Below are 56612 nucleotides of genomic sequence, written 5' to 3' on the forward strand. Positions count from 1 at the left end.
TCGAACAGCATCTCGTGACCCTGGCTCGGGTACGCCACCAGCCAGAACGCCCGGCTCGCGCACAGCTTCATGTGCGCGACCTGCAGTTTGCGGTAGATCCCGCCGATCACCAGCGCCTCGTCGCTCCAGTCGAATTGGAACGCCTCGCCCAACTCGAAGGCCAGTGGCACGAACGCTTTGCCGACCGCAACACTCCCTTGCTGCGCTCGCCACGCTCGAATGAAGTCGGTCAGCTGGGTGTAGCCGCCTTCATAGCCCGCCGCCGCAATCTGCTGCAGCAGTGCTCGCGCGGTTCGCCGCTCCTTCCTCGGTCGACGCGCGTCGGCCAACAACGCCATCTCCACCATCTCGATGAACGGCGTCAGCTTCGTCGAGGCCGCTCGGCGCACGTACTTCGGTGGCTGCGCCACCGGCACGCGCAGGTACTTCCTGACCGTGTTGCGCGACAGGCTCGTTGCCCTCGCGATCTCTCGCACCGATTTGTTCTCGCGGTGGTGCATCCGCAGGACCTTGCCAATCATGGCCATGGTGATCAATCCTCATACCCCCACCGCTTAAAAAAGCAGCAGGGTAGGCTGAACACCCGGGTCAAATTTGAACCGGCACAACCCTCACAGATGGGTCAATTTTCGGCCGGCGCCAACAGAGCGAGATCGATGAAAGAGTGAAAGTTCGTGAGTAGCATTCGAGGATCGAAGGCGACAAGTAGCCGTTGACTCTCTGAGAATTGATCGGGCACCTCGACCAGCGAAAAGCGGTGATTCCAGTCCGAGTGCGCGACCACTTGATCCCGAAGCGTCATAACGAGTTGGTGCTCGGCTGCGTGCTGAGGATGGCCTTCGAATAGCTGGAAATCCTCGGGCTTGATGAGCTTGTCGGCGATGCCATTGGAGCGAGACACCACAAATGGTCGCCCGTAGCTGATGATCGCCGCCATACCGAGGGCTGCTTCCAATTGATCTCTTTGGGGGCCATCAGGGGTGCCTCGAATGCTCCGGAACGTTTTTGCGAACGCCTCGGCCTCGCCGAGGTCGTGAATGGCAAGCTGCGGCGCCTTGAGCGATTCACCTACGAATACGACTTCGGCGATCTGTGGGTGCACGACCTGCGCATCGAGGCGACCTTGCCGCTGGATCCCAAGCTGGTGTACCCGGTATGCATCGCGGGCCGGCGCGCCGCGCCCCAGAGGATTGCGGCGGTCCGCATGCGTTCATAGCCACTCGGTTCGAGTACACCCTGGATCGGCGAGAGCAGGTCCCGCCAAGAGTTCGAGGATCTTCTCGACGATGAGGTGGACGACGAGAATGGGCCATCTTGCGCCACTACCACCCCGACCGCTTCGATCGGCGCGCTGTGAACCGAAGGCTCGCCGCGTTGGCTGCGCCATCACAGGAAAGGTGGGTCCCATGAGAGCCATCGTTCAGATTCGCATTGAGGCCGCCGCGTCGCGCCCCTTCACCGTGCCACTTCACACCATCGATTCGATGGCGATGACGGGGCATCGGAGCGTGGAGACCGTGGCGGGGTATTTCAGGGCGGGAGCGGCACAAGTCAGCGCGGTGGCTCGGATGATGGGATTCTAAAAGGCCTACACCCAATCAAGTTTGAACCATTGCGGAATGCTGCAGGGCGGGGTAACGTTCGCGCACGAACTTGCACGCAACCTTCCCCTCACTTTTCAACATGTGGTCGGCCATTACGCAAATTAGCACAGGCCTTTCGCTAATGGCTTTTGCGTTGGCAATAGCGGCTGTTGTGCTCGGAAGATACATTCGTAGTAAAGAACGCCTTATAAGTTCAGCACCGCCAGAACAGCGTGCGGAACTTGTAGAACGTGCTTTAGAGTTTTTCGACGTCGACACCACAACGCTAACTCGAAATCAGAAATATCAACTTGCGGTTCAGCAGATAGAAAAGCGATCGGAGAGGTTTCGTCTCTCTGCGCTCGTGACAGTAATACTTGGCGCTGTTTTGGCAACAGTGGCCATAATTTCAATTCTCACAAACCATGAAGTTGGCGAAACCGCAAAGCTGCCAACGCGCTCTGCGCAATTCAAAGTCGCAGGGTTTGATAATGGCAAGGATGAACCTGATAGCTCATTGAGCATAGATTTTGTAATCGTAAACAAAGGTCAAGAAATCTTCAACTTGAAATCAGTTCAGGCCATGCTGTGGGGAGAGCCGATGCAAGATTGCAAGTCGCCGGCCAACCTTGGTCGGAATGTGCCTTCACGCGTGACCGAACTCTTTACGATTGCTATCGACATCAGCGATGAACGACTGCAATCTTGTAGAAGCAATAGTCAGCCATTTTCCTCCAATCTTGATGTAGAACTCAACTTTGTTGGTCCAAAAGGCGAAATATCAACGCAGCGCATTGCTATTGCCCACCTCATGCTCGAAACGAACAGCCCACCCCACGTAGTGCCTATCGAAGATGGCTACGTGCAGCTTGAGTGGAGGTAGGTCAATCGCTGCCCGACTCTATTGCGGGGAACGCATCTACGCTCTGGTGCAACGCGCCTTCGGTAGTCTCTGACTTTTGAACTGAGGTCGATCGATCGCGCAGCGCGGCTGCAAAGAATGGACGAACTCTTCAAAGCTCGGCATGCGAGCGAGCAGCACCCAGGAGGGGGAACGAGAAGAAGGCCAGCGCGATCCAGATCATCCAGACCGTCCCGAAGGACAACAGCCACGCGTTGAGCCGACTCCACCATTCGCGGTTGCGCTCGAAATGGGTGCGGCCGACCATGCCGGCGAACACGGTGGTCGCAACGCCGAAGGCAAAGACCAGCGCCGACGGGCCCAGCAGCATCTGGCGCCGCGGCGACTGGATCGGCGCACGCGAGAAGCCCGAGGTGCACCGCGCGTAACTTGCTTCGTAGGAATCGGACTCTCTGCCTTGAGCCACGAGCGTGAATCCTCACCAATGGCGATGGTTTTGTTACAAAATCGACATACCCTATGTAGACTTTCCGGCTACCCCTATGTAGACTTCGCATCAGCACACGAAAGGCCCCAATGCGAATCTCTGGCAAAGGACTAGCCATCTTGAACACTTTTATGCAGAGCCCGGCCGATAAGCTGCACGGGTATGACCTCATGCAGGCCGCTGAGGTCTCGTCCGGGACGCTCTACCCGCTTCTCATGCGCTTTGAGAAGGAAGGTTTGCTGACGAGCGAGTGGGAAGAAGTCGACCCTCAACAAGAAGGCCGCCCACGTCGGCGGCTCTACCGCATTACCGGACAAGGTCAGCGCGTGGCGTACCAGCTGCTGGGTAGCCCGGGAACCGCTCCGTCCATGCAACTGAGGAGCGCTGCATGAACGAATACCTCTGGGCGGTGGCAGTCGCTTTCGGCGGGCTGGCCTTCAACGAACTCAAAGATTGGCTCCCTTGGTTGGCGCGCAAGGTACTCGCGCGGGCTGTTGCGTCTGCGCCTCTCGAAATGCGGGAACGGATGCTGGAGGAATGGTCCGCCATCCTCGACGACATGCCGGGCAAGTTCTCGCCGTTCCTTGCTGCGTGCAGCCTCTGGTGGCAGTACACCAAGCCCAGCCGCTTCTTTGACTCGCCGAACGGTCGCGTTATCAGGGTGGTGGACATCGTCGGCGCATTGGTCTTCTTTGCCTTGTTCGGGCCTCTGTACATGTTCGTTGCGCTGGGCGTGATGATCAGCATGGGGCGCCCAGTGCATTTCTGGCAGACCCGCATTGGCGAAGATGGCAAGCGCTTTCGCTTCTACAAGTTCCGCTCGATGGTTCGGAATTCGGACGACGTGCTCGACGAGTTCCTGAGCCGCAACGACATGGCGCGGGCTGAGTGGGACACTTTCCAAAGGCTGGAGAAGGACCCGCGCATCACTCCGATCGGCACGATCATCCGTAAGCTGAGCCTCGACGAACTGCCGCAGTTCTGGAACGTCCTCAAAGGAGACATGAGCCTCGTAGGCCCGCGCCCCTGCATGGAGCGACAAAAGGAGCTGTACGGCGACAACTGGGCCGACTACTGTTCTACTCGCCCAGGCATTACGGGGTTGTGGCAAGTGAGCGGTCGCGGCCGGTTGTCATATGCAAGGCGTGTCGAGTTGGACGTCGAATACGCCAAGACGCCTAACAAGCTTTGGCTGAACGTTCGAATCTTGTTTCTGACGGTCAGGGCGGTCGTTGCGGGCGAGGGTACAAAAGAGAACGATTAATGTGTTTTCGGGTGCAAGGTCTACAGCGCCGACCAATCACGAAAAGGGCACCACCGCCCGCCGATTTCTGCCCATGCAGACGCCTCTCATGACATGCGCGGGCTGCGCGTGTCAGAGCAGTGCAAGAATTTGCTTTGCAGTTGCGAACAAAAGGCAGTCGCTTGTCATCCCCTTTGGGTGACATTCAGGTCAGCACCAAGCTACCAAACAGTTTCCGTTGACTTCGCAGGCGCCACCCGGAGCGCGTCTGCAGGCCGCTGCTCGACAAACGTTGCAATCGCCTTGCGGGCACGCTTCGCTTCCCCGGGATAGCGCCCCGCGTGAGCAAGAGGCCGATGCGCGGACGGTCCCGGTCGCCTTGCTGCAGGGTTTGCGCTCCAGGGTGCCAACTATTGCCCGGTTGCCCGCACAGAAGTCGGGATGTCGGTAGCCAGGCCGCCTAGACTTCGCGCCAGGAGCGAGAGGTAATGAAAACTTTGGGAATCTGCGTCGCGGCGCTTGTGGCGGGCTCGGCCCACGCTGGCACGATCTATCTTTGCAAGGCCTACAACGGATCAACGTTCTGGGCTCAGGCACACTGCAGCCAGCACAACGCCCTGATCGACCGCATCGAGAACGTCGCCGACGTGCCTTGGGACCAGCAAGTCCAGCAGGCCGAGCAAGGCAAGGCCGCACGAACTCAGCAGGCTCAGGCCAGCACAGGCGATTCCCAGCGAGCCACCCGATGCGCCCAACTTGTCGCGGAGCGCAACAAGATCGAAAGCCGGTACTCGAACTGGCAGTGGCAGCCACCCGAGGTCATCAACCCAGACCAGCAACGCATGCGAGGACTTCGCGCCGAGCTTTCGGCCAATCACTGTTCAACGCAATAGGTCTCGAAGAGCACCCGATGGCAAGCAAGAAGCCCCTGCGGTTGGCGCTGCTCGGCGCCGCGCTGATTCTCACCGGGTGCGCAGCGCACTACACCGCGGAGTCCGTGGCCGACCCTTACGGCTTCTTGTCCGGCGTCTGGCATGGGATAGTCTTCCCACTGGCGTTGCTGGCAAATCTAATCTCTTGGGTCGTCGGCATCCTCGGGATCTCGTTCCTCCATTCGATCGAGATCATCGGCAGACCCAACACCGGATTCTGGTACTACGCAGGCTTTGTCCTGGGTCTTTTCATCTATGCAGGGGCCTCCTGAGCGTTAGCGGGAACGGTCGAGCCGCCACACCCAATCTTCAAAGGTGCACCATTCATGTCTTCTGCTTCGCCGCAATTAGCGTCCACGTTTCGAAACCTGGCCGACGCCTTGGACGACTTCAAGCGCTCAGAAAACCGCGTCGCGAAGGACCGCCTCGCGACGTTCGGCTCCTACCTCGATGAAGAGCCAATGCACGGCTTTCTTACTACGTCGCTTCCGGATGCGAATTTGGAGGAATGGCTTACCGCAGCATCAGGGCGCCCTGGCTCGGGCCTATCATGGCCGCGGGATCGCCCCGCGAGCATTGCCGTGCGCATTGCCTTCCTTCGTGAAATCGTGACCGATCGACTCAATCTCTTCACTGTGCTCTTGGAGCATTTTCGCGAAGGTAAGAATCTGCAGGTCCCGCCGATGATTCTTAAGTTCGCCAATGATTTTCTCGAGCCGTTGGTGCGCGACATCAAGCGCTTGGCGGAAGATCGCGCCCTTTCACCCGCCCTACAGGACTTGATTCGCGGGTTACCCGAAAGCGGTGACCAGACGTTCGACTCCATGGTTCGAACTGCAGTCGAAAGCTTCCGCGACCCGGCTCCAGCAGCGCGCGCCAGAGCCGTCGAAAAGCTTTGGGACGCATGGGAACGGCTGAAGACGCTTGACGAGGGGCCTGACAAAAAGACATCGGCCAGGCTTATGCTCGATCGTGGAGCGAGTGAGCCGGCGTTTCGCAACATGCTGGAAGTGGAAGCAAGCGCCCTCACCACAATTGGCAACTCGTTCCACATTCGGCATTTCGAAACGAGCAAAATTTCGATAGATCGGCCCGAGCAACTCGATTATCTGTTCCATAGGATGCTCGCCCTCATCAACCTATTGCTCGTCAGCAGTGCTCGTTCGTGATCGGTTAGAGCGCCCATCGCCGCCGGGGCAAACTCCACACTTGCGGCCAAGGTGTGCCCACTGCATAAATCTGCAAGGACGCCGCCGGGGACGCTACAAAAGCTACAAAGCCCCCTCCAGACGGTCCGCCACAGTCAACCGAAGTCAACCATTGGCATTTGGCGCGCGCACGCCAACCTCCGAAGAGACGGCTACATCATCAGCCGCTTGACCCCGTGCCCATGGTCCCGTTCGAGTACTTCGCGTAGGTTGTTCGGACCGCACAGGTGCCCAGCACCGCACAGTACGAGCGTGCGCTCGGGCGATGTCGCCGCATGGGCGACGGTCTCAGCCCATTTCCGATTTCGTGTTTCGAACAGGGCTCGACGCATTGCTTCCGTCGTCCCGACTTTTGTGAGCGCTTGAAGCTTCGCTAGGTCGTGCACCCTCCACGCTCGGGCCTTGGCCTCAAAGTCCTTTTGGGCCGCTGATTGCCGCTGAAGTGCGAATCGGATCGAAAGAATAAGGTCGTCTAGCGGCATGTCGTTGGCAGCGTGTACGAAATCCTCCGCCGTTTCAAGTTCCAGTACATCGCCCGACGACCCGAGCCAAGCCCTCACCGTTGGCTCAACGCCTTCGACACGGGACACCCCGAGCGAGTTCACAACGAGGCACACTCCAAGCAGGCTGCAGCGATCCATGTCGCCTAGCGCGGCTTGAGGCCAAACTCGATCGACTTCCTGACGCAGGTCGGAGGAAAGATGCCCCGCCTTGAACCGGGCAGGCAACCTCACCAGTTCACTAGCCTTCTCCACCTTCGTCTCGATGTAGATCTTCTAAGCCCAATCGAAGCTGCGGCGGACGGGATCGACCCACCTTTGTGGGCCGGGCGGAAAGTAGTGAAGAGTTCCGAGTATTCGCGTGTTCGTGCCTGCGATTTCGTACAGCATGCCGTCTCCGAAGTTCGGCGCCAGCCTATCACTGACCGGCAGATCTACACCGGGTGCGGGTGCGATACGGAAAAGCTAACGAATAACCAGTTGAATAACCGGTTGAACTCAGACCCTCGGCGCTAACAATTGAGGCGCCTGGTCACGGTGCATTCGCTGCGCCGCGATCGTTGCGCTTCAGGTTGGCACGCAAGAGCCGCAAGATCTGGGGTAGACCTTGGCAGTGCCCAGCTCGGTCATGGTCGGAGTCCTACGCCGCTGACGCAACCTTCGCGCGCTACAGTGGCTGGAGCACGCTACCGCGAGCGAGAGGTTGTCCACTGCCGCAGTGGGCAACGTTGTGGATAACGCGGCTCCCCGGGCCGCAAGCCGTTGCCAGCCGGGCGTCTCCGCGTGGTGCCTGCAAATGCGACATATCAATGTCGCTCGGTGATGTTCGCGATGGGCCGCCGACATCAAGGGCCCACTCTCGATGAGTGGGTTGCCGCAGCGTCCTCTACCAGCGCCAGCGGTCCATCTAAACGAAGGATACGCCCTGTTTGTTATGGCTGAGTGAACCCCGACGTTCGGCTCTTCGCCTATCGCGGGCTGCCCAAGGTCGAGGGCTCGATCAAGGAGCTGGGGCGAACGATCTATTGCACCAACACGACCTCGCTCGGACGCCATGCCTGTGTGAAGGAGGGCTCGAGTGGGCTGTAGAGCCGCAGGCGCGGGATAAGCCTTTACCCGGCATGGTCTGGATCCAGCCCCGCTTGATGCCCGCGGCGAAGAAAACCGTCGTCGAGCCATCGGTGACTTTTTCCCTCCTCTAGGCGGATGAGGCGAAAAGCGGATAAGTCTTGCGATCAAGAGATTCCACTGCAGAATGTCCGGATGGACCAGCCGACCGACCTGACTGACCTTTCAGACGACGAACTCTCTCGACGCTGCCAGGCGCTTCGGTTGCAAGCAACGCACGGCAACCAAGCCGCACTTCGCGAAGCCCTCGCTTTGGAAGCGGAGGCCCTGAGCCGTTCTCGCGCCGCCACCACCATCTCCGCGCCACTGGAAGCGATGTCGATAGGCCGGCGACCATGGTGGCGGTTTTGATAACTGGTGCCATCGACCTCGACGTTGAAAGGCGCCAGTTTTTCAGATCTGCGCTCGCCCCGATTTGCAGCTGTCGATCCTCAAGGCCATTCAGCTCATCAAGAGCCTGATCGGTAAGCCGGATAGCTCTCAATCGGCGAGTCGCCTTCGATGGCCCCGCATGGAGGACCCAGGGCGAACAAAATCCCCATGCAGGCGACGAGCCATCTCAATCTGGCGCGGACTCAGGCGTCCTGCGCGCATGGATAGGCCCTTCGTGTTAAGTGTCGATCCTACGACGATGCACGCTGTAGACCCACCCGCGAGCCTGGGCCTGCCGTGGGAAAATTGATGCGTGCCAAAACGCAAGCTGCTCGCGCGGATGGCCTTGCGAAGGAAGAAGGCACTCGCCATCCAACTGCAGATGATTGGTTGCGAGATGGCGGCGATGAAGTCGCTAACGATATTGGGTCGGACGAGCAATCGCATTTGGCCAGCACAAGATCAACGGAAGGCGCGGAAAACGAGGCAGCGCCGAGCCAAGCCAAAGCGCTCACTACCTTCGAATCCAGCACTCCTCTCGAAGAATCGGCGGGAAAAAGGTTCAGACAAAACGCGGCGATTGCCTTCATCTTCGGATTGGCCGCACTGACGTTGGTCTTGATCGTGCAACTCAATCCATAGTGGGACGAAGAAACCGAAGGCGTGACCGACAACGCCATGCGCTCGATCGGGTTGCGCTGGACCCTGGTGCCACACCTTCAGGCCTTTGTGTTTCGGAGGACATTCAGGCCGGGTTCAGGGGCGAGTTCCACGATGAGTGCCTCCTCCCTCCGACCTTCCAAGGTCTTGCCCGCTTCGGCGGGCTTTTCGTTTCATTGCTGGATGACTGACCGACTCCAAGTCCTTAAAAAGCAGTTCGAGTACAAGGGCCACAACGTCTCGATCACTACGACGCGAAGCTGGGGGACGTGGATTTGGACATGCGACATCGACGGTCGACGGCTGAATGTGAGAAGCCACCGAAGGAACTTGATGAAGGCGTCAGCGCTGATCGAAGCCACGTTCCGCGTGAGAAGATGCATCGACAGATTGCCGTAGCCTGAGAGAGTCCCCTGCTGCAGTTGATTGATGAGGGGGGAAGCGCGTTCCGCTCGCCTCATGTCCCGGCCCTTGATGGACGCGCGTCTCCGGTCGAGCGGCGCGATGGCGAGCGAGGACTCCGTAGCCTCAAAGGCCTATGGCCAACTTCAGGGTCCACGCGAGGGCGATGACCAAGCCAACGAGCAACGCGCAGCTGCGCCACCCCCGCAGGCCAGCCGCAGGCTGTTTTGACGCCTGAGAAATCCGTCGTGGCGACGAAGATTCTCGCCCTTCGTGTTCGGCTTTCTGGCTCAGCCACTCCGCGTCGTACCGTGAATCGTCCATGTAACCGAGTGTAGTTACATGTACTACTTAAGTGTCGGCCATTTTTCACGAACCCCCGCCGTTGTACTGAGAGGTGGATTCAGGTTTCGTTCAACCCGGGTCTGGCTTGCCGCGGGCGTGTCCCTAGCAACTCATCATGCCAGCCTATCAACAAACTGTATGTTTATCCAGTATGTTGCGCTGGGTGTTACATCCGATCCCAGGGCCAGAAGCGCGGGCGCGAGCTCATCCGGAACACGCCGCACCGCGAGGACCTACTCTTCGACCATCGCATCTGGAACTCCCGGCCAGCCCGCAATATCATGAAGGCGACGCTGCTCGCCGGCGATGGCGAGCGGTGCTTGCTGCCTGTGCTCGATCACGCCAGGTGGGTATTCCTGAGCATCGTGACCGGCCATTCCGGGCGAACGTGTCCGAGGATTCCGCGCGAACGTGACCGGTGATCCCGGGCTGAACGTGACCGATTTCGGGGTACTCCGGAATGAGCGGTCACGATGGCGAGATCTGTGGTCACGGCAGCGGAACGCTGCCGTACGTTATCGTGTTGGTGTTGCGCATTTCATCCAGCCCACGCGGGTAGACGCCGGCACTTGCCGGGAACAGGCTTGCCCGCACCAAGGATCAACATGCGCAAGTTCAAGGACGCCCTTCGTCTCAAACTCGACGCTCGCCTCAGCTGAGCACGGGATCCTTATCTCGCCAGCGCGTTCCGCAGAGCGGTCTGATTATGTGCCCACGCATCGTCGATGAAGATTACGCGGAGAAGCGACTCGTATTGTGGGCCGAGCTCTTCGACGGTCCTCATGAAGACTGCTTTGGCGCTCGCCGGTTGACCTGCTTCGATTTCAAGCTCGGCGATCGCAGCTCCGCACGAGACAATCAGCAACCGCACGGTTACCTCAATTTCGCCGATGTCTGCATCCTTTGATACTGGGCCCCATTCCGAAGCCTTGTTCGCCTGGATAAGGTCACCGAGAAGCGCCTCATACCTCGTTCGGGCGGGTGACGTCGCCTCAATGCGTCCGCCGCTCTTCTCCCGGAGCATGTCGATCGCGCAGAGATTGAGCTCGATTCCCCGCTTCACTGTGGGCCATGCCGCAGCCGAAAAGACCGAATTCAAGCCGCGCAGGGCCGAGACGTGCTTTTCTGCCTTCTCTGCTTCAGCTTCGCTCAGCGCGAGGGAGCCAGTCTGCGCTGCCTCGTCGAACTCATAGCTTGCTCCATAACTCAATCGTGCCTTACCGGCGACACGGTGCAGGGTCCAGCGCTTTGCATCGCTCTCTACGGCCAGCAGCGCAGCTTCTGCCATCTCAGCCAGCTCAAGGAGACCTTCGTCCGTTGCGGAGATCAAGGCCGCCCGGCGCGCGCTGCGTGGACCCAGCAGATCGAGACCCGGGTGGTCAGTCAAAAACACTTGGAGGGTGTGGCGATCGACGGAGTTGACACTCAGTTTTTGCTGAATGATTTTGGTCAGCTTGGGTTCATCAATCCCGAGTTGCTCCGCCGCCCAGCTCTGCGAACGGCGCCAAGTCACAATTGCCATCGCTACATCGCTCAAGACGAAATTAGAACTGCTCATGGTTTTCTTTCCGTGGCCGAGGACATTCGGTGCGATCTTGGCGCCGTGCTCAGACGAGGCGGGGACCTGCCTGACCTGCGACTTTCTGCAGGATCTGTTCTCCGGACAGGCCATTGGAATCTGTCGGCGTGATCGCGCTGACATAGAGCGTCAGGGCGACGAAAATTGCAGCAAAGACGGTTTTCATGGATGGCTACTCCTAAACTTTGAAACATAACGAGGCGTCAGAATTCTGGCAATGCGCCTTTCGAATTCGTTGCACTCCCTGGCGACATAACCCTGGAAACGCGAGGGATAACGTGATGCCACCATCCCCCTCTTTCCGTCTACAGGCTTGGCAGCGCCACGGGCACCACGATCGGTGCGCCGTTGAAGTAGTCCAGAACCATCTTCAACGCAGACAAAGCCGCGTAGATCATGAGACCGGACTGCCACCGATCGAGTTCGGGAAGACGAATTCGCTTCATATTCACTCCTGTTGAGAACGGATCGCACGGAGGCGCGATCTGGATTGAAATCTATCGAACGATGCTGCCGATTCGTTGCACTTGCCGATCAAGAAGATTTGCCAGCAAGGACAGACAGCCGCAAGGTGCGAAGTTTCCGCACGCCCTCAAGCACGGCCTGTCACTGCGAAATCGCAGCGGGTGCCGTGCAGCCTTGAAGCCCGCATCGAAGGGCACCAGCAGCATGCGTTGGTCCCCCGGACATAGGGGCGTTCAAAAAATCGACGGCCGCCTCGTTCAGTCGCCTCGGGTCAAGGCCCACTCGGTCGGTCCTTGGTTGCTAGGATCAAAGGCTCGCCGACCTTCTCCCGCGACAGTTGCGGCGTCCCCGGCAACGTTTTACATAATTGTCCACGCTTTGGTTCTTTTGGTTCGACACTGTGAATTAGGGCGTTCGCCCCTTTTGGGAGCGAACAATGATCTACGCGCTGCCGATCCCCTTCGCAGTGACCGGAATCAACGTGTGAACAAGCTCACTGGATTGGCCGATGAAGGGCTGTGAAAAGCCTGAGCGGCGGCGTGCTGAAGGCCGCGCCCGGTTACCGAGATCCCTCGGTTGCCGGGTGCGAGTCAGTCCGGCACGCCTTAAGTGCAGGTGCTCCCGAGAGTGGTTTTTGATGCGGGCAACAGTATTGCCCCACCCTTGACGAGCACGTCAACCTTGGCTTGGAAGGCCGCTTCGTGCTCGGGGCTCCCGATCGGAACGGAGTACGAAAGCTCGATGATTCGTCCTCCAGCAGGAAGATGCCATTCTTCGATCTTCCACGCCGTCTGCTTCGCTTTGTCTTCTTGCTTCAAACGACTGACCTTGTTGACGCAAGGTCTCGGCGACATGGCGAGGGCCTGAGGGAAGGCGCCGCTGGCAGCGCCTTCCACCGAGCAGCTGAACGAGTAAGCCTCTCGTTTCACCGGCGGGGTCGCTCGGGTCGTCTCATCCGTCACCCAGCTCACGTCGACTTCCTTCTTTGTCTCCTGCTTTCCCTTCAGGGGACACTTCCATTTGGCGAGGACCGCCGGCGTATCACCGGCGTTCGGCCCGCGGATCTTGTACATGGCCTCCGGCCCATCGTCATCTGTGCGCTCGCGGGCGATGACATGCACTTCTGGTCCGGGGAGGTCACCCGGCTGCCTCACGTCGAGATACTTCACCTGGAACGCCTTCGGCTTGTCGTCGTGAACGCCGAACTTGATCGCTGCTTCTGACGCTGTCCTGGGGGCTGACTTTCCCGGGTCCCAACGGACCGCATATTCTGTGGACTCCGCGTAGGCGGAAGGGCTGGCTGCGACAAGGCAAGTGACGAGCAATGCCAAGCAAGTTCTCATGGCGATCCCCTGGTTTTAGGACTCTGCGCGCACCCGTATGCGGCAGCAACTTGGAGAGTGTTGAGTGCTCTGCTTCCTGCGTCAATCCCCGCCTCGGCGGCGCCTGCTTAACGCAGAAGAGGCTAGCATTGGTGTGCTGGAACTCACGCGGCCTGAAGCGCGAAACCAGAAGCGGCAATGCCCGGCCAAAGCTCGTAGACCACTTCCGCCTTCTCCGTTCCGCCGTGACGAGGGCTGGGATCCAGGCCCACTGCCCTTGCCGCGGCAATGCTCAGTTCCCCGACTCGGTTGTCGGGACCGCGATCCGCGACCACGCAGTCCACGCTGCGCCCTTCCCAAGTCACACGGGCCTTGCACCCGCGCACAATTCCAGCTGTGCGCTGCACCACCAGCGGTGGCACGACGATGTAGGGGACGGTTTCCGAGTCGACGTAAGCAGCAGGATCGTCGCCGATCGTGCCGGGATGGCGGTACCAGGTCTTGGACGCGATGACGCCCCCGGGGAAGATCCTGGGCTGGTTGTCTTCGCCGATGATGACGACGTCGCGAGCCCAGGAATGCGCGCAGACGACCTTGCCGTCCTGGATTCGCATGCCTCCGTTGGCGAGCGCTTCGGTACCGCTGTCGTCAGCCTTGTATGCCACGGGCCTGCCCATCTGCCCATTCGCGCCGTCTGCATCGATATCCGCGTCGGCTGTGAAGTGCACCCGTCCGTCGCCGTCCTCAAACACGGTACATGTGAAACCCTCGCCATCGATGGTGCCGAGCGTGCGCGCCTCAATAACGTGTGCGGCTGGCGGCAGTGGGGGTGGCATCGTCACGGCTGGCACCGGCGTGCCGTCGATGGCGCCGAAATGCTGCCAAACCGCCTCGATCCCCTGGCTCTGGACGATCTGGCGTGCCAGGTCGGATGGACTGGCCGGGCACCGATTCCATTGGAAATGCGGCAGATCGGCCATGGTCCAGTCGCCGCCCCAAGTGCAGCCGTGCTTCTTGAAAACAGATGCTACGTTGTGGAACCACGCGTCGCCGCCCGGCGGCGACCAGAATTTCGTCCTGTGCACCACGTCGACCGCAAGACCGTAGCCGTGCCAGCTATGGAGATTGGTCGGCGCATTGGTCACCGGCTTTTCGGGCGGCTTCACAGTGCGTCCACGCTTGTAGTACATGGCTGCCAGCGCTTGGGAGCGGTAGCCCTCATAGACTATGGCGTCGAACCCTTGTGTCATGCACTCGGCCATCGCGGCTTTGACTGCGTCTCGAAATGCAGGTGCCAAGCGATCGAGGTCGCGGTTCACCATCAGTTCGGAGTCGTTGGATCCGGCGCTCACAGCAGAATCTCCTTGGAATTTAAGGAGCCATTGCGCCACTCGTTGGGCGTAAATGCCGGCGGAGGAGACATTTCGGGGGTCGGCGATGACGCCACAGGCGCGGAGGCGGTTCGATCTGGCGGTGTCGCCGGACTCGAAACCCGTGTGCTGACTCCATCCTTGGAGGATGGAGTCGCTCGGTCCTCGCTGCCCTCTTCCGGGCTCTTCTCTCGTGGCTTCACAGTTGAGCGGATCACCATGAACTTGTTGAGTACATCAAACCAGAACGGTGCCCCCAGCATCACGGCGAACGCGGTCACGAGCCATCCAAGAAGCATGCGCAGATAAGAATACCCACTCGGCACGCAGTCCGTCGCGACTTCACGCTTGCACATCTGCACGCCTTGGATACCTAGCCATGCGCCCTGTGCATCCTTCCAGCCCAACGGCATGCCAATCGCGTCAAGGTCTGCGCGTGCGGAACGCGCCGTGGCCATAGCGTCGGCGGGACCTGGGGGGGCTGGCGCAGCCACCTTTCCTGCGGCGCTTACAACCGCCTCCCGAAAAGTCTTGTCCGCGGTCAGTCGCCCCATCACATAGAGCGCGTCTACATTGAGCACTGTCGCCGCGGCGAGGCCCAGGACGAACAGCACCGTCTGAGTACGACGCCTGTACCAACCCGATGCACGGTCCATCGAACTGTCGAACCAACGCTGCAGGTTCTCTGTGAGTTGCTTCAAGTCGCCTTCGCAGTGGTCGATCGCACTCAAGACCGATCGGCGCAGGAAGGGCGAGTTCAGACTCGCGGCCCGCTCGCGCAGTTGCGCGATGGTGAGTGGTATATGCGGAGCGCTTTCGCCGTCCACATCGGCCGGGCCACGCCCCACAAGATCGATCAACGCCTTCGAAAAGTTTTCTGCGGGGATATATGACGGCAGATTGCGACGCGCTTTCAATGGCATTTGCATTGCGGCCTTGACGCCGATCAACCTTCCGGAGAGGCCGCTGCGCCTGAGCTTGGAAGGGTCGTACTTTCCCTGGTAGAGGGACGAAATGATGGGATGTCCGAACAGATAGGCGGCGAGTTTCCCATCGTTGTCGTCCAAAAGCGTGCGCACTGCGCATTCCAGGTCCATCGCCCTCCACTTAAAGATGCCCTCCATCCACTCATTGATGCCAGTGCAGATCAAGGACATGAGCAGGAACAGGAAAGCCATTCCGATGGCAACTTCCAGTGTTTCGGAATTGAACATACGTGCCCTTCTTCTGCGAGAACGATGAAAAGCTGTGTCTGTTACTAAAGTAGGACCGATACAGAAGCTGCGGATGCAGCAAACTCAATCAGTGAATGTCGAGACCTCATCTCCGACGCGCACGTTATTCCCGCGGTCGCCTCTCCCGGGAGAGCGAATGATCGAATCAAGTCCGAAACTCTTCAGCGCGCCGCATCCAGCCTTTGAGGAATACCCGCTGGCTGGCGTCCTTGGCCACGATGGCCTTGAATAGAGCCTCTCTCCGGTCGACCACACTGTTTGTCAATTCCTTGGCGCCCACTTTTTCCAGTGCATTGTTTGCGCTCTTGATGGTCTCATCGCCAATGCCACCGTCCACGTCGCAGGGCGGGCTCACCTCTTGCAGGACCTCCTGCAGCATCTTGATGGCGCTGGCCGGTCCGTGATGGATGCACATGTCAAAGATGATTGGCTGAATCGCCGCTTGAAGTTGATCGACATGAGGCTGGAGGAAATAACGGCCCTTATAGATGTCACGGGCTTCGGATTGGGCCATGCGACGTACATCGTCTCGACTGACTTCCTTGTGTCGCCAACTGGCCAGCGTGCGCAGAGTGATGCCGAAGTTGGTTGGACCTCCTCGATCGTTAGGATGGTCCACGAAGCCGCCCTCGCGCTTCAGGATGTCCTCGATCATTGCGTCAACGCCGCTTTCACCCACGATGTCGGAAGCGGGAATCGCAGCGATGTCACGGGAGAACTCGCGCACCGGAGGCACGCTGGGTTCGGTCTCGGTCGGGAAACTGGCCTTGTTTTCTTCCGACATTCCTGGTAAGGCCGTTGCGGGTTCACCCGACAGAAGAGCGTTGACACCTTGAGTCAATGGTGCAATCAGCTTCAACGCCCCCCGCACCTCGCTCAAGAACTTCGATGCCGGGTTCGGCGTGAGGCCGGCCACGATGGATTTGAGCTTCGCCACCGCGTCGTCCAGCCGCCGGGTTGCGTTGATGAAATCGCGTTCGATCTTCGCAACCTCGGATTGGTCGAGGGCAGCGATCGCCGCATTGGTCTTGATCCATTCGGGCCCGTCGGGTTCCACGAAGTTCAAGGCATTGGTCAGCTTTGCGCGTGCATCGGTGAAGTCGGACATGCTTGTTCTCCCTTAGCGAACAGTGGTTGGCGGGGGATTGCGGTACGCGGCTGCGGCGTCGCGCAAGTCGAACGCGGTACGCAGCAGGAGAAAGATCTCGGCGTACAGATCGGCGGGTACGGCGAGGCTGTCTGCCAACTGATCCATAGATTTTTCGGTACGTTTCAGCAGTTCCACATACTTCACCATCAGGGCGTGATATGCGTTCTGCCTGGCGATGATGTCGTCGTTCTGCTGAGCGGAGGCGGACAGGCGTTGGATGAACACTTGGATCTGCGCATCTGCTGCGGCGTTGAAGGGCGGACTCCCTTTGCTGAACGTATAGGGAATCGGCATGGCGCTCAACGTGCCAGTCTTTCGGCCGATCTCCCCCAGCAGCGTCTGGTCGGCAGCGATGCGCGATGCCAAGCCGATGTCAGTCGGCGGTCCTGAGCGTGCGAGCAGCCCTTTCATCGCAGAGGCGACTTGCCGAATGTCGTTCTGCAACTTGCTTTGCGCCTGCTTTGCACTGAGGGCGCTCAGTCTGTACATGGCCGGCGCTTGTTCTGCCAAGACCTGCAAGATGACGTGCACGGGCGTACGGCCTTGTCGTACGGCCTCTTCCAACTGCTTGCGATTGGCCGCATCCTGCGCCAGCTTGAGGAGGTTGGCGCCTGCCGCGTAGAAGGGCGCGAACTGCGGGACTGTCGCGCCTGCGGCAGTTGCCAGTATCTGCAGATCGCCGCCCAGTGCGAGCAAGGTCTGGCGGATCTCGTTCTCCGGCCGCCCTTCGGCGAGTGCCGCCAGCGCCTCGTTGTACGCGTGGACCACCGCAAGGGCTTGGCGCATCTGCTGGACGCCCTGCTCGACAGCGGTGCCAGGCTTCGATCCGTCGTCCGGCAGCTGCAGCGTATCGGGATAGTCCGGTAGCGGTGGTGCGGGCGCACCGTTGAGCCGCTTGAGTTCGTCCTGCGCCTTCAGGCCGGCGGAGAAGTCGGCGAGAAACATGTCAGCGCTTTGCTCGACCTGTGCCATGGCTTGCATATATGCCGACAGTGACTGCCGCGTCTGTGGCGTGACGGCGCATGCAGCCGTGGCAAAAATAAGAAGCCCCATCCAGGCAACTCGAAGTATTCTCACAAGGCCCCTCCTCGCGTTCGGCCAGAGCGCGCGTCGGGATTGTCTCGGGGGGGCGAATGTCGCGCATCCTCTCTTCAGGGGACGCTTCAGGCCGACAGCGGAGGTGCTTTTGGCAATAGGTTGCACGAGGGCGGTGACCCCGCCGGCCATGCCTGTTTCGTTCGGCCGTCATCTTGGCACCGGCTGTTTTGTTTCGGGGGAAAGCCAGACCTCGATCGTTCGCGGCGAGGAACTCAAGGCCGGCGAAGAGATTTGCGGTTTGGGCCAGCTGTCCATGTTGCCCATGTCAAAGCGCTCATTAAGCTTCGCCCACTGGACGTTCGCACAAGCCTTCGAAGCATCGCGGTGGAACCGAATCATTGCCTGACGTACGGGCTCTGGGGGCGGCCTTCCGGCCCGGCGCGCAGTGACCACGACGTCCTTGGCTCAAGACCCTTCCTGGTCGGCATGCACCCAGCACCCTGGCCGAAACCTTGGCCAAGATTCGCAGCCTGAAGGAACTCGAAGTCCACCAGTGGGCGCTCGATGCCATCGCCTTGGCGAAGCAGCAGGCCTATGCCGCCCATGTCCAACTGCGGCGCCCGTCGATGACTCTGCGCATCGAGCGGAACCGGACTTAGAGATCGTCTGCTTCCTGCGGATGACGCTGCTCGAACTCACCGACGCCACCCTGCTGCAGACCAACCGCCGAAGGCAGCAACTGTTTCGGGAAGCAGCGGAGCGCGTGCAGGTCAGGCGGTCCAGCCACGACGCGTCGTTGGTGCGGAGCGCCGTGAAGGCCAAAGCCATTCTGGCGGACGACGCCAGGGACTGGCGCGAGCGCATGCTCGAGGCCCGCGCGGCGCTCGCAGACATCGACGACGCGACGGTGGGCAGCTTTGCGGCGCAGGAGCGTCGGGCACTCGCCGAGGACAGCCGGCGCGTCCATGCCTGCCTCGTCGGCTTGCGCGCCCTTGATTTCGCGGTCAACCCGTATGACTGGGGCTTCGCGCAATGGCAAGCCTGGTCGAGGCTTCAAGAGGCAAGCGCAGGCGCGTCCGACGCGTTCGGAGACGCGGTGCCGACCCCACCAGTTGGCGCCGCTTAGAGCCCTCTCGTACACGATCTGGATCCGAAGTCCGGGTATCGCGCCTTCGAGGCCTGCGCCCTGATGTCGTTGCGCCGCAGCCTGCGGCGCGGCAGCGTCTGGGTCGATCATTCGATGGTCTTGCGGGACCGCAAGGCCCTGCTGATCAGCGACGACGAATGGACGGCCAAACGCGATCAGCACCTGCAGATCCTGGGGCACCCATCGGATCCCAGGGAGTTCATCGGGCCATTGTTGGCAGCCGTCTCCGCCGGCCTTTCCGCGTTGGCCGAGGCGGTCCAACGCGGACGCGTCGAAATCGGCGGCGACCGCCTGCTGCACATTCCGCCGCTGAGCGCTCTGCCCGATGACATCGAGCCGCGCAAGACCCGCGAGGACGTGTTCCAGCGCATTGGCGACGTTTCAACTGCCCGACATCCTGATGGAAGTCGATGCGGCCGCCCATTTCAGCGAGGCGTTGCTCGCCCGCCGTGCCGACTCCGCCGACGAACTGTTCGCCTTGTAAGGCGCGCTCCTGGCCCACGGCACCGACAACGACGCCAAGGGCGTGAGCACCATGATTCCCGGGATCGACGTGGCGCAGATCGCGATCGCGATGCGCGCCCTGGAGCAGCCCGGCGCCGCCTGCGCCGAGCCAACGATTGCGTGCCGCAGTTCCAGAGCCGCGTGCCATCGCCGCGCACTGGGGTGACGGCGACAAGGGTTCTGCCGACATGATGGCGCTGGATGCAAGCAGGCACCTTTGGACGTCACGGGTCGATCCGCGCCGACGCACCTACGCCGCCGGCATCTACACCCACGTGCGCGACCGCTGAGGCATCTTCGATGACCAGCCCATCGCGCTCAACGAGCGACAGGCCGGCGTCGCGGTCGAGGGTGGCCAAGCGTTCGCTGACCGAAGCCAGGTCCTTTTGCCGGCCGAGATTGGCTATTACTTTTTGCTCGAGCTTGGCGCTCTCCTCAAATTTGATGAGAAGGGCGCGGCCGCAGGCTTTGATGTCTTGAATTTGCATGGTGCGTCAGTAGTGGGCCTAAGCCTGTGTAGCCACTGAGCGGCGTTGCCAAGTACCACTTCGGGCCACATACTTAGGCCCGCAGCCCGGACACCGCAAAGGAACAAGCAAACCAACCAGTTCGCGGCCGCCATCTGGAGGGGCCTGTGGAAATCACGGAGAACGCTGCTCGTAACGACGCCAAGCCCAAGCCGAACGCCGTCATCGACGAACAAGTCACCCTGCGCCGTCAAAAGCTCAACGATGCCATCCCCCCGAATCACCACCAGCGCCTCCCCGATGGCGCTGGCGACAAGTGGGGGCTGGCGCTCTCGGGTGGCGGCATTCGAAGCGCAACCTTCTGCTTCGGGCTGCTGAGGGCCTTGGCAAACCAGAAGACTCTTCTTCGGTTCGACCTGATGTCCACCGTCTCCGGCGGCGGCTACATCGGAACCATGCTTGGCTGCCTTTTCAATCGGGCCAAGGATGGGAAGGAAGCGCTTCAAGTTGAAGAGGCCATTGACGGTCAACAGCACCAGCACACCCAACCACACCACTCAGGTCAGGCGTCGTCCAACGCCGTAGCGGAGAAACCAACGGCCTGGTTCCTCTGGTGGCTCAGGGCGAACGGCCGCTACCTCATCCCTCGCGGGGTAAGGGACACCAGTTTTGCCTTTGCACTTTATGTGCGCAACCTCGCGGGCATTCACCTAGAGCTGGGGCTGATTGCAGTGTCGCTTGGCTTGCTCCTCGCACTCTTGGACCTGTTCGTTTGGGGTGTTCTGCGCACCGGAGGCTTCCTCTACGCCAGCAGCACGTACTTCGATACGCTGTCGTACCTGCCCAGTTGGTGTCCCACCGTAGCCCTTCTCTTGCCATTCTTTGCCATCGCCGCGGCCCGAATTGCGTCGGCGTACTGGGCTGTTCCTTGGGTACATGCCAGTCTTCGTCGAACCACGGCGCCCACACCCGCCGCTCCACCCGCGACCAATACGAGCAGTGCGGGCCCTGCGACACCGCCTGCGAGCAAGCTCACAGCCACGACCGGCTTCTGGGTAACCTGCGCGGTCGTCCTCATCTTCGACATTCTGTTCGGCTACGCCTTCTACAGATTTGGCTTGGGAACATCGGAGGACGGCGACGTGTTGCGCCGGGTCGTTTGGGTCACCATCGTCGGGCTGGTAGCCCTCTGGGTCGCCGGTTCCCTGAAGGCAAAGAGCACGCTCCAAGACCAAGAACCCAAGTACATGCAGGCCCCGCCGCTATTGGCTGACGCTGCTCGCAACAAGCTGACCAAGCAGTTCGCCACCCGTCTGCGCTGGATGCTGGCAATCGTGGTCATCGGGTTGATTGACCGCATGGCGTGGCAGTTGGCCTTCGGAGAACGAACACTCCTGAACGTCGGCTTGTCACTGGGCATCGCCGCCGCCATCCTGCGGGGCCTGGCCCCGCTCGCATCGAACGCGTCTTCCAAGGGCCAATCAAGCCCCATCATGTCGGCCGTGGTCATCACCTTGGGTCGCGTGGCCGGCTATGGGCTTACGTTCCTGCTCGTATCCTGGTGGGTCTCCATCGTCTACCAAACGGTGTTAGGCGCGCTGTTTACAACTGACGGGCTCAAGTATGCTGAAGCAGGCGCCACCCTGTTCTTCATCGCCCTTCCGACAGCGGGCTACTTGCTATGGACAGGGAGCAATCTCACTTTCCTCAACCTTTCTTCGCTGCACTCGTTCTATCGGGCACGCCTGGTTCGCAGCTACATGGGAGCCGCAAATGCGGAACGGTTCCAGCAGCCCCACCCGTTGGGCGCCTTGAATCCAGTTGGCAAGTTGATGCCCACCGGGAAGACCAATACGTCCATCGATGATGTGAGTGCCGGCGATGACATCTCTCTAAGCAATTACCGCCCGCAGGATTCCGGAGGTCCGGTGCATCTTATCAACGTGTGCATCAATCAGACCCAAGACCCGCGCGGCAACATGTTCAACCAGGACCGGCGAGGCTTGCCGCTCTGCGTAGCGTCAGGGGGACTGATTAAGGAAAGCCAGGACGACTGGAAACCCGAGAGCCACACGACCGGCCTGAGCGTCGGACGTTGGATGGCAATCTCGGGGGCTGCATTCAGCACTGGGATGGGAGCCGGGACGAAGGGCGGCATCACGGCGCTGATGACATTTGCTGGTGTCCGCCTCGGATACTGGTGGGGAGAAGCTGAGCGAACAGGGCAGCCCAAGAGGTCTCCATTGCTCACGAAGTCCAAGGGACTCATCGACGAATTGTTCGGCAATTTCCAGGGCACGGCCGGATCGGACTGGTTTCTCAGCGATGGCGGGCACTTTGAGAACACAGCCGCCTACGCGCTCTTGGCGCAAAGAGCCAAGGTCATCGTGGTTGCTGACTGTGGCGCAGACCCAGACTACACCTTCGGCGACTTGGAAAACCTGGTGCGCATCGCACGTGTGGACCTGCAGGCCGAGATTCGGTTTCAACGTCCAAATGCAGAGCGGCGCCTTCCCGACGAACTGTCTGCCTTCGGCCGCATTGGAGACCTCGCCTCCGACAAGAGTACGGCCTGCCTCGCTCTTGCGCGGGTGGCCTATGGAGGCACCGACCCTGCGAGCGAGGGCATCCTGATTCTCATCAAGCCCAACATCTGCGCAGGGCTACCTGTTGACCTGCTCAACTTCAAACGCCAGTATGAGGACTTCCCGCAACAAACCACCGCCGACCAGTTCTTCTCCGAAGCGCAGTGGGAGTCATACTTCCTGCTCGGCCAATTTTTGGGTGGACACCTGCGTCGCGATTTCATCGAGCGCCTGATTGTCAACAAAGACGTTTGGTTTCAGGACGACGAGCGGTCCCCGTTCGAGAAAGCGAAGGGGTCGAACAACGAAGAGCCCGCGGCCCTCATCTCGAGGCTACCTGAGCGAATCGTTGCGCGCTCAGCTGCGGTTGGCACCACGATTGGGCTGGGAGCAGCGGCCACACTGGGCGTCTCCACTTGGCAGGCCATTGACGGCTTGCGGTCGTCGTACTCCAAGACAGCAAGCGAGCAGCATGCTGCTCTCAAGGAAATTGCCGACCTCTGGGCGCGAGTGCCAGCTGCCGCATACCAGGAGCCGCGAGATGAGAAAGACTCCATCGCGCTCGACAAGTTGGCCGCGGCCATCGTTCGCACCGCGGACACCCTGTGCCCGAGCAACGAGGCCGATTGGTACCGGCAGTCCCCGCTTGCGACTGTCATCACCAAGAGCGCCATCGAGAAATGCAAAGCGGTGCCGTCGGCCCAGAGGGGGTCCGCCTGCCAAGCCCTCATCGAAGCGTCCATTCCTGAACTCAAGAGCACCCTGCCGAAATGTCTGGGCTGGGAGGAGCAACGCAAGACGCTGCGGCCGCCGCCCTATTACTGGGTCTACGACTACTCTGCTACAGGAATCATTGACAACTGGCATCCTTGCGACCGGCGACGAAATGAGCTTGCCGAGCGGGAGGCGGCCTACAAGCTGCCCTCCGCGTTTGGGCGCATTGAGGTCCCGAAGACCGCGCCCAATTATGGGAAGACAGAACGCGTTTTGGCAGGTTGCCGGATTCCCCGCGCGGACCGGACGCAAGACGAGCGCGAGGCCATTGAGCAGCACCCGTATCCCAGCTTCCGCGTTCAACTGGCACAACTCGTCGGCCTTGATGTCTTCTCACTGACGAAGTTGACTCAAGCCGGGACCACTACGATAGCGTCGACCCAACCGACCGCGGTCGGGTCAGCCGCACCTCCGCCGCCCCCGCCGGCGCCTGTCTCCTCCTCACCTGACGTCGGGCTGGCTGCGGCGAACACGCCAGCTCGTCCCCTGAACGCCAGCTGCTCGAGACCCGAATTGACCCCGGCGCAAGAGGCGATACGCGGTGCCTGTAAGGATGTCCGGGTGTTCATCCAGACCTATGGGTTTGACCCACAGAAGCAAGCGGCGCTTTCTTGCTATCGCGATGCGTGGAGCGGAGTCCTCCAGGCCGCCCAGCTTCCTGTCGAGGATGTCGTGCAATCAGCCCGCCGGCGTGGACGTCCAGATCCGGTTCCAGTCCAGACGTCCACCATCCGCTTCCATGGCGCCGACTCCATGGACTGTGCCCTGGACCTCGCCGACATTGCGGGCAGGTCCGGAGACTGGAGGGTTGAGCCGTTGTCCTCTCGACTGAAGGCAGAGCGCCGGACGCTTGAGGTTTGGATTGCGCCAACAGACGAGTTGAAACCGCCTGCATCTGCAGCAACCCCACCGGTCCCGGCACCTGTGCCGCCAAGATAGGGAAGGTGTTGGCGCCGGCCGAAATTTGACCCACCGGGGGTGCGGATAAAAACTTGGACTGGTTTTATGCCGCAAGCCCAAGGCTCCCCCGGTATTCGATGGGGCTGAGTGAGCCAAGGGAGATTTTGATCCGCTTTTCGTTGTACCAGCGGATGTAGGAATCAACTACTTCAATGAACTGCTCAATGGTCCTGGCCTGCCGTCCCGAGGATAGAACAGTTCTGTTTTCAGCCTACCGAAGAAGCCTTCACAGGCTGCGTTGTCTGGTTAGCACGCCTCGCGCGGGAACAACCCGTCACGGAACAACAAGCCCTTGAATGCCTGTGGCTTGCGCTTGAGTTCTTCGATGAAGTGCCGGTAGTCGATCGCCCGGCCGCGGGAGGTGCCACCGGATGCACTGGGTGCCGCTTGCTGGTGTTGGGCTCGCGGTACAGCGCCTGGATGCCCATGCGCCGCATCAGCGTGCGCACGCGCCGCCGTCCAACCTCGATGCCCAGCAACCGCAGCAAGTCCCGCACCATGCGGCTGCCCGCGAATGGATGCTCCAGGTGCAATTCGTCAATGCGACGCATCAACGTCAGCTCTCTTCGCCTGGGCCTCGGGTGGACGCCGGCGTTCGGAAGGTCAGAGGCGGTGTTCGAGAACCTGCACCACGCGACGAAGGCGCCTTTCTGCTGTATACGCTGGCGAGGAACCATAACGGGAAGGTAAGGCCTGAGGATGTGAAGCCTGTGGTTGGGTCGGCGGCCGAAGCCATGGAGGCTTGGCTGAAGGCGAGCGGCATCACCTCGGGCCCCTCCTCCGGCGCATCCTCAAGAACCGGAAGCTCGGCGCCGACTGGCTCTCGAGGACGTCGGGCCTGGCACATCGTGAAGGCGCGCTGTGCGGCCGCGGGAGTGGGTGGGATTTCTCGGCGCATTCGCTGCGCTCTGGGTTTGTGACCGAGGCGGGTCGTTAGAACATGCCCTTGCAAGAAACGATGGCCATGACGGGGCATCGCAGCTCCGGGCAGGTGCCGCTCAGGTGAGCGCGGTGGCTCGAATGACGGATTCGGGAAAGCGTGAATCAGAGCCTGAAACGCGCCGAGGCGGACTTTATCACAAGGGCCATTGCCCTTCGCCGTGGCCAAAAGGTCTACATCGTTTGAATGTAGAAAGAGCCAAAACTGAGCGGAAACTAACACATTATCACTGAAAAATGGACTATGTTAGTTTATCGGGCAAGCCACGTCATGTTCTGCGAGGCTCTCACTTTAGCTTTGAATCATGGCTGGGGCGATGAATTCTATCGAAGCCTTTTTACCAGACGTCTTCGAGGACAGGTCGAAGCAATTGTCCAACTACTCAAGACGGAGCAAGCGCTTGGTAGCGTGGAGAACGTTGATAAGTTGCTGATAGCTTTGAAGACAGCGTTGGTCCTAAGAAAAACAGAGCGAAAAAAATTGTTATCGAACACGATAGCAATCGACCCACTCGAAATTGAGGAGTCACTTGCTAAATACCATGATGTTATTAGCCCGTTGCCTAAGGCCATCCAGAACTTCATAGACGCATACTTGTGCGATGTGCAGCACGAGTACTTTATTGGTGGCCCAATAGGAAGCAAAGATGACGTTCGCCTGCAATTATCTACGCAACGGATGCACAAGTATGGTCTTATCGGGCTGGCGTTATCCGGAGGGGGAATCCGCAGCGCAAGCTTTTGCATAGGTGTGCTCCAATCTATGGGCGCCTCCGGCCTATTAACCGCAATAAACTTCATATCGGCGGTATCAGGCGGAGGATATGCTGCGAGTTGGTTGTCGGCGTGGGCCTATCGCCATAGAGAAGGTATAAAGGGAGTACAGGACGATATCAGAAATCATGGATCGAGAGACAGCGGTCCATTAAGATGGGTTCGCCGCTATGGATCTTATTTATCGCCGCGTCAAGGTCTACTAGCGCCCGATCTCTGGGGCTTAGTGGTCGCATATATCAGCAATTGGGTTCCCATTTTTGTCTTTGTCTTTTCAGCAATAGGCGCCATGATGCTGATTCCCCATGCATTGGTGGAAGGGGTTGAATATATAACAAGAAAAACAACAGATACAGCTGCCATTCGAAGAATATTTATTGCTGGAACAGTCCTGGGCGCAGTTGGACTCGCGGCGTTCTTTCGCTCCTTGACTTTACATAGTAGCCCAAAGTCGCAAGACCGACCATCGCCAATAATTCCGATCGTGGTAGTAGCTTCTTCTCTTACGCTGGGGTTAATGCTCACCGCAGCGGCGCCGTTGTTGCTACCCCGCTTTGAATTGGTCTTTCAAAGCTTCACTTTAAGTTATTTTAACGAAGAGATCGATGATCGTCTTCTCTCGACAATGTTTTTTTGGACCACAGTTTATCTGGCTGCATTTGTTGTTGGAATTTGCTTTGATTGGATAAAGGAGTATTTGGCTTGTCGCACAAAGCCTCAATTGAACTATCAAACCAAGCGCAGCATTAGAAATTTTCTTGCTCTCTTGGCGGGATCACTTGTTGCCGGAGTGACGGGCGGTTTGTTCATAGATATGGCACTGACCGTGGCGGGCTCTAGCTCCACCGAATTAGTCGTGACCCTAGGCCCGATTTCCGTAGTTACAGTGCTAGGGCTTGCCGAACTTACGTTCGTTCTGTTCACGGAGCGCTACCAGAGTGACATCGTTCGGAGTCGCTCCGCTAGGGTTGGCGGCTGGATGTTGATTGCAGCTGGTTGCTGGACCTTGGTTTGCTTTTTTTCTCTAACCGTCCCGTCAAACATTCATCTTAGCGGAAGGTCTGCATATTCTTTCGCAATTGTGGTTGCGATCTTCGTTGCGTTATTCCTACTGGCAAAAAAGTACAAAGAGATTGCCCCCTTGGCCATCGCATTAAGCGCAATTTTAATATTGGTTGCCTATGCATGCCTTTTTGTAGGACCAGCGGTCGATCTTGTCGGGAGGGATTCGGGAAATGTATGGAGAGAAGCGGTTGCGTTGGGCCTTTTTGCTCTGCTCATAGGTAGACTAACGAATGTGAACAGATTCTCGCTTCACTCGATTTACAAGGATGCGTTGGTCCGAACCTTTCTCGGCGCCTCTCGACTGGACGTACGGAACCTTAACGTCTCCGAGCCTGCAGATATTCCTGAATTAGGCGACCCGTCAGAAGTAAGGACCCGAAATGCTCAATACAAGCGGAGGCGTCCCGATGCATTGACGGATTTCGACGACGAAGATAATCCGGCATTCGGTTGGCTAAAGCCAGCGGCCACCCGTCAGCTGCCGATATTGCTTTTGAATGCAGCGGTCAACGGGAAGGCTGACGACGACAGTGAAGGGCGCGTCCCACGACAGTTTCCGTATACCTTTAGTGCCCTCTACTCTGGAAGTGCGGCTTCCGGAATCGGATATGCGAAAACGGATTTGTTTTTTCGCAAGACCTCTGACAATGTCGGTCTGACGTTGGGCACGGCAATGGCAGTTTCTGGGGCTGCCGTATCGCCGACATCGGGCAGAAGTACCGACCCACTGCGCGCATTTCTTTTGGGATTGATGAACGCCCGACTGGGATTGTGGATCGGAAACCCGAGTCGGGGTTCCGTCGAAAAGGAAACGCCGAGGCTCGGCGGACTGACAATGTTGCAGGAGTTATTGGGCATCAGGACAATTTTCAAACGCTGGATTCATTTAAGTGATGGAGGGCATTTCGAAAATTTGGGAGTTTATGAGCTTGTGCGACGCGGCTGTCGCAGGATTATTGCGGTCGACGCGTCTTGCGATCCACAGCGCAACTTTTCCGATCTCGCAAATACTATCCGACGCGTCCAGATTGATCTTGGTGTTTCAATTAGAAGAACCGAACCTTGGGGAAAAGATGCAGAGTTTGATCTCGGCCACCCAGAGTTGAACGGGCTGAACAATCAAAGGGCTTGGACGTGGTTTGAAATCGACTACGGGACTGATGTAAAAGGCCGTGTCCTACCCAAAGGCAGGATGTTGTATCTCAAACCAAGTGTTGAGGGCATAGTTCAATCCTCTGTATCGGTCGTAAATTACAAGCGAGCCGCTGTAAATTTTCCGCATGAGAGCACTTCGGATCAGTTTTTTACTGAGCAACAGCTTGAAGCGTATAGATCGCTGGGATTTGACAGTGCAAGCCATGCCTTTGAACACATTCTCGGGGATTTTGAGGAGGCCACTCCTCAGCAGGATGCCGTCTTGGCGACCTTCATGCGGCGGAGGTTTGTTCGTTCGTCACAATGAGACTAGAATCACCCGTCTCATGTAGAAAGTGATACATTCAGTTACGCTCGGCCGAGCGATAGGGGAAGTTTATGAGCCAGCATTTTCATCTCCAAGCTCGTCGAAGCACACGAGAAGCTGAGGTGTTGGCGCCGCTTGCGGCGCGCGGCGGCCTACTTGAATCGGCGGTTCGAACCATGAACCTTGGAGAGCGTGTCATTCATGCGGAGGATGCCGCTACGCTCAAGGCCCTCGAGAAAGTTGTCGGCGAGAAGATCCTCGAGGAGGTTACTGAGGTGACCGGACTTAGCCCCGCCGCTGCGACGCGGATCGTTCTTGAACAGTTGGACTCCGTAGCCCATTTTGTACGCACAGACGGGGAGCCGTTACCGGAGGACTTCAAGGCCGTGGAGCAGTTGATCCGAAGCGGAAGAGGTCAGTTGTTTGTTCGTACTCCGAAGGCGCGCGTCCCTTGAGTCTGGAGGGGGTGCGGGGCGTTGACGAAGGTCGCGGCATACTCTTCGAATCTGGCAGTGGCCATCGCCAAGGTAATGGGCTTTGACCTGAGTCTGCGTGATTTGGTGGAGCGAAAGCTGCACTTGGCGCTTGACCACGTAGCCTAGCACTTCGAGGGTGAGCATTCGAATCTGACCCGATCTACGAGGCCGGTATGCAACTTGGCAGGCTGTTGCGCATGGCATTCAAGCGGGCAAGCGCCTCATTGCGCTCGGAGGGGCTTCCCCCGACATCAAGGAGATCCCGCGGCGTCGAGGCGAGTTGATCTCGCCAAGAGCGTGCGCGTCGACACCTCCGTTTGGATCGACCACTTCCGCAGCGGCAACGCCGCCCTCGCAAACTTGGTCGCCTTGGACCTCGCCTTGACCCATCCAATGGTGATCGTTGAATTGGCCTGTGGCACCCCGCCCTCTCCGCGAGAGCGAACGCTTGGCAGCCTGAGCCTGCTGAGGTCGTGCAATCAGGCCACGTTGGACGAAGTCCTCGAATTGATCGAGCGCGAAAGGCTTTGCGCACTCGGGTGCGGATTGGTCGACATGGCGCTACTTGCGTCGACCCTCATCACCCGAGGCGCACGGCTATGGACCCTCGACCGGCGTCTGTTGGAACTGGTGCAGCGATTCGACGTCGCGCATGGCCTCCACTGAAAGCCCAGGCCATGGCAAACGACTTAGGAGATCATTCCTCGCAGAATCCATCGCAACTCGATCTGCTGCTGGCGCAGTACGCTGGCGGCACCCCAACCTCGCGGGAACTCTCGTGCGCGACGGGGCTTGCCTGAGGAGAGATCCTGGTGGAACTGGGCAAGCGCGGCCTGGCGCTGCCGCGCGCGAGTCCGAAGCGCACGCCCGCCCAGGATTCATTGCTGGAACGTGCGCTGCGAGGTGCTGAATGAGTTCCGCCGACAATGGAGAGCAGATGGGCAAGTTGACCGCGCGGACTGCTGACGGCTCACCACAGGTCAATCTGACTCGGCTCAGGCGCGATCACGCGCTCCTCGACCCGGCCCAGCTGTCCGACATGGCCGAGGAAGCCGCCCACGACCTGATGGCCGAGGGCGAGTCCAGCACACACGAGTGTCGTACCGCACGGCGTGCGCTACTGGGCTGCCTGGTTCGGCGCGCGCTACGGCCGCCAGATGGATCTGGCCGTGCCGGTCCCGGTGGTGGGCCAGTTCATCGTCGACCACGCCGAGCGCTCGACCAAGGCCGGGCTGGTGCACCAACTGCAGCCGGAGATCGATGCCGCCCTGGTCGAGGCCGGCTTCAAGGGCAAAGTCGGCGTGCCGGCGTTGAACACGCTGATGCACGGGTCTCGGTTCTGTCGATGACCCACCACCTAGCCAAGCAGCCCAACCCGTGCACCGACTCGACGATGAAGGCCCTCCTGAGCAAGACGCGCAAGGCCTACGCCAAGCGCAATGCCACCCCTCACAAGAAGCGGGCCCTCACCAAAGAGCCGCTCGAGGCGGTGTTGGAGACCTGCGACGACTCGCTCAAGGGGAAGCGTGACCGCGCCCTCCTCCTTTTCGCCTGGTCGTCTGGCGGCCGCCGGCGATCGGAGGTGTCGGAGGCGGTGTTCGAGAACCTGCGCCGCGTCGATGAAGGGGGCTACCTCTACACGCTGGCCAACTCCAAAACGAACCACAGCGGCAAGGTGAAGCCCGAGGATGTGAAACCAGTGGTCGGCACCGCGGCCCAAGCGATGGAAGCCTGGCTGAAGGCCAGCGGGATCACGTCAGGCCCCCTCTTCCGCCGGATCAACAAGGCCGGGCGCCTGGGCGAGGACGCTCTCACCGGCACGGCCATCCGCGACATCGTGAAGGCGCGCTGCACGCTCGCCGGCGTTGGCGAGGACTTCTCGGCTCACTCGCTGCGATCGGGCTTCGTCACAGAGGCTGGCCGGCAGAACATGCCGCTGCAGGAGACCATGGCCATGACCGGCCACCGCAGCATGGACGTCGTGGCGGGCTATTTCCGGGGCTGGCGAGGCCCAGGTAAGTGCGGTCGCGCGGATGATGTACTCGGGAAAGCGCGTGCCCGACAAAGCTTGAATGGCCTCGTCCCGCCGGGTGCAATTTGGCGCTCCTCGAGGAAGAAACGTCGTTTGCGCCATGACCGGTGATGCGTGGGCTGCCTCGCCTGTAGCCGCCACGATTGGCGTTCCGTTCCTTTTCTAGGGCGCCAAAAGGGTCTTCCTCGAGCGCTCGCAGATAGCTGGCCGCGAACGGACCTGGCGACCATGCTCAACCCGCACCAGTGGCACGAGCGGGCGGACGGCCTGCAGGCCGCGTAGCCAGATCAATCCGCGCCAGGCGCGCAGGCCGGCCAAGGCGCTTCAGGTGAGCGCGAGTTGGGGCCTCATCGCTCAGCCCGAATGGTTATGAGTTCAGGAGCACCGTCAGCCCTGGCGCGCGCGCGTGCTTCAGCCTCCAGCAGTGAGTTCGTGCGCTTGGTCTCTGCGATCAACTCGCGCAGCAGTGGCTTCATTCCGATCACTGCGAACGGCAGCACGACCCAGACAATGGCCAACACGATCCCGAACAGCATCAGGATCCCGGCCAACGTTGGTGCAGCAATCCAACTGACGCCAGAAAGAGTGTTCATCGTTCAACTTCCTCCTGCGCAAGCATTGTCCAGCACTACAGACGGGCGGCCCAAGGCCCGTTGCTACCCGCGTTGAAGTCCTCAATATGAACCCAGGCGAGGGCGTCATTTATCGGCGCTCGATCAAACGCAGCAATCGTTGTTCGCTGCTCTGGTGTGTCCGGCCTTGCCACGAACGACGCATCGTTGCTCAGCAGAGGAACGTGAACACCGTGGATACCTGAGAAAGTGGGCTGATGCTCAAGGAGCAGCGCGCACCCGATCAGGATCTCGTCATACTGGACCGCGAATTTGAAGTTCCGAGCTTTTTCGACTTCGCCCAGGGAGTCGGTCTTAAACCAACCACGCATTAGCGCCGGATGCACCGCACGAGTTCCGGGACCGAGGGGAACTGCAAAGAGGACGAACCCGCTAGGTAGGTAGTCGGACTCTTCAAGCCTCCGTCGAACGTGCTCCGGGATGTGACGCCTATCCGGTTCCTCACAGTACTCGAACGCGCAAGCCGTCTTCAATATCCATCTCGCGAGTGCGCGCCGTTCCTCCGTTGACAGGTCTTGTGGCAGCCGCGCACCGCGCGCTAGAGCAAGAATGCTGGCTTCGACCGCACCATCGACCCGATTCATCCAACCGGAGTTGCATTTCGCGCAAACGTCCCCCGCCAAGAGTGTCGCCGCAGGCTGTTGTCGCGACCCGACGTGCTTCCTCAGCTTGAGGCTCCACATGCCGAACGACAGCTTCGATCGTGAATGCCCGAGCTTTTCCAGCCAAGACTTCTTGAGCACATGTTCTTTGGCCTTCGTCGTGCCTTTCTGAATGGACGAACCGCAGTACAGGCAGTGCTTGCTTGTCGTTCGGGGAGCGGTTGTCATCCAGTGAAGGCGATAGTTGCGGCAGGCGGCATTGTGCCTTGGGCCCTACACGAACCGAACCATTTCTTTCAGCGCCGCATCCTCCATCGCCTCCAGCCGCTGCAACTGGCCCCCCGTACCGGCGGCGCCCTTCCACCGCCGACAGCGCCCTGGTTCGCCCCGTATCAGATCGGCAAATGCGGACATGCAGGACTTACTTCTTGGGTTCGTTCATCGCGGTCTCCTTTGCCTTGCAGGCCGCGATCAGCTGAACCCCGTCCTTCATCGCCCACTGCCAAGTGGGCTCAAACTCTCTGCGCATGGAGTACCAAAATGCCACCAATAGCACCGACCACACGATGGCGAACACCCACGCGAAATTATGGGCGTTGACGGAGCCTCCTCTTCCGGAAATTCTCAGAGGAAGCCCCTCATGCCCTTGCCGCTTCCACCAACTGGCAACTCTTCTGATCTCCAGCAATGCGATTCTCATGATCGCCCAGACGACATAGCTCGACGCAATCCCGAGCGCGCCGATGCAAAAGGTACCGACGATGGCGACCAAGCTGAGACCGCGATAGCAATCTGAGGCCTTCTCCCACGGAAGTTGCACAGCCAAGAAAAACGCCGTGAAAAGTAGCCCCTGGAGAGTAAGGAACCAGGTAATCCGCTGACCGATCAGAATGTTCTCGTGCTCGATGAAGCCGCGGGCGAGCTTGAACTTGTCGAGCGCGCCCACCTTTTCTACGGGCTTGTTCGCGGTGTCGGCCGCTGTGTCAGCGGACAACTGTGAGGCATCAACCGTCATGCGAAAACTCCCTGAGTGACAGGGGCGTTTTAGCACGCGTGTCATCGCCGACGAATATGCCAATCGGAGAAGCGCGCGCCGGGACGGCCGCGTTGGCGCGAGGCACCGTTGCCTCTGAGCGCCGCCTCTGTCGGTGGCCGCCCGCTGGTTAACGAACGAAGGAGCAGAAACGCGGCCCTCGGGACAAACGCGGCCATTTGAGCGAAACTATGGGCATGCCAAGCCTCGCCTCCAAACCGAAACCTGCTGCCAAGTCGCGGCCAGGCGTTACCATTCGCATTGACTCGGAAGGGCGCTTCATCGTCGCCGGAAAGAAGGCCGCAGCAAAGAAGCCTTCTAAGGTCACGCTGGGCGGAACTCTGAAGCCGATGACCGTCAAGGATGCCACGCGCGTCGCACAAAAGGCGGGCATCTTGACCCCTTCGGGGAACCTGTCGGGCAAGTACAAGAAGTGAACGGCTCAGCGGGCCGCCTGGTTGTCGCACACCACGGCTGCGACCGAAAGGTTCGAGAGGCCCTTGTGGGTGGCTTCGCCGACCTGAAGCCCAGCAACAATCCGTACGACTGGCTAGGGCCGGGCATCTATTTCTTTGAGGATGACTGGAAGCGGGCTCTGTACTTCGCGCAGACTGCAGCAGACAACCCGGATCGCAAGTACACCGCCAAGCCGATCGAAGAACCAGCGGTCGTCGGAGTGATCCTTCGGGTCGAACGGTGGCTTGATATGGCGACGCAGGTAGGAATCGATGAGTTCCTCACCGCACACCAAGCCCTGCAGAAGGCGATGCATGCCAAGGGCAAGAAGATGCCCATCAACAAGCCTGCCTCTGACGACGATGAGGAGATGCTCTTGCGAAACCTGGATCGCGCCGTCTTCAACTTGCTGCACGAAGGTCGCCGGGAGCAAAGCCTTCCCGCCTACCAGGCCGTGCGTGGCCCCTTTACCCAGGGGAAGCCTGTCGTCGACACCTCTGCCATCCGTCGTCAAACCCACATTCAACTCGCGGTACCGGACGCCAGCTGCATCGTCGGCTACTTTCGAGTGCGGGAAGCGGAATAGCGGCCGTACGGCCCCCCTCACCGGGAAGGCCGCGACGTTTTTGCCGGGATGGCAGCCGCACCGCGCCCAGCGCATCGCCCTGTCCCTGTCCCGTCCTTGTTGCGTTCATTGCTGCGGATCAGAACCCGGGGTAGTCGTCCGTGCAGCAAGATTCGGTTTGCTCCGAGAGCCTTTGCTGGCGCGGGTTTGGGCACGGCGGCACACCGTCTGGAACGCTTCCCCAGAGTGGCCAACGACGGCGATGTACAGTCCGCCGACAGCCTGCTTTGGTCGGTCATGTCCACCTATGTCATCGCTTCGTCGGTCTGGAAACCCTGCCGGGTCGCCTGACTGACTTTGACCTCCAGCAGTTCTTCCAACTCGGCACTGGTGACGTCGAGGCGGTTCGCCAGCGGTTCCGATCAGACCGCCGGGTCGCAGGCGCGCTGCAGTTGCTGTTCCTGCGTGCGTGCGGCCGCCTCATGGACCGCTTTGCCGTATTGCCGCGCAATCTGCGGCGGAACGTGGCCGAAGCCCTGCACGCACCGCCGCTGACGATCGCGAGCCTACGCAGTCTCCACGAGCGCCGCCCGACGCTGTACGAGCACCAGCAGTGGGCGAGGGACTACCTCGGTCTGAGGGACCTCGATCCGCCCGCGGAAGCGGCCCTTGTGGCCATGCTTGCACTTCACGCCGCCGAGGCCGCGCATGCCGACGAACTGGTCACGTCGGCGTGCCATTGGCTGTATGACCACCGCATCCCGATTCCCGGCGAACGCTGTGTTCAGGACTGGGCGCGAGACGCGTTCGCCGCGATTGAAGCCAGCGTCAGCAACGCGATCACCAGCGAAGTCTCCCCTTCCACGATGCGTTGTTGCCTTGATTCGGCCCATAGCCAGCGCCCTGGCGCCGGCTGCTCTCGTCTCGAATGGATACAGACGCCTTCCAAGCGCCACGGGCCTTCCACGCTCGCCGAAACCGTGGAGAAGATCAGCTACCTCAAATCGCTTGGGGTGCACGAGTGGCAGCTCCCCGAGCTTCTGCTGGAGATCGATGCCCAGTGCAACTACAGCGAGGCGCTCCTGGGCCACCGGGCGGAAACCAACGCCGAACTGCTCTCGCGCTGTATGCCGCCCTGCTCGCGAGCGTCGCAGCGATGATCCCCGGCCTGGACACGACGTGGGTGTCCGTCGCGATGCGGGCGCTGGAGACTCATGGCTCGCTTGCGGCGAGCCAACGAGCGCGTGGTCGAGTTCCAGGGCCGGGTTCCACTGGCCGCGCACTGGGGCGACGGCGCCAAGGATTCGGCCGACATGATGTCGCTGGAAGCCACCCGTCATCTCTGGAGCGCGCGCACCGATCCGCGCCGCCGCACCTACGCAGCCGGCATCTACACCCACGTGCTGGACAGTTGGGGCATCGTCTACGACCAGCCGATCGTGCTCAACGAGCGGCAGGCGGGCGTAGCGATCGAAGGCGTCGAGCGGCACAACCGCAGTGATGACCGCATCCGACTTTCGCTCCTTGCCGTAGACACGCACGGGTACACGAACGGCGCCATGGCTGTAGCGAAGTTGCTCGGCTTCGATCTCTGCCCTCGCCTTCAAGCTCTCGCGGAGCGCAAGCTGTACTTGCCTCCGGGCTTTGCTGTGCCAGAGAGCATCGAGCGCGCGACGGTCAAGCGTCTGTCGCGCAAGGCGATCTGCTCCGGTTGGGACGAACTGCTGCGAGTGGTCGCGTCCATCCGAATCGGCAAGACCGGCGCCGACGTTGCGCTGCGCCTGCTCGGCAGTGCCGCGCAGGGCGACCCGGCGTACAAGGCGGCCGAGCATCTTGGCCGCTTGCTGCGCAGCATCTTCCTGTGCGACTACGCGGCGATTCCCGACTTCAGGCGCGAGATTCACATGCTCCTGAGTCGAGGTGAGTCGGTGCATCAATTGCAGCGTGCCGTCTACACCGGCAAGGTGGCGCCCGAACGCGGGCGGCGGCGCGACGAGATGAAAGCGATCTCCGGCTCCCACGCATTGCTCACGAACATTGTGCTGGCCTGGAACACCAGTCGAATGAACGATGCGGTCGAGCGCATGCGCACGGCCGGCATGGACATCGACGATGCATCGCTACGCCGCATCGGGCCGGTGCACCTCGGGCACATCAATTTCCGCGGGACCTTCCGCTTCAGGATCGACGCGTACGCCTCGGCGCTGCTGCGGCCGGGGGGCTCTTCAGGAGCGGCAGTCGAGGGTTGAAGCCGGTCTCACGCGTCGCACTACCGGCATCGAACGCGCTGTGCAATCCAAAGCGTGTCAATCTGCATGGAATGGCAAACCTTGCGCAGAAACCGCGTTTGGTAAGTCGTTGTCAGGATTGAAATTTCTAGACCAAACCGTATCAACCTACTGTGATGGACCCTGCGCCACCCCGATAGCAAACTGTGCGGCTTCATCAACCGTTGTTGTCCCGGAGGTTCATCATGCAGATCGAGATTCTCGGCATGGACTTGGCCAAGCGCGTCTTCCAGCTTCACGGCGCTGACCGCCAGGGCCGTACGGTGTATGTCGCCAAGGTGATGCGCGCTGCCTTCCTGGAGACGGTTCGCGAATCGCGTCCTCGCATCGTCGCCATGGAGGCATGCGGCTCGGCGCACCACTGGGCGCGATGCTTCCGTTCCATGGGGATCGAGGTGCGGCTGGTCAGTCCGCAGTACGTTACACCGTTCGTGAAGACCAACAAGAACGACCGCAACGATGCCCAGGCAATCGTCGAAGCCGCCAGCCGCCCGACGATGAGCTTCGTGACCGTGAAGTCAGTCGAGCAGCAGGATATCCAGGCGGTGCATCGCGTGCGCGAGTTGCTGGTCCAGCAGCGCACGGCTCTGATCAATCAGGCCAGAGGACTGTTGGCCGAGAGAGGAGTCTCGATCGCGCAGACGCGCCAGGCATTCAAGCGTGAGGTCCCGAAGATCGTGGGCGCGTGCGAGGGCGAGGTGACGAGCGTGTGCCAGGCCATGGTGCTAGAGATCTCGCAGCAGATTCACGCGCTGGAGGAACGCATCAAGCATGCCGAGAGCTGGCTTAGGGCGTTCATGAAGCAGTCGGCGCTGTGCAGGAAGATCTCAGCCATTGACGGCGTCGGCACGATCACGGCGACAGCCATGGTGGCCTCGGTCGGGGAGGCCAAGGAGTTCAAGAACGGCCGACATCTGTCAGCCTGGCTGGGGTTGGTACCGCGACAGCATTCGTCCGGCGGCAAGTCGCAGCTCAGGGGCATCAGCAAGCGAGGCGACAAGTACCTTCGAACCTTGCTGATCCACGGCGCGAGGTCGGTGCTGCGCTACGCGGTCGGCAAGACCGATGTGCAGAGTCGATGGCTGCAGGATCTGATAGCGCGGCGCGGCTACAACCGCGCGGCCGTAGCGCTCGCAAACAAGAATGCGCGGGTGATCCAGGCCCTATTGAGCAGCGACGCGCCTTATCGCCCGAGCGCCCCCGTAGCGCACTGAACCGTCTAGGACAAGTACTTCATCTCATTCAGGGAGGGAAATCACACCCAGCACCTGGTTTGCCAAGCTTTAGGAAGTGATGACAGAACTGGTTGGACCAACGCCCACAAGCCTGCTTTCCGTGCCGGCTGCGCCTTCGGGCTCAAGCCGTCAATTTACTGAGGACAGGGCGTGCGGATCTCATCGAGGCTGCGGGCATGTTTCGACGCGCCCACCGGCAAGCCGTATACATGCATGCAGACCGTTTGACGTCACCGAAAAGAGCTTGCAAAAGGCGCAGGGTCCCAATACTGTTCGGTTATGGCATGAAGGTTCTAAATCGAAACGGTATGTGAGAGTCTGATGACTTGGATCGGGGTGGAGGCGGATCAATGATTTCGGGCGTGCAATCCATCGGCACTCGGGTCGTTGCCCGGCGATCAAATGGGGCATACCTCGAGTGGCGCCGCTTGACCATCCGTGGCGAGCGCTTGTTCAGTGTGCGGGTGGCGCGGATTTGGCCGCAAGCGTCGAGCAGTTCATTGAACCATCGTCGTCGGCGTCTCGGGTGCGCTGGGGGGAAAGGCCCCGGAGTGGGGCTGTGCGCGGCGAAGTAGGTGTACGTGCCCCGTGAAGGACAGCTCGGCATGCGCCAGTCGGTGTCGTGTGGCGCCCTGGTGCAGCAGCCAGCGCACCGCGTAGTGCGCCAGCACCCAGCCGTAGAACTCCTGACGCACCAGCTCGGCGGTCTTGCTGCGCAGCACGCGTCGGTTCTGCCGCAGATGGGTCTTGAGCTCGTCAAAGACAGCCTCGATCTCCCAGCGCTGGCTGTAGAGCGCCGCCAGCTCCAGCGCCGGCGCAGCCAGCGGGTCTAACAGGGTAGTCAAGAGCCGGTAGCGTGGCTGCGAATCTTCCTGCCCCGGCAAGGCGTACTCGATGACGCGCACCGCTATGGCCTGGGCTGCCGCCTTCTTTCGACCCAGACGGATGGGGTGGATGGCGCTCAGGTAGGAGCCGTCCTCCAGCATGCGATGCACCGGCAGTTGACGGTTTCCTACGCAGCGCCACAGCAGTTGTGCCCCGGTGGCCTGCGCCTGGCGCCAGTGCTCGAAGCCGTTGAACCCCCTGTCGGCCATGCAGAGCATGCCCGGCTTCAGCAGGGGCAACAGCCGTTGGAACAGCGCCCACTCGTCACTGCGAAAGGGTCCCAGGTTGGCGCCCAGAATCGCATGCGTGGCGCACTCCACCAGCACCATGCATCGCGCCTGCGGGTAGCCGGCGTGCCCACTGCTGCTGCCCGGGTAACCGAAATGCGCCGCGTTCTCGGCCTCGTCAGGCAATTCGAAGGAGCTCCCATCAATGGCGACAAGCCTCAGCCCAGCATAGAACGCGTGAGGGTGCGTAAAAGCATCGGCCAGTGGCACGCAACATCGCTCGACCAATTCCTGCAAAGGTGCCGCGCCGATCTTGCTGCGCAACTCGCTGATCGAGGACTTGGTCACCCGAGGTGGATCCGCAGCGCCAGCGGCCCAGGCAAACCCTTGCGACACAGCGGCGAAGACCTCCTCGTAGGCGGCCTCGGGATAAAGGCTCAGCGCCATGCAGTAGTACGTCCCTGCCACCGCCGGAAAGCTGCGCACGCGCTGCGAATTGCAGCCGTGGGCGTCCAACACTGCATTGACCACCTCAGCCGGCACGACTCGCGCCAGCAAACTGGCGCTCAGAAAGTCAGCCAACCTTGCACCAGTGCCCAGGATCGCCTTGGTTCGTGGCATGCCCGACTCCGTCGTTGCGACGGTGGTCATTGTGGATCAAATTTTCTTATCCGAACAGTATTGCGCAGGGTCCATACATACACGGAAAGGACGATCACCCCGACCTCCAATTTCCGTCGCTCTGACGCCTGCGCACGCCTCGGAGCGCGGCGCTTCAGATGTGTACCAATCTTTGGTTGTCAGCCCCTTGGCTCAGGGCTTTCCGTTCGGGTTTCGTGAATGCGCAAGGCGCCCAGTCGGACCTCCACCAGCGGCGTCTCCCAGAGATCCGCTTGCAAGGAGGGCCAGTACTTCTCGGACGTCTGGAATCGCGTGCGCACCATGATCGCCACGACCGTGGCGGCGCCTCCTTGCAATGGGACTTCATCGACGCTCGCGGCCAGCCTCCCAACGATTTGTCCGCTAGGCGAATGAACGAATCGCCCCCTCAGCTCAACCGGATCCCCGGGACGTAGGGACGCGACCGCCCGATGGACCGGATGGGAAGGCGGGCTTCGCCCGGCAAACCCAATGTCCATATTGGCTGCCCCGAGCATGATGCACCGACGTTCGAGATCCGCGCGTTGCTGAGGTCGGGCGGTCGGCAAACAGTCCTGCACCCCGCCGACTGTCCCGAGATCGACCAGATAGGGATTGCGCCCGCCTTCCGCCCGCATCAAGGTGAGCGTCTGGCGCGCGCGTGTCATGGTAACGTAGAGCAGCCGCCTCTCCTCCTCATGGTCCCAGCGCCAGTCGGCACAATCCATCACGATGACGTGGTCGAACTCCAGGCCCTTGGCGGCGTGCGCTGTCGTCAGCTTGATGGCGCTATCCCGGCCATCGCGTCGCATCTCTCCGGCAGCCTCATACAAAAGCTCCAGCACTTCGGCCGCCGGGACGATGTCCGCCTGAAGCGTCGAGGCAAAGTCCTCGACGATCTCCTGCAGGTCCTGCAGCGCGGCGTTTCGGGGTTGTGCGCGCCGTTGGCGATTCAACTGCTTGCGCAACGCACCCAGTCGGACCATGCGCACCTGGCGCCGCCGAAGCGCTTGGGCAAGTGCCCAACCCTCGCGGGTCCGCATGAGCGAGATCTGCCCCTTGGCCGCCTCAGGCCCCGTGATCTCGCAGGGCAACCCCTCGACATCGCAGATGGCCCGCATCTTTTCCAGCGGAGCATGCGTGCGACAGAGCACCGCGATCTCGGACAGCTTTGCTGTTGGATCGATGCGCCGGATGCGCTGGATCTCTGCATAGACCAGTTGGGCCTGAAGATTCGGGCTGGTCGGGCTGGTGAGGAGCCGCACTGCTCCGTGACTCTCTGGGTCCACCTCGGCCCATCGCCCCCCGGGCGGATCGTCTTTGCGCCGGGCGTCGATCCGGATCGGATGATCGACCTTCATTCGGTCAGTGCCGCGCTGGATCACGTGGTTGGCCGCCGAGATGATGTTCTGGGTGGAGCGGAAGTTCTCGACCAGGTAGGTGAGCTCCCCTTCGTAGTCGGCCCGGAAGCGTCGGATGAATTCGACGTTCGCGCCCTTGAACGAGTAGATGTTTTGGTCGTCGTCCCCGACCGCCATGATGCTCAGCTTGCTGTCCGCATCGACACGCCGTCGGCCGGCCAAGGCGCTGACCAGGGCGTACTGCTGCTCGTCGATGTCCTGATACTCGTCGACGAAGATGTATTCATACCCCTGCAGCAGCCGATCACGGATCTCGTCCGCATCGGTCAGAGCCGAACTCCTGCCTTCGAGCAGATCTATCGCATCCTGGAGCATCTGCTTGAAGTCGACTGCGCTGGCCGCGCGCTCGGCCCCCGCCAGGCTGGTGCCGGTCAAGCGAAGTGCCATGGCGTGGTAGGTCATCACCAGAACTCCCCTGCCGTCGTCCCCGGCCAAGGCCTGGAGGCGTCGGCGCAGCTGGACCGCAGCGCTCCGGTTGTAAGCCAGCGCGATGATGCGGCCGGGGCTGACGCGAAGCACCCGCAACAGGTAGGCGATGCGGTGCACGATCACGCGTGTCTTGCCTGAGCCGGGCCCCGCCAGCACCAGGTGATTGCCCGATTTCGTTTGGGTGACGAGCGCCTCCTGCACCGGGTGCTGAAGATCGTCGACGATGCGCCGATAGGACTCATCGGTGGTTTTGCGCTCCAGCAGGTCCGTGCGGCCGCGGAAGAACTCCTTGATGAACTGCTTGTGCGGGAGCGTGAAATACGCCTTGACCAGGTCCTGCGCCTTGGCCGGATCTTCCGCGCCGAGCTTGGCGTACTCGTGCATGACATGGGTCTGCAAGGTCCGCTCCTTGTAGAACTCCTCCAGCGGCGCGAAGGCGGCCACGGTGAACTGCCTGGAGGTTTCGCCTTGCATCTGGATGGTCATCGCGGAGCGGAACACCGAGCGCCCCTTGTCCAGTTCGAGCACCCGGGTCTGGTGCAGGTACAAGAGCGCATTTTCGAGAGCGACCTCGGGTTCCCGCAGCTGGGTTTTCAGGACCAGGTCGTCGTTCAGTGCGTCGATCAGCGCCTGGGCCTTGCATTCCACCATGCAGGCGCCTTTGACGCCCTCGGGCACCTCTGCAAGCAGGCGATCGAGCGTGACTTGCGCCACGGCGCGTCGCAGCTCGCAGATCCTGCGGATCTGGGCCCACGAGCGGCGCAAGGTCACGCGCAGAGTGTCGTCACCCAGGGGCTGCAGCTGGATCATGCTGCGCTTGTCATTGCCCGAGCCGAACCCGTCGGCCATTGATCGCAGGCAGGCCCGCACCTGCGTCGGATCCACCTGCACAGTCTCGCCGCCTCCCTGGAGTCGCGTGCGCAGTTCGGTGCAGACCGCCCTCAGATTCAGGTGCTGGTGCGATTCGTCCTGATCGGCATCGGGTGCCTGCTCCGACATGAGGTCCAGGAGTTCCTTTTCCAGGGCGCACAGGAATTCCAGCCGAATGGGCGAGGCACCTCGAACGCCGCGCATCAGGCGAACCGTTAGCCCGAGGTCGTTGACGAGAATCCCGAGCTTGGCCAGTTGGTGGACGATCCGAAAGCACTCTTCCGGTCGGATGCCGGCATCCAGCATGAGCTCGTCGGTGCTCAGGCCCTCCGGCGTGTCGGAGCGAAACAGCGCGATCGCGACGGACAGGAACTTCTGCTGCTTGCTGGCCGGCAGGTTCGCCTTGTCGATCCGGTCCTTGGCTTCCTGCAGGGAGGCAACCCGCAGGCTCGCGGGAAACACCTTGGTCGCGTTCTCGTTGCGCTTGAGAAAGTCGTTTCGCTCGAGCCAGGCGATGGCGGTGGTCACCTTGGTGGAGGCGTCTGGCGCGTCGATATCGATGGCGGTGCCGCTGCTCTGCGCAAGGAGTTCCTTGGCCGACACCACGATCTCGTCCTTGCCGAGCTTCTTCGCTTGGTCGCGCAGGGCGCGCAGCAGGCCGCTGAAATCCCGCTTCGAGAGCTGCGAGCTGGAGGAAAGCTTGAACTGGGTCTCCACATCCTGCGGGTCGAACAGCAGGACGCACCGGGCTTCCTCGCCATCGCGCCCTGCCCTGCCCGCCTCCTGCAGGTAGTTCTCCAGGGAGCCAGGGATGTCCGCGTGAATGACCAGGCGCACGTTGGGCTTGTCCACCCCCATGCCAAAGGCATTGGTGGCCGCGATCACCTGCAGCTCGCCGTCGAGGAACTGCCGCTGGGCCTCCTTGCGCAGGTCTGCGGTGAGTCCCCCGTGGTAGCAGCCGCAGGAGATGCCTTGTTGCGCAACGATCTGGGCGAGGGTCTCGGCGTTCTTGCGGGTGGCGCAGAACACCACGGCCGCATCCTCCCGGCGCAGGCCATCACGCAGCAGTTCGACGATGCGCTGCGGTTTCTCTCCGCCCGAGGTGGGCACGACCGCATAGGACAGGTTGGTTCGCTCATGACCACCCAGGAAGGTCCTCAGCTCGATCTGAAGGCTTTCCTGAAAGTGGCTGCACAGGTCTTCGATGACGTCGGGCTTGGCGGTGGCGGTGAAGCAGGCGACCGGTGCCTGACCCGGAAACTGCTCTCGGATGAAGCGGGAAACGTACAGGTAGTCCGTTCGGAAATCGTGGCCCCACTTGGAAAGACAATGGGCCTCGTCGAACACCCACGCGGCGATCTCCCGCACGCGTATCGCCTCCACGAAGGTTCGGCTTCTGAACTGCTCGGGCGAGACCAGCACGATGCCGATGTCGCCCAGGCGGATGCGATCGAGGACATCCCGCCGCTCCAAGGGGGTGAGCATCCCGTTGACCGTGGCCGCACACTGGATGTCGGCCTTCATGAGGTTGTCCACCTGGTCGCGCATCAGCGACTGAAGCGGGGAGATGACCACGGTCAATCGTCCCGAGCGGCGATAGTGGACAAGCGCAGGGAGCTGGTAGCAGATGGACTTGCCCCCGCCGGTCGGCAGCACGGCCAGCAGGCTCTCGCGCACCAGACCGGCGCTGACGATGGCGCGTTGCAGGGAGCTGCCATCAGGCGCCGCCGGCTGCGCCCGAAAGCTCGGCTTGCCGAACAGCATCGACAGGAGCGACTCGGGGTGGTGATTCAGGCGACAGTACTGGCAGTCGGGCTGTCCGCAGTCGATCTCCCGCAGCTCGGCGATCAACTGGCGGACCGCGGGCAGTTCATGAAAAACCCAATGAGGGAGGATCGAGTTGCCGCCGGAGACCCGGATCCAGCCGAGGGCAAATGCGAGCGACCAGGGATCCTGGCCATTGTCCGCACTGGCAACGCTGGCCGTCAGATCCCGCAATCGCGTGGCGCAGCAGCGGTCGACGTAGCGACTCGCGACGAGGGATCCAGCAGCCTCGCTGGTTGGCGCCGTCTCCTCCCGGACCTGAGACAGCAACGTGGCCATGCCCTCCTCGTCACGAAGCAAGAAATGCAGGAGCGCCAACCACCAGGGTTCCTGCTCGTCGGTTTCCAGGAGCGCTTCGACGGCCTCTTCGAACACATTGAGCGCAACCCGCGCATCCTTGGCGGGGTTGTTGCGCTCGTCGCTCAGAAGCTTGTAGCCTTTGACCAGCCGATGGTATGGATTGCTGGGAAATGCGAGGGCCGACAGCTCGAGGGTGTCCAGCAGGGGCCAGTGCAGGCATTCGAGTTCCGGGAGTTGGTCCCGCAGCAAGGGAAGGTCGTGGCGCCGGAGGTTGTGTCCGAGCAGCACCCTGCTCTCGCGGGCAAAGCCGTTCAAGGCAGCGGTCACCGAGAGCGCCTTGGCCGGCGAGCAGGCGCTGCTGAAGGCGTCCGCGGCATCGGAGCGCACAGCACCGACCGCGAAGATTTGATCACCCTTCTCCGGATGGGCTTCGACATCGACGGAAACGAATCGGCCCTCCGCGGCGATGCGCCGGGCACGTGCGCGCAAGGAATCGACGACGAGCGTTTCCAACGAAGGCGGGGCAAGCAGCCGAAAGTTAGGGAGTGATCACTTGTAACCGAAAGTGACGCGCACAGGCAATTGGTGGTTTCGCCTTCTCCCTTCTTTTGTGGAGAAACTGGCAGATCTAGCCATCGGTCTCGCGGTAGAAGCGAAGGAAGGCTGGCCGTGGCTTCTGTGGCAATCGACTATTGCATGCAGTGCAGTGCAGTGCAGTGCAGCGCGGCTTGGCTCGACGGCGAAGAGGTTGAGCGCCTCTTCGGGTCACCCGAGGCTGAGCTGCTGAAGTCACAGCCTGGGCTATTGGCGCAGGCCGATTGGTTCACGCCCGTCGTCGCCGCCGTGCTGGATGCGCTACTTAGTGGACATTGAGGCTTGAGCTTCCACCTGAACAAGCTGTGCGTGGCTATGTGTGTGGCACAGTCCGGCCAGGAACGGCCAAAGATGAACACTCCGACTGCAGAAACGCTGGCCTTGCTCGCGTACAGGATGAACGCTGTTGCCATTGGGCAGTTGGCGCTCCAGCACGTTTCAGCATGGAAAGAGGTTCCCTCAATGGAAATCTACTTCGACGGCAAACAAGTTGTCGAGGGGCTCGCCACCGGATTCACGAACGGAGCTATCGAAGCCGCTGTCCTGCACTGTCGGGCGCTGCTTGAATTTCTTGGACTGGGTGCCAGAACCGCGACCGAGCTAACCGAGCGCGGACCTTCAAAGCGTCGAGACGACGTCGGAATCGACGATTTCTCACCGCTGCGTCGGCTTTCCGTGCAAGCGGCGCTGCGCGCGTACCCCGGGCCGAAGGAAGATGCAGAGGCGGCGCTGGCCTTCGTCGTGAACTTGGCAAACAAAGGGCTGGCTCACATGACAACGGCGCTCTCCACGCACGACCGTGGTAGGGAATTGCTAGACATTGCGTTTCGCGGAGTGCCAGTCCTGGTCCTCAACGAGTTCTATGCCCCTCTGGGCATCGCGCCTCCTGTGTACGAGTTGCAATCAAGGCCTCGCCCCTCTTCGGTACCTCGGGCGCCCGGTAGGGTCTGGGGACTTTTGGCGGTCTCTCATCGATGGTAATGGGCCGCGTCGCCCTCAGGGACTCCATGAGGGCTGTCGATGCTGGCACGCTCACCGGCACCCTTCGGCGGCCGCAGCGCCACCCGACGGGTCGGCATCCTCAGACCAAGAAGGACAGAAGCCCGATTGACCTCTAGTGTCGACCGGTTTCCGGTTGACAGCTTTCTGACAGGAACGTTCGGGCAGGATGGCTCGTTATCTTAAAAAAGCGGAGACACAGATGAACCTCATCCCCCCAAATGGCTACGTCGACGCTGGCCGCCGGCAGCTGCTGCAGGCCGGCGGTGCGCTCGCGCTGGGAGGCTTCCTGCCTGCGCTAGCAAGGGCTGACGCCCCTTGGCCCAGTAAGTCAATCCGCTTCGTGGTGCCGTTCGCGCCGGGCGGCAGCTCGGAAATCGTCGCGCGGTCGACCGCTGCGGAGCTGACGAAGTCCCTTGGACAGAGCGTGTACGTGGACAACAAGCCTGGCGCCGCCGGCAACATCGCGATGCAGGAAGTCGCCCGCGCTGAGGACCAGCACACGCTCATCCTCGGCCATATCGGAACGCTGGCCGTCAACCCGTACATCTTTGCCAAGCTACCCTATAACGCCAACAAGGACTTCAAGCCAATCAGCTTGCTGGCCAAGGTTCCAAGCCTGTACGTGGTGCATCCGGACGTGCCCGCCAAGAACCTCAAAGAATTCCTGGCCTATGTGAAGTCCAAACCCGGCAAGCTCAGCTACGGCTCGGCCGGCAATGGCAGCGCAGGCCACCTGGCCTTCGAGTACTTGAAGATGACGACCGACGTTTACATGCTGCACGTACCCTATCGGGGCACCGGCCCGATGATGACAGACCTGCTCGCCGGCCGACTGGACGCCTCGGCAATCGGCGCGGCCGCGGTCCTTCCCTTTATCAAGTCGGGCAAGTTGCGATGCATTGCCACCGGGTCTTCTAAGCGCCTTACCCAGTTGCCTGACGTACCCACGGTGGCCGAGCAAGGCTTTCCCGGCTTCGAGATGACGCAGTGGTACGGGCTGCTGGCGCCCGCCAACTTAGCACCGGCCAACGTGGCCAAGCTCTCGGCCGAGACTATGAACGCCGTGAAGGCGCCGGAGTCGATGGAACGCCTTAGCGCCGACGCGGCCGAAGTGGTTGGCGGCACGCCCGAGCAGTTTGCTCAGTTCATTGCGAGTGAGCAGGCCCGCTGGCAAAAGGTCATTGCTCGAGCCGCCATCAAGCCCGACTGAACAGGCTCAACCGGTTAGCATTTGCTGCATGCGCATCCTGCTGGCCGAAGATGAACACACCTTGGGCACTTGGCTTTGCAAGGCGTTGGAGGACGCCGGCATCCAGGTGGAATGGGTGGATGACGGCCGCCTGGCTGACCGCGCGCTTCAGCAGCGCGACCACGATGCCTTAGTGCTGGACTTGGGCCTACCTGGCATGGACGGTCATCGAGTACTTCAGCGCCTTCGCGAGCGCGACCAACGCCTGCCGGCCCTTATCCTGACGGCGCGCGACTCGCTGCCTGAGCGCGTGGAAGCGCTCAACGCCGGCGCTGACGACTTCCTGGCCAAGCCCTTCGCGCTGGCCGAGCTGGAGGCGCGACTGCATGCGCTGGTGCGGCGTGCGCGCGGTGTGGAACATCCGCGGCTGGCCTGCGGTCCCCTGGCGTACGACGGCGCGCGCAGGCAGTTCATGTTGAAGGGAAAGGTGCTCCCGCTGTCACCACGAGAGCTGGGGGCGCTGCGCGCGCTGGCGCAACGAAGCGGCGAGCCACTGTCCAAACAGCAAATCATCGACCGCGTGTTCTCTGATGAGGAGGACGTGCATCCGGAGTCCGTCGAAGTCGTCGTGTATCGGCTGCGCAAGCGGCTGGAAGGTAGTGGCGTGCGCATCGTGACCCTGCGCGGGTTGGGCTACGTGCTGGAATCGGATTGAATCAAGGTGCCTGAACTAGGCCGCCGCTTGATTGATTGGTTGCACCGCGCAAGCTTGCGGCAGCGTATGGCGCTACTGATGCTTCCCGCGCTTCTGCTGGTTACCGGCTTCGAGCTGTGGATGACACGGCACGACGCCTTGGAATCGGCCAACGCCGCGTATGACCGCTCGCTGTTTGGGGCGCTCAAATCCATCGACGCCAACATTTCCACCGCCTCGGGCGGCCTTTCGGTGGAACTTCCCTACACCATGTTTGAGTTCTTCGAACTCACCGCCAGCGGCCAAGTGTTCTTCCGCGTAGCCACCTCGGACGGCCTCGTTGAGTTGGGTAGCGCTGACCTGCCCGAGCCGCCCGTTCAACCCGCGATGGGGACCCCGGCGTTTTACGATGCAACCTACTTTGGCGAAGCTGTGCGTCTTGTGGCTTACCAGCGATTGTTGGACCGCACACCGGCCGGCGCCCATGCCCGCAGCGTGATGATTCAGGTAGGCGAGAGCACGCGCTCGCGCCAAGAATTTACCGCGCGCTTCGTACGGAGCGCCGCGCTTCGCGACGGCTTCGTGCTTGCGGTACTGATGCTGGGAACTGCCCTGGTTCTCCACGCCGCGCTACGTCCGCTGGCCAAGCTCGCTCGCGAGGTAGAGGGACGCGCGCCAGAAGATTTGACACGCATTGAAGATGCCGGGTTGCCCACCGAGGTGCGACCGCTGGTGGCCGCCGTGAACCACCACATGGCGCGCAAACAAGACTTGGTCGCGCTCCAGCGGCAGTTTTTAGACGATGCCTCGCACCAGTTGCGCACTCACCTCACCACCTTGCAGATGCAAGTGGACTATGGGTTGCGCCAGCGCGACCCGGCAACGGTGCGTGGCACGCTGGACGCATTGAGTCAGGAGATTGGTCGGGCAACACGGAGCTCGCAACAGCTGTTGGCACTTGGGCGTAGTGACACTGTGGCCGTGGCGGCATCGTCCTTTGAGCTCGAACCGCTTCTGCGCGAGGTAGCCGTGGACCTCCTTCCGCAGGCTCGGGCCAAGCGACTCGACTTAGGCATCAAGCCGCCGGTCGAAGGCGCGTCCGCCATAGGCGACCGGGCTCTACTGCGCGAAGCCCTGACCAACCTGGTGGCCAATGCCATTGCCTACAACCCAGCGAAGGGCACCATTACCCTTTTCGCTGCGAGCGATGAAATGGGGTGGAGCCTGAACGTCGAAGACAACGGGCCGGGGCTCAGCGAGGAAGAACGTACCGTACTGGGCCAACGCTTCCGCCGCGGGGCACGCGCTGGCAAGGATGGCTTCGGCTTAGGGCTGGCCATCGTCCGGTCAATCGCCCAGCGGCATGGGGGCGAGTTGCGCCTAGTCTCGCCAGAATCGGGGCAGGGCTTGCTCGCCATTGTCTGGTGGCCCAGGCCGGCAAGGGCGGCCGGATGACAACACTTGGACGCCTCCTCACGAGGAGCCCTACAAAGACGCTCCCGACGAATCACTTTCCCCAGAGTCTTAGTCCAAGCTCTCCTGCTAGCTCTCGGTACTGCGAAAGCCTCTGGTCCACGTAGGCATTGAGACTTGTACCAGGCACTGCAAACGGATACAGGCCGTACTTCCTGAGAAGGGCGCTGTAACCGGGGGCCGCCATTGCATCTCGAAAAGCAGTCGTCCAAGCTTCAGAGACCGCATCGGGTGTATTTGCACTAATGTAGATTCCACGAATCGTTGGCCAAACGACATCAATGCCCTGTTCGCGGGCCGTAGGTACCCCCTCCAAGGCCCCCCCGAGGCGGTTCTCAGAAAGCACCGCGAGAATCCGAATTGACACTCCTGACTCCATTGCCTTCAGTGCTTCAGCTGCATCGCCCGCGAAGGCATCGACGTGTCGCCCTTGAAGTGCATTCAAGGCATCGCCGCCTCCCTCGAACGAAACAAAGCGCATCGACCGATGGTCGCCTCCCGCAGCACGGACTAGTAGTGCTGCCTTTACCCAATCTTGGCTTCCAACTGAGCCACCAGCACCAAACACCACGCGTGATGATGACTGCCGCAATGCAACGACCACGTCCTGCAATCGCTTAAAGGGGGAGTCCTTTTGTACCGCGACGACGCCGTAGTCTGTTCCGAGCAGAGCAATCCACTTCACTATCGAAGGAGAGTGTGGCCCGAATCGACCCTGCGCCAAATTGAGCAGTGACCCACTCGAAAAGGCCACCAGCGTATCGGAACCGCCCAGTACCCCAGTCGCGATTCGGTCAAAAGCGACTGCACCAATGCCCCCCGGAAGGAACCGCTGACCAAGCGGCGGGCGCAGTGGCCGCACCGCTTGCAATGCGTCACGAGCGAGTTCGCAAGTTAAGGCGAAACCGCCCCCAGCCTTGGCTGGGATTACGCAGTCCGCAGCGAGCAGCGACGGGTCACGCGATTGAGCCAATACTTCAAAACCGGTTGCTCCGGATACAACCATCAGCGGAGCCGCCAGCATTCGCATGACATTCCGGCGCGTCACTGTGCCTCCCCGGTCTTCGAGGGGCATCAGCCTAGACATGAAAGCGCTCCACGCAGTTCTGGGTCACATGCACAATCAGCGAACTATCCGCCAGCGATTCAACGAAGCAATAGGGGCATTATCGGCTGCCGAAGTCGGATGCGACAAGCAAAGCAGAACTCCGGCAGCCTTGCGTGCGTCAATCGTTAAGACATTCGAGCTGGCCTGACCGCGGGTTGGGCCCTTGCTTGCCGGGTCCTGGGCCGGTAGCCGGGAGGCCATACATCGCCTTCACGTCAGTATTGTCAGCGGTCTTGAAGCCGTCCTTGTTCAGAATCCAAGCGTCGAAGTAGTTCGACGGGTTCTGGGCCTCGACCCCCTGACTTTGCATGAAGGCGGTCAACTTCGGAACTTCACTCGGGAGGTAGGGGAAGTGCAGACCGTACTCCAGCTTGAAGCCGACGCTGACGCCATCCACCAACGTCGCGCGAGTACCGAGGTGATGAGGCTGGAAGTACTTGATGTTGAAGGCTGGCATTAGTACACGCGCCTGATTCACAACGCGCGATTCAGGACCGCCTTGCCAGAGGTCAATGTTCTTGACATTCGCGTCACGAATAGCGTCCGCGAGATTGGTGAATGGCGCTCCGTAAGTTTTCTCCACAGCAGTTCCCTTGCCGACGACTCGTGGAATGAACAGGTCCTGACCGCCTGCCCCGCTGTCCGAGGCATAGATGGTCAACACCTTGTCCTTTTCAGGAGTCTGCACCGTAATCAAGAACCCAAAGGTCTCTACCCCTTCGGACCCCGTACCAATCTGGTCGCAATCGAGACTGTGCAGCCATCTCACGACGCGCACAGTGACGAAGTCGTTCATCTTGAGCGTTTCGCCGCCGTTAATCGGTGTGCACTGGCTCTCAGGGTTTCCATAAGAGGTCACCGCAGCGCAAACAGCCTTAGGTGCATAGATTGGCTTGCCTGTCTGCTTCGCGTATTCAGGAATTTGGAGGGCATGGTCACCGTGCTCGTGGCCGACCAAGAAGAAATCAACCCCGCCACGCAATTTCAGCGCTGTCAGTGCTTTGGTGACCGCCGCCGGCGTCGGGGACCTTCCAGAGTTGACCACCTCGCCATCGAGAATGAAGCCTAGTTCGCCGACTTGATAGTGCCAGTTGCTGATGCCAAACCAGGTCGTGCGAACCTCGGCCGGAGCTTTGGCCAATGGGTCTGCTGGCACTTCGGGTGGTGCGGTAGTCGCCGCCGGAGGGGTAGTTGCCACCGGACCGGTGGTCGCCGCCGGGGGGGAAAGCGGAGCGTTATCGCCACCGCCGCCACATGCCGCGAGCCCCAAGACGACGAGACTCGCGACAGCCGTCGCAGTCCGAGCAAAAGTAAAAACCTTCATGCGTTTGTCTCCTGTTATGTGAAGCCTTGAAATTGAGTGGCCGAATCCCCACTCAGGGCATCGATGGTCGGAGCATGAAGCTGTCAAATGGCTGTCAGTAGGCGCTGTTTCCTGCTACGGGAATTCCCTCGGTGTTCGGTCGGGGGCCCTCGAGCGCGAGTGCGATCGGCTGCGCGGCGTCACGTGCGAAACCTCAGGCTGATCGACCTCGCCGAGATGGCATCACTGGACAAGTCCACGACTCACCGCCTTCTCCAGCGGCTGGTGCAGGAAAGAATGCTTGTGAGGGACCCGCCATGCATGGCTACCGGCTGGGCCCCTTGCTGCATGAACTCGGCCTGGCGGCTTTGCCCGAGTCGAACCTCCGCGAGCTTGCCTACCGGGAGCTGGAGACGCCCGCCCGATCGACGGGCGACATGGCCTTCCTGTTGCGCCGCAGTGGTTTCGAGTCGGTCTGCCTCTCGCGCATCGCGGGCAATTTCGCCATCCAGACGATGACCCAGGGAGAGGGCGACCGGCATCCCCTCGGGATGGGCGCCGGCGGGTTGGCCATTCTCGCGGTGTTGCCGGATGCGGAAGTCGACATCGTGCTGAAAGCCGTTTCGCCCCAGATGCGCCGCTACAGGCTCAGCGAAAAGACCATGCGGCAGCGCGTCCTTCAGACTCGCACATCCGGCTTTGCGATCGACAAAGGATCCTCCGCCACCGACGTGACCGCCATCGGGCGCGCCGTGCGCGACAAGTCGGGGGCGGTGGTCGGCGCGGTCTTCGTGGCATCGATCCGCAGCAGGATGGTGGAGAGCCGGCTGCGCGCCGTGGACAAGCATCTGGCCAGCTGCGTGAGCGCGATAGCGCGCTATCGCGCGAAAGCGTTTGCTTCCTCTCGAATGAACTTGATCATCTCGAGGCTCGCGGTCGAGGGCGGCACGTCCGCACGCCGCGCCAGGACGCGATTCATCGAAAGGCCCGCGAGACGCGCCAACGCGATCTCCTTGGGGCCGAATTCTTCCGTCACGGCTCGCTTGGTCAACAGCGCATAGCCGAGCCCGTCGCGCACAAACCGGCCGATCAACGGGACGCCGAGGTTGTTGACTTCAGCGGCAATGCGCAGCGACACGGCCGCCTCACGCGCAAGCTTCTCGAGCCGCGCGCGCACGAAATTGCCGCTCCCGGCAACGATGAGCGGTATGTCGGCCAGGTCCGATGCGTCCAGTTCGCGGCGCCTGAGCAAGGGGCTGCCCGGCGGGCCCACCAAGTACAGATCCTCGGTGACCAGCGGGGTGACGGAGAGCTTCTTGTTCGGTGCGGGGTCGGTGAGTATGCAAAGGTCCATGTCGCCGCGCAGCAGCAGGACCTCGAGTTCGCCCGTCAGTTCGACGGTCATTTTCAGCAGCACTTCGGGGTGCAGCGCGTGGTACTTCCGCACGACGGAGGGGAAGAGCGATTCGGCGAACGAAGGCGGCCCGCCGAAGGCGAGTTCGCCTCTCGCTTCGGGGCTCTCCGCTGCCAATGTGGCACGCAGCCGGTCCACCTGCCGCACGATCGCGCGCGCCTCTGCAAGCAGTTTTTCGCCGGCCGCGGTCAATGTGATGCCTCGTGCATGCCTGAGGAGCAGGAGGGTGCCGAACTCCTCTTCCAACGCGCGCATCTGGTGGCTCAGGGCGGGCTGGGACAACTGAAGAAGGCGACCCGCCGTCACCAGGCTGCCCTGCTGTGCCACGGCCACGAACGAACGCATCTGCCGCAGATCCATGAAACCCAACCTATGAAAAGTTCGAATGGAACATATTCTACGTATTGCTAGGTGCCGACCCTAGACTGGGCGTACTGCGGGCTTACTTCCCGCGAACACTGAACGAGGAACAAGCGATGGGCACCCAGGATATGGCGGCGGCAATACCCCACTTGCGTTCGGGACGCATGTCGATTCCTGCGATGGAACGCATCGTCTTCGGAACCCCATTCGTCGACGCTGTCGCCGAAGAGGTCGAGCGAATCGACGCTCGACGGGTCTTCCTGGTGGTCAGTGGGAGCTTGAACCGGAATTCCGACGAGATCGGCAAGCTGCGCACCCGCCTGGGAGGGCGCTACGCGGGCCTTTTCGACGCCATCCCGCAACACGTGCAGCGCGACGCCGTTCTGCTTGCCGCCAAAGCGGCTCGCGACGCGGGTGCCGATCTGCTGGTGAGCGTCGGTGGCGGTTCCGTGACCGATGCGACCAAGACTGTTCGCCTTTGCCTCGAGCACAACTTGCCGGACCTGGACGCCTTCGAGCCGTTCCTGCTTCGCTCCAACCCGGAAACCGGCGCGCTCACGGCGCCCGACTTCCGCGGCCCGACGATTCGCCACATCGCGGTGCCGACAACGCTGTCCGGCGGGGAGTTCTCTCCGACTGCCGGCTCCACGGATCCGGTTCGCAAGCTCAAGCAGGGCATTCGCCACCCGGGCCTGATCCCCTATTGCGTGGTGCTGGACCCGCATCTGGCGCTTCACACGCCGATGGAAACGTGGATGTCCACCGGCATCCGCTGCGTGGACCATGCGGTGGAAGGGTACTGCTCGCTGCAGGGCAATGCGATGGCCGACGCGTGCGCCTTGCTCGCCCTGCCCATGCTGGCCAAAGGCCTGCGCGCAAGCAAGGCCGCACCCGATTGTGCCGATGCGCGTGCCATGTGCCAGAACGGCATGTGGCTGGCCCAGATTCCGATGTGGTCGGGCGTCCCGATGGGCGCGAGCCATGGCATCGGCCATGTGCTGGGCGGCTCGATGGGGGTGCCCCATGGCTATTGCTCCTGCGTGACGCTGCCCAGCGTGCTGCGCTACAACGCTGCGGCCGGGGCGGGCCGCCAGGCCGAGCTGAGTGAAGCGCTCGGCCAGCCCGGTGTTGCAGCAGGCGACGCAATCGCAGCGCTGATCGACGAACTCGGCTTGCCTCGCCGCCTCCGTGACGTCGGCCTCATGGAAGACCGTTTCGACGAGATCGCGAGCAAATCGATGCTGGACAGGTGGGTGCACACCAATCCGGTACCCATCCGGACCCCGGATGACGTGCGCAAGATTGTTTCGATGGCGGCATAGGAGTGATGTGATGACGAAGCAACCGGGAATCGATTTCATGGCTCATGTGCGCAACCATGTGCGCGCTTGGGCCGGCGCAGTGGCGTTCGGAGCCATGATGCTTGCGGGCGCGCTGGCGCATGCGCAGGCATTCCCCAACCGACCGATCCGGATCATCGTGCCGTATCCGGCGGGCAATGCCGCGGACACGCAGGCGCGACTGATCGCGGAGAAGCTGGGCGCGAGCCTGCGCCAGCCGGTGGTGGTGGACAACCGCGCGGGCGCATCGGGCCAGATCGGCATCACGGCCGTCGCTCGCTCCGCGCCCGACGGCTACACATTGGTCATGGGGCAACTCGGTGCGTTTGCCGTGGCGCCGCACACCTACAAGAACGTGCCGTATGACGTCCGCCGCGATTTCGTGCCCGTCGCCCAGGTGTCGTCCAACTACCTGGTCCTGTTCGCGAACGGGAAGTTGCCGGTGAATACCCTCCAGGACCTCCTTGCGGCGGCTCGCAAGGACCCGGGCAAGTATTCGTTCGGCACGAACGGTGAGGGCGGATTGCCGCACCTCATGATGGAACTGTTGATGTCCAGGACAGGCGTCAAGCTGACCCACATCCCGTACAAGGGCGTTGGACAGATCGCGACCGACCTGATCGCAGGGCAGATCGACCTCGCGCTCGACTCCTACTCCGGGATGATTCCCTACACCAAGGACGGCCGGTTGAAGGCCTTGGCATCCTCCGCGGGCAGGCGGATGGCCGAAGCGCCCAACCTTCCTACCTTCAAGGAGTCGGGCGTGCCGAACTATGAAGTCCACGGTTTCTTCGGGATCTTCGCGCCCGCCGGAACGCCGCCGCAGATCGTCAGCGCGCTCAATGTCGCCATCAACGATGCGATCCGCAAGCCGGACGTCCAGGAGAAGCTGCACACCCTCGGCTATGAACCCGTCACGGGTACGCCGGAAGAGTTCGGAAAGACGTTCCTGGCCGCTTATGACACCTGGGGGCAGGTGGTCAAGAACATCGGCTTCGTGCCGCAGTAACAGGAGACTGGAATGGACCGCCGGAAATTCCTGAAGACCACCGCGCTCACGGCAGCCGCGTTGCCCGCGGCGGCGCGATACGGTCTGGCTTCCGCATCGAGCCAGCCGGTGCCGGTGGCAGCAATCGCGAGCGGGCAAGTGGCCCGGTTCGGGGCTTCGCTGCGGGGCCGGACGATCCTGCCGGGGCAGGCGGGATATGAATCGTCGATCGGCAACTTCCTCGGGCTCGTCGGCAAGCGGCCGGGCCTCGTGGTCTTGCCGCAAGGGCCCGAAGACATTGCCGCGACGGTCCGCTTTGCCCGCGAGCATGGGCTGGCGCTCGCGATCCGTGGTGGCGGCCACACGGCGCATTCCGCGACCGATGGCGGCGTGCTGCTGAACCTGACCCGCCTGCAGAAGCTGGACATCGACCCCGTGGCGAAAGTCTTGCGCGCCGAACCCGGCCTCACGGGTGGGATGGTCGACGGCGCGACCGTGCAACATGGACTCGCGACGGTGCTCGGTGGGTGTCCGTCCGTCGGGATCGCGGGGCTGACGCTTGGCGGCGGCCTGGGGCGCTTGATGGGTCAGCACGGTGCCCTTTGCGACAACTTGGTGTCTGCGAACGTCGTCACCCCGGACGGCCGCCTCCTGCGTGCCGCTGCGAACGAG

General features: G+C 61.2%; 53 protein-coding genes and 5 pseudogenes (1 of these 58 running past the window's edge). 35 read left to right on the forward strand and 23 right to left on the reverse strand.

Going from position 1 to position 56612, the window contains the following annotated elements:
• Together AC1DF3_RS28940 and AC1DF3_RS28945 are read right to left on the reverse strand one after the other, a co-directional pair.
• Positions 1-527: IS21 family transposase (locus AC1DF3_RS28940; RefSeq protein ID WP_478141660.1), on the reverse strand; the 527-nt coding region annotated here is incomplete at its 3' end.
• A gap of 95 nt (positions 528-622) precedes the next feature.
• On the reverse strand, positions 623-1102 hold the full coding sequence (locus AC1DF3_RS28945; RefSeq protein ID WP_478141715.1) for a hypothetical protein: 480 nt from the start codon (positions 1100-1102) through the stop codon (positions 623-625).
• On the opposite strand from AC1DF3_RS28945, the gene AC1DF3_RS28950 reads away from it, so the two are divergent.
• From AC1DF3_RS28950 to AC1DF3_RS28960, 3 genes are all read left to right on the forward strand, one after another.
• Complete coding sequence (locus AC1DF3_RS28950; protein ID WP_478141713.1) at positions 1097-1216, forward strand: hypothetical protein; 120 nt, start codon at positions 1097-1099, stop codon at positions 1214-1216. The two genes, AC1DF3_RS28945 and AC1DF3_RS28950, sit on opposite strands and share 6 nt — an antisense overlap.
• Positions 1217-1406: 190 nt before the next feature.
• Positions 1407-1583: a hypothetical protein gene (locus tag AC1DF3_RS28955; RefSeq protein WP_478141661.1), complete on the forward strand. Its 177-nt coding sequence runs from the start codon at positions 1407-1409 to the stop codon at positions 1581-1583.
• Between the two features lie 100 nt (positions 1584-1683).
• Positions 1684-2466, forward strand: a complete 783-nt coding sequence (locus AC1DF3_RS28960) for a hypothetical protein (RefSeq protein WP_478141662.1) — start codon at positions 1684-1686, stop codon at positions 2464-2466.
• 130 nt (positions 2467-2596) lie between these two features.
• Here the strand turns inward: AC1DF3_RS28960 and AC1DF3_RS28965 are convergent, their stop codons facing one another.
• Positions 2597-2911, reverse strand: coding sequence for a hypothetical protein (locus AC1DF3_RS28965; RefSeq protein WP_478141663.1), 315 nt, complete (start codon positions 2909-2911; stop codon positions 2597-2599).
• Between the two features lie 140 nt (positions 2912-3051).
• On the opposite strand from AC1DF3_RS28965, the gene AC1DF3_RS28970 reads away from it, so the two are divergent.
• The 5 genes from AC1DF3_RS28970 to AC1DF3_RS28990 all read left to right on the forward strand — a co-directional run bounded on the left by AC1DF3_RS28970 (position 3052) and on the right by AC1DF3_RS28990 (position 6276).
• Positions 3052-3324: a PadR family transcriptional regulator gene (locus AC1DF3_RS28970; protein ID WP_478141664.1), complete on the forward strand. Its 273-nt coding sequence runs from the start codon at positions 3052-3054 to the stop codon at positions 3322-3324.
• The gene (locus tag AC1DF3_RS28975) at positions 3321-4196 is read left to right on the forward strand and encodes a sugar transferase (RefSeq protein WP_478141665.1); all 876 of its coding nucleotides are present in this window, start codon (positions 3321-3323) and stop codon (positions 4194-4196) included. The genes AC1DF3_RS28970 and AC1DF3_RS28975 overlap by 4 nt, the downstream gene beginning before the upstream one ends.
• 467 nt (positions 4197-4663) lie before the next feature.
• Positions 4664-5068: a hypothetical protein gene (locus AC1DF3_RS28980; RefSeq protein WP_478141666.1), complete on the forward strand. Its 405-nt coding sequence runs from the start codon at positions 4664-4666 to the stop codon at positions 5066-5068.
• Between the two features lie 17 nt (positions 5069-5085).
• On the forward strand, positions 5086-5379 hold the full coding sequence (locus tag AC1DF3_RS28985) for a hypothetical protein (RefSeq protein WP_478141667.1): 294 nt from the start codon (positions 5086-5088) through the stop codon (positions 5377-5379).
• Between the two features lie 54 nt (positions 5380-5433).
• Positions 5434-6276, forward strand: a complete 843-nt coding sequence (locus tag AC1DF3_RS28990; protein WP_478141668.1) for a hypothetical protein — start codon at positions 5434-5436, stop codon at positions 6274-6276.
• 191 nt (positions 6277-6467) lie between these two features.
• Here AC1DF3_RS28990 and AC1DF3_RS28995 read toward each other — a convergent pair whose 3' ends face one another.
• Positions 6468-6956 carry a TraB/GumN family protein gene (locus AC1DF3_RS28995; RefSeq protein ID WP_478141714.1) on the reverse strand — a complete coding sequence of 163 codons (489 nt, stop codon included), beginning with the start codon at positions 6954-6956 and terminating at the stop codon, positions 6468-6470.
• 801 nt (positions 6957-7757) lie between these two features.
• Here AC1DF3_RS28995 and AC1DF3_RS29000 point away from each other — a divergent pair.
• The 3 genes from AC1DF3_RS29000 (at position 7758) to AC1DF3_RS29010 (ending at position 8957) form a co-directional block, all read left to right on the forward strand.
• Positions 7758-7904, forward strand: a complete 147-nt coding sequence (locus AC1DF3_RS29000; protein ID WP_478141669.1) for a hypothetical protein — start codon at positions 7758-7760, stop codon at positions 7902-7904.
• A 174-nt stretch (positions 7905-8078) separates the two neighbouring features.
• Positions 8079-8294, forward strand: coding sequence for a hypothetical protein (locus AC1DF3_RS29005; protein WP_478141670.1), 216 nt, complete (start codon positions 8079-8081; stop codon positions 8292-8294).
• A 318-nt stretch (positions 8295-8612) separates the two neighbouring features.
• Complete coding sequence (locus AC1DF3_RS29010; protein ID WP_478141671.1) at positions 8613-8957, forward strand: hypothetical protein; 345 nt, start codon at positions 8613-8615, stop codon at positions 8955-8957.
• A gap of 1435 nt (positions 8958-10392) precedes the next feature.
• Here AC1DF3_RS29010 and AC1DF3_RS29015 read toward each other — a convergent pair.
• The 8 genes from AC1DF3_RS29015 to AC1DF3_RS29050 form a co-directional block, all read right to left on the reverse strand.
• Entirely contained in the window at positions 10393-11280 is an 888-nt protein-coding gene (locus tag AC1DF3_RS29015; protein ID WP_478141672.1) for a hypothetical protein, read from the reverse strand.
• Positions 11281-11329: 49 nt separating this feature from the next.
• A complete protein-coding gene (locus tag AC1DF3_RS29020; protein ID WP_478141673.1) occupies positions 11330-11467 on the reverse strand; it encodes a hypothetical protein in 138 nt (45 codons plus the stop codon).
• Between the two features lie 139 nt (positions 11468-11606).
• Positions 11607-11747 carry a hypothetical protein gene (locus AC1DF3_RS29025; protein WP_478141674.1) on the reverse strand — a complete coding sequence of 47 codons (141 nt, stop codon included), beginning with the start codon at positions 11745-11747 and terminating at the stop codon, positions 11607-11609.
• A gap of 624 nt (positions 11748-12371) precedes the next feature.
• Positions 12372-13097 (reverse strand): hypothetical protein, encoded by a 726-nt coding sequence (locus tag AC1DF3_RS29030; protein WP_478141675.1) that lies wholly within the window; start codon positions 13095-13097, stop codon positions 12372-12374.
• A 155-nt stretch (positions 13098-13252) separates the two neighbouring features.
• A complete protein-coding gene (locus AC1DF3_RS29035) occupies positions 13253-14440 on the reverse strand; it encodes a M15 family metallopeptidase (protein WP_478141676.1) in 1188 nt (395 codons plus the stop codon).
• Entirely contained in the window at positions 14437-15672 is a 1236-nt protein-coding gene (locus AC1DF3_RS29040; RefSeq protein WP_478141677.1) for a hypothetical protein, read from the reverse strand. The genes AC1DF3_RS29035 and AC1DF3_RS29040 overlap by 4 nt, the downstream gene beginning before the upstream one ends.
• A 166-nt stretch (positions 15673-15838) precedes the next feature.
• A complete protein-coding gene (locus AC1DF3_RS29045; protein WP_478141678.1) occupies positions 15839-16801 on the reverse strand; it encodes a glycoside hydrolase family 108 protein in 963 nt (320 codons plus the stop codon).
• 12 nt (positions 16802-16813) lie between these two features.
• On the reverse strand, positions 16814-17815 hold the full coding sequence (locus AC1DF3_RS29050) for a hypothetical protein (RefSeq protein WP_478141679.1): 1002 nt from the start codon (positions 17813-17815) through the stop codon (positions 16814-16816).
• A 253-nt stretch (positions 17816-18068) separates the two neighbouring features.
• Here AC1DF3_RS29050 and AC1DF3_RS29055 point away from each other — a divergent pair, with 253 nt between their 5' ends.
• The 4 genes from AC1DF3_RS29055 (at position 18069) to AC1DF3_RS29070 (ending at position 19698) form a co-directional block, all read left to right on the forward strand.
• Positions 18069-18287, forward strand: a complete 219-nt coding sequence (locus AC1DF3_RS29055) for a hypothetical protein (protein ID WP_478141680.1) — start codon at positions 18069-18071, stop codon at positions 18285-18287.
• Between the two features lie 106 nt (positions 18288-18393).
• On the forward strand, positions 18394-18540 hold the full coding sequence (locus AC1DF3_RS29060) for a hypothetical protein (RefSeq protein WP_478141681.1): 147 nt from the start codon (positions 18394-18396) through the stop codon (positions 18538-18540).
• A gap of 20 nt (positions 18541-18560) precedes the next feature.
• The gene (locus tag AC1DF3_RS29065) at positions 18561-19007 is read left to right on the forward strand and encodes a hypothetical protein (protein WP_478141682.1); all 447 of its coding nucleotides are present in this window, start codon (positions 18561-18563) and stop codon (positions 19005-19007) included.
• Between the two features lie 556 nt (positions 19008-19563).
• The gene (locus AC1DF3_RS29070; protein ID WP_478141716.1) at positions 19564-19698 is read left to right on the forward strand and encodes a hypothetical protein; all 135 of its coding nucleotides are present in this window, start codon (positions 19564-19566) and stop codon (positions 19696-19698) included.
• 58 nt (positions 19699-19756) lie between these two features.
• On the opposite strand, the gene AC1DF3_RS29075 is transcribed toward AC1DF3_RS29070, so the two are convergent.
• Complete coding sequence (locus AC1DF3_RS29075; protein WP_478141683.1) at positions 19757-20020, reverse strand: hypothetical protein; 264 nt, start codon at positions 20018-20020, stop codon at positions 19757-19759.
• Positions 20021-20166: 146 nt separating this feature from the next.
• Here AC1DF3_RS29075 and AC1DF3_RS29080 point away from each other — a divergent pair, with 146 nt between their 5' ends.
• Positions 20167-24297, forward strand: coding sequence for a patatin-like phospholipase family protein (locus AC1DF3_RS29080; RefSeq protein WP_478141684.1), 4131 nt, complete (start codon positions 20167-20169; stop codon positions 24295-24297).
• A gap of 64 nt (positions 24298-24361) precedes the next feature.
• Here the strand turns inward: AC1DF3_RS29080 and AC1DF3_RS29085 are convergent.
• Positions 24362-24564 (reverse strand): annotated as a pseudogene (locus AC1DF3_RS29085) (IS3 family transposase); the annotation flags it as partial.
• Positions 24565-24677: 113 nt separating this feature from the next.
• Positions 24678-24881: pseudogene (locus AC1DF3_RS29090) on the reverse strand (IS3 family transposase); the annotation flags it as partial.
• 674 nt (positions 24882-25555) lie between these two features.
• On the opposite strand from AC1DF3_RS29090, the gene AC1DF3_RS29095 reads away from it, so the two are divergent.
• The 5 genes from AC1DF3_RS29095 (at position 25556) to AC1DF3_RS29115 (ending at position 31177) form a co-directional block, all read left to right on the forward strand.
• The gene (locus AC1DF3_RS29095; RefSeq protein ID WP_478141685.1) at positions 25556-28558 is read left to right on the forward strand and encodes a DUF1129 domain-containing protein; all 3003 of its coding nucleotides are present in this window, start codon (positions 25556-25558) and stop codon (positions 28556-28558) included.
• 71 nt (positions 28559-28629) lie between these two features.
• Entirely contained in the window at positions 28630-29013 is a 384-nt protein-coding gene (locus AC1DF3_RS29100) for a hypothetical protein (protein WP_478141686.1), read from the forward strand.
• Between the two features lie 318 nt (positions 29014-29331).
• The gene (locus AC1DF3_RS29105; RefSeq protein ID WP_478141687.1) at positions 29332-29700 is read left to right on the forward strand and encodes a type II toxin-antitoxin system VapC family toxin; all 369 of its coding nucleotides are present in this window, start codon (positions 29332-29334) and stop codon (positions 29698-29700) included.
• A gap of 446 nt (positions 29701-30146) precedes the next feature.
• Positions 30147-30383, forward strand: coding sequence for a hypothetical protein (locus AC1DF3_RS29110; RefSeq protein WP_478141688.1), 237 nt, complete (start codon positions 30147-30149; stop codon positions 30381-30383).
• Positions 30380-31177, forward strand: a complete 798-nt coding sequence (locus tag AC1DF3_RS29115; protein WP_478141689.1) for a site-specific integrase — start codon at positions 30380-30382, stop codon at positions 31175-31177. Before AC1DF3_RS29110 ends, AC1DF3_RS29115 begins: the two co-directional genes overlap by 4 nt.
• Positions 31178-31413: 236 nt before the next feature.
• Here AC1DF3_RS29115 and AC1DF3_RS29120 read toward each other — a convergent pair whose 3' ends face one another.
• The 3 genes from AC1DF3_RS29120 to AC1DF3_RS29130 form a co-directional block, all read right to left on the reverse strand.
• On the reverse strand, positions 31414-31659 hold the full coding sequence (locus tag AC1DF3_RS29120) for a hypothetical protein (RefSeq protein ID WP_478141690.1): 246 nt from the start codon (positions 31657-31659) through the stop codon (positions 31414-31416).
• A gap of 35 nt (positions 31660-31694) precedes the next feature.
• The gene (locus tag AC1DF3_RS29125) at positions 31695-32528 is read right to left on the reverse strand and encodes a hypothetical protein (protein ID WP_478141691.1); all 834 of its coding nucleotides are present in this window, start codon (positions 32526-32528) and stop codon (positions 31695-31697) included.
• Between the two features lie 193 nt (positions 32529-32721).
• On the reverse strand, positions 32722-33315 hold the full coding sequence (locus AC1DF3_RS29130; RefSeq protein ID WP_478141692.1) for a hypothetical protein: 594 nt from the start codon (positions 33313-33315) through the stop codon (positions 32722-32724).
• 215 nt (positions 33316-33530) lie between these two features.
• On the opposite strand from AC1DF3_RS29130, the gene AC1DF3_RS29135 reads away from it, so the two are divergent.
• From AC1DF3_RS29135 to AC1DF3_RS29150, 4 genes and pseudogenes are all read left to right on the forward strand, one after another.
• The gene (locus AC1DF3_RS29135) at positions 33531-33770 is read left to right on the forward strand and encodes a hypothetical protein (protein WP_478141693.1); all 240 of its coding nucleotides are present in this window, start codon (positions 33531-33533) and stop codon (positions 33768-33770) included.
• Complete coding sequence (locus tag AC1DF3_RS29140) at positions 33767-34375, forward strand: hypothetical protein (RefSeq protein ID WP_478141694.1); 609 nt, start codon at positions 33767-33769, stop codon at positions 34373-34375. Before AC1DF3_RS29135 ends, AC1DF3_RS29140 begins: the two co-directional genes overlap by 4 nt.
• 140 nt (positions 34376-34515) lie before the next feature.
• Positions 34516-36603 (forward strand): annotated as a pseudogene (locus AC1DF3_RS29145) (transposase).
• A gap of 224 nt (positions 36604-36827) precedes the next feature.
• Positions 36828-37856: an IS110 family RNA-guided transposase gene (locus tag AC1DF3_RS29150; protein WP_478141695.1), complete on the forward strand. Its 1029-nt coding sequence runs from the start codon at positions 36828-36830 to the stop codon at positions 37854-37856.
• A gap of 518 nt (positions 37857-38374) precedes the next feature.
• On the opposite strand, the gene AC1DF3_RS29155 is transcribed toward AC1DF3_RS29150, so the two are convergent.
• Both AC1DF3_RS29155 and AC1DF3_RS29160 read right to left on the reverse strand, forming a co-directional pair.
• Positions 38375-39610, reverse strand: coding sequence for an IS4 family transposase (locus tag AC1DF3_RS29155; protein WP_478141696.1), 1236 nt, complete (start codon positions 39608-39610; stop codon positions 38375-38377).
• Between the two features lie 179 nt (positions 39611-39789).
• Entirely contained in the window at positions 39790-44985 is a 5196-nt protein-coding gene (locus AC1DF3_RS29160; protein ID WP_478141697.1) for a RecQ family ATP-dependent DNA helicase, read from the reverse strand.
• Positions 44986-45141: 156 nt separating this feature from the next.
• On the opposite strand from AC1DF3_RS29160, the gene AC1DF3_RS29165 reads away from it, so the two are divergent.
• The 5 genes from AC1DF3_RS29165 to AC1DF3_RS29185 all read left to right on the forward strand — a co-directional run bounded on the left by AC1DF3_RS29165 (position 45142) and on the right by AC1DF3_RS29185 (position 49406).
• Positions 45142-45345 (forward strand): hypothetical protein, encoded by a 204-nt coding sequence (locus AC1DF3_RS29165; protein ID WP_478141698.1) that lies wholly within the window; start codon positions 45142-45144, stop codon positions 45343-45345.
• 72 nt (positions 45346-45417) lie between these two features.
• Entirely contained in the window at positions 45418-46047 is a 630-nt protein-coding gene (locus tag AC1DF3_RS29170; RefSeq protein WP_478141699.1) for a hypothetical protein, read from the forward strand.
• Between the two features lie 220 nt (positions 46048-46267).
• The gene (locus AC1DF3_RS29175) at positions 46268-47278 is read left to right on the forward strand and encodes a Bug family tripartite tricarboxylate transporter substrate binding protein (protein ID WP_478141700.1); all 1011 of its coding nucleotides are present in this window, start codon (positions 46268-46270) and stop codon (positions 47276-47278) included.
• A 28-nt stretch (positions 47279-47306) separates the two neighbouring features.
• Complete coding sequence (locus AC1DF3_RS29180; RefSeq protein WP_478141701.1) at positions 47307-47972, forward strand: response regulator; 666 nt, start codon at positions 47307-47309, stop codon at positions 47970-47972.
• Between the two features lie 78 nt (positions 47973-48050).
• Positions 48051-49406 carry a sensor histidine kinase N-terminal domain-containing protein gene (locus AC1DF3_RS29185; protein ID WP_478141702.1) on the forward strand — a complete coding sequence of 452 codons (1356 nt, stop codon included), beginning with the start codon at positions 48051-48053 and terminating at the stop codon, positions 49404-49406.
• A 52-nt stretch (positions 49407-49458) separates the two neighbouring features.
• On the opposite strand, the gene AC1DF3_RS29190 is transcribed toward AC1DF3_RS29185, so the two are convergent.
• The gene (locus AC1DF3_RS29190; protein WP_478141703.1) at positions 49459-50454 is read right to left on the reverse strand and encodes a tripartite tricarboxylate transporter substrate-binding protein; all 996 of its coding nucleotides are present in this window, start codon (positions 50452-50454) and stop codon (positions 49459-49461) included.
• Positions 50455-50650: 196 nt separating this feature from the next.
• Positions 50651-51856, reverse strand: coding sequence for an MBL fold metallo-hydrolase (locus AC1DF3_RS29195; RefSeq protein WP_478141704.1), 1206 nt, complete (start codon positions 51854-51856; stop codon positions 50651-50653).
• 87 nt (positions 51857-51943) lie between these two features.
• Between AC1DF3_RS29195 and AC1DF3_RS29200 the strand changes: the two are divergent.
• Both AC1DF3_RS29200 and AC1DF3_RS29205 read left to right on the forward strand, forming a co-directional pair.
• Positions 51944-52138 (forward strand): annotated as a pseudogene (locus AC1DF3_RS29200) (helix-turn-helix domain-containing protein); the annotation flags it as partial.
• A 14-nt stretch (positions 52139-52152) separates the two neighbouring features.
• Positions 52153-52698: pseudogene (locus AC1DF3_RS29205) on the forward strand (IclR family transcriptional regulator); the annotation flags it as partial.
• Positions 52699-52712: 14 nt separating this feature from the next.
• Here the strand turns inward: AC1DF3_RS29205 and AC1DF3_RS29210 are convergent.
• Positions 52713-53609, reverse strand: coding sequence for a LysR family transcriptional regulator (locus tag AC1DF3_RS29210; protein WP_478141705.1), 897 nt, complete (start codon positions 53607-53609; stop codon positions 52713-52715).
• A gap of 182 nt (positions 53610-53791) precedes the next feature.
• Here AC1DF3_RS29210 and AC1DF3_RS29215 point away from each other — a divergent pair, with 182 nt between their 5' ends.
• The 3 genes in view from AC1DF3_RS29215 to AC1DF3_RS29225 are tightly spaced (at most 12 nt apart) and all read left to right on the forward strand, a layout consistent with a single transcriptional unit that may run on beyond the window.
• Positions 53792-54934 carry an iron-containing alcohol dehydrogenase gene (locus tag AC1DF3_RS29215; RefSeq protein ID WP_478141706.1) on the forward strand — a complete coding sequence of 381 codons (1143 nt, stop codon included), beginning with the start codon at positions 53792-53794 and terminating at the stop codon, positions 54932-54934.
• A 10-nt stretch (positions 54935-54944) separates the two neighbouring features.
• A complete protein-coding gene (locus AC1DF3_RS29220; RefSeq protein ID WP_478141707.1) occupies positions 54945-55961 on the forward strand; it encodes a Bug family tripartite tricarboxylate transporter substrate binding protein in 1017 nt (338 codons plus the stop codon).
• Between the two features lie 12 nt (positions 55962-55973).
• On the forward strand, positions 55974-56612 hold the 5' end (the start) of the coding sequence (locus tag AC1DF3_RS29225; protein WP_478141708.1) for an FAD-binding oxidoreductase. It continues 843 nt past the right edge of the window; the window shows 639 of its 1482 coding nt (coding positions 1-639); the start codon lies at positions 55974-55976; its stop codon lies off the right edge, out of view.

The organism is Variovorax sp. 10N432 (assembly GCF_056394465.1).

Excerpts from the sequence above, each read along its gene's own strand:
- AC1DF3_RS28955 (WP_478141661.1), top strand. The coding sequence starts at position 1,407 with ATGAGAGCCATCGTTCAGATTCGCATTGAGGCCGCCGCGTCGCGCCCC.
- AC1DF3_RS28960 (WP_478141662.1), top strand. The coding sequence starts at position 1,684 with ATGTGGTCGGCCATTACGCAAATTAGCACAGGCCTTTCGCTAATGGCT.
- AC1DF3_RS28975 (WP_478141665.1), top strand. The coding sequence starts at position 3,321 with ATGAACGAATACCTCTGGGCGGTGGCAGTCGCTTTCGGCGGGCTGGCC.
- AC1DF3_RS28980 (WP_478141666.1), top strand. The coding sequence starts at position 4,664 with ATGAAAACTTTGGGAATCTGCGTCGCGGCGCTTGTGGCGGGCTCGGCC.
- AC1DF3_RS28985 (WP_478141667.1), top strand. The coding sequence starts at position 5,086 with ATGGCAAGCAAGAAGCCCCTGCGGTTGGCGCTGCTCGGCGCCGCGCTG.
- AC1DF3_RS28990 (WP_478141668.1), top strand. The coding sequence starts at position 5,434 with ATGTCTTCTGCTTCGCCGCAATTAGCGTCCACGTTTCGAAACCTGGCC.
- AC1DF3_RS28995 (WP_478141714.1), bottom strand. The coding sequence starts at position 6,956 with ATGGATCGCTGCAGCCTGCTTGGAGTGTGCCTCGTTGTGAACTCGCTC.
- AC1DF3_RS29005 (WP_478141670.1), top strand. The coding sequence starts at position 8,079 with ATGGACCAGCCGACCGACCTGACTGACCTTTCAGACGACGAACTCTCT.
- AC1DF3_RS29015 (WP_478141672.1), bottom strand. The coding sequence starts at position 11,280 with ATGAGCAGTTCTAATTTCGTCTTGAGCGATGTAGCGATGGCAATTGTG.
- AC1DF3_RS29020 (WP_478141673.1), bottom strand. The coding sequence starts at position 11,467 with ATGAAAACCGTCTTTGCTGCAATTTTCGTCGCCCTGACGCTCTATGTC.
- AC1DF3_RS29025 (WP_478141674.1), bottom strand. The coding sequence starts at position 11,747 with ATGAAGCGAATTCGTCTTCCCGAACTCGATCGGTGGCAGTCCGGTCTC.
- AC1DF3_RS29040 (WP_478141677.1), bottom strand. The coding sequence starts at position 15,672 with ATGTTCAATTCCGAAACACTGGAAGTTGCCATCGGAATGGCTTTCCTG.
- AC1DF3_RS29045 (WP_478141678.1), bottom strand. The coding sequence starts at position 16,801 with ATGTCCGACTTCACCGATGCACGCGCAAAGCTGACCAATGCCTTGAAC.
- AC1DF3_RS29050 (WP_478141679.1), bottom strand. The coding sequence starts at position 17,815 with ATGGCACAGGTCGAGCAAAGCGCTGACATGTTTCTCGCCGACTTCTCC.
- AC1DF3_RS29055 (WP_478141680.1), top strand. The coding sequence starts at position 18,069 with ATGCCTGTTTCGTTCGGCCGTCATCTTGGCACCGGCTGTTTTGTTTCG.
- AC1DF3_RS29065 (WP_478141682.1), top strand. The coding sequence starts at position 18,561 with ATGACGCTGCTCGAACTCACCGACGCCACCCTGCTGCAGACCAACCGC.
- AC1DF3_RS29070 (WP_478141716.1), top strand. The coding sequence starts at position 19,564 with ATGATTCCCGGGATCGACGTGGCGCAGATCGCGATCGCGATGCGCGCC.
- AC1DF3_RS29075 (WP_478141683.1), bottom strand. The coding sequence starts at position 20,020 with ATGCAAATTCAAGACATCAAAGCCTGCGGCCGCGCCCTTCTCATCAAA.
- AC1DF3_RS29100 (WP_478141686.1), top strand. The coding sequence starts at position 28,630 with ATGAGCCAGCATTTTCATCTCCAAGCTCGTCGAAGCACACGAGAAGCT.
- AC1DF3_RS29115 (WP_478141689.1), top strand. The coding sequence starts at position 30,380 with ATGACCCACCACCTAGCCAAGCAGCCCAACCCGTGCACCGACTCGACG.
- AC1DF3_RS29120 (WP_478141690.1), bottom strand. The coding sequence starts at position 31,659 with ATGAACACTCTTTCTGGCGTCAGTTGGATTGCTGCACCAACGTTGGCC.
- AC1DF3_RS29125 (WP_478141691.1), bottom strand. The coding sequence starts at position 32,528 with ATGACAACCGCTCCCCGAACGACAAGCAAGCACTGCCTGTACTGCGGT.
- AC1DF3_RS29130 (WP_478141692.1), bottom strand. The coding sequence starts at position 33,315 with ATGACGGTTGATGCCTCACAGTTGTCCGCTGACACAGCGGCCGACACC.
- AC1DF3_RS29135 (WP_478141693.1), top strand. The coding sequence starts at position 33,531 with ATGCCAAGCCTCGCCTCCAAACCGAAACCTGCTGCCAAGTCGCGGCCA.
- AC1DF3_RS29150 (WP_478141695.1), top strand. The coding sequence starts at position 36,828 with ATGCAGATCGAGATTCTCGGCATGGACTTGGCCAAGCGCGTCTTCCAG.
- AC1DF3_RS29155 (WP_478141696.1), bottom strand. The coding sequence starts at position 39,610 with ATGCCACGAACCAAGGCGATCCTGGGCACTGGTGCAAGGTTGGCTGAC.
- AC1DF3_RS29170 (WP_478141699.1), top strand. The coding sequence starts at position 45,418 with ATGAACACTCCGACTGCAGAAACGCTGGCCTTGCTCGCGTACAGGATG.
- AC1DF3_RS29175 (WP_478141700.1), top strand. The coding sequence starts at position 46,268 with ATGAACCTCATCCCCCCAAATGGCTACGTCGACGCTGGCCGCCGGCAG.
- AC1DF3_RS29180 (WP_478141701.1), top strand. The coding sequence starts at position 47,307 with ATGCGCATCCTGCTGGCCGAAGATGAACACACCTTGGGCACTTGGCTT.
- AC1DF3_RS29185 (WP_478141702.1), top strand. The coding sequence starts at position 48,051 with ATGCTTCCCGCGCTTCTGCTGGTTACCGGCTTCGAGCTGTGGATGACA.
- AC1DF3_RS29190 (WP_478141703.1), bottom strand. The coding sequence starts at position 50,454 with ATGCGAATGCTGGCGGCTCCGCTGATGGTTGTATCCGGAGCAACCGGT.
- AC1DF3_RS29195 (WP_478141704.1), bottom strand. The coding sequence starts at position 51,856 with ATGAAGGTTTTTACTTTTGCTCGGACTGCGACGGCTGTCGCGAGTCTC.
- AC1DF3_RS29210 (WP_478141705.1), bottom strand. The coding sequence starts at position 53,609 with ATGGATCTGCGGCAGATGCGTTCGTTCGTGGCCGTGGCACAGCAGGGC.
- AC1DF3_RS29215 (WP_478141706.1), top strand. The coding sequence starts at position 53,792 with ATGGAACGCATCGTCTTCGGAACCCCATTCGTCGACGCTGTCGCCGAA.
- AC1DF3_RS29220 (WP_478141707.1), top strand. The coding sequence starts at position 54,945 with ATGACGAAGCAACCGGGAATCGATTTCATGGCTCATGTGCGCAACCAT.